Origin of the sequence: Paraburkholderia kirstenboschensis, assembly GCF_904848585.1 — a bacterium.
Lineage (GTDB): Bacteria > Pseudomonadota > Gammaproteobacteria > Burkholderiales > Burkholderiaceae > Paraburkholderia > Paraburkholderia kirstenboschensis.
This window is the reverse complement of sequence record NZ_CAJHCR010000023.1, coordinates 1-57,671: the sequence shown is the minus strand read 5'-3', so window position 1 is coordinate 57,671 and position 57,671 is coordinate 1. Positions and strand designations below refer to the sequence as shown.

Annotated in this window: 48 protein-coding genes and 6 pseudogenes; 24 read left to right on the top strand and 30 right to left on the bottom strand. The window is 58.3% G+C overall.

Features of this window, described 5'->3' with window-relative positions:
- Positions 1-650 precede the first annotated feature (650 nt).
- Positions 651-3,890 carry a phosphoribosyltransferase-like protein gene (locus tag JMY24_RS34035; RefSeq protein WP_128598394.1) on the top strand — a complete coding sequence of 1,080 codons (3,240 nt, stop codon included), beginning with the start codon at positions 651-653 and terminating at the stop codon, positions 3,888-3,890.
- A gap of 479 nt (positions 3,891-4,369) precedes the next feature.
- Here JMY24_RS34035 and JMY24_RS34030 read toward each other — a convergent pair whose 3' ends face one another.
- Positions 4,370-4,609, bottom strand: coding sequence for a cyclic-phosphate processing receiver domain-containing protein (locus JMY24_RS34030; RefSeq protein ID WP_236597649.1), 240 nt, complete (start codon positions 4,607-4,609; stop codon positions 4,370-4,372).
- A complete protein-coding gene (locus tag JMY24_RS39725; protein WP_413231290.1) occupies positions 4,581-4,874 on the bottom strand; it encodes a phospholipase D-like domain-containing protein in 294 nt (97 codons plus the stop codon). The genes JMY24_RS34030 and JMY24_RS39725 overlap by 29 nt, the downstream gene beginning before the upstream one ends.
- Between JMY24_RS39725 and JMY24_RS38760 the strand changes: the two genes are divergently transcribed.
- Positions 4,830-5,003 (top strand): hypothetical protein, encoded by a 174-nt coding sequence (locus tag JMY24_RS38760; protein WP_236597648.1) that lies wholly within the window; start codon positions 4,830-4,832, stop codon positions 5,001-5,003. The two genes, JMY24_RS39725 and JMY24_RS38760, sit on opposite strands and share 45 nt — an antisense overlap.
- Positions 5,004-5,240: 237 nt before the next feature.
- Here the strand turns inward: JMY24_RS38760 and JMY24_RS34020 are convergent, their stop codons facing one another.
- From JMY24_RS34020 to JMY24_RS34010, 3 genes are all read right to left on the bottom strand, one after another.
- Positions 5,241-6,395, bottom strand: a complete 1,155-nt coding sequence (locus JMY24_RS34020; RefSeq protein WP_128598395.1) for a UvrD-helicase domain-containing protein — start codon at positions 6,393-6,395, stop codon at positions 5,241-5,243.
- Positions 6,392-8,026 carry an ATP-dependent nuclease gene (locus tag JMY24_RS34015; RefSeq protein WP_128598396.1) on the bottom strand — a complete coding sequence of 545 codons (1,635 nt, stop codon included), beginning with the start codon at positions 8,024-8,026 and terminating at the stop codon, positions 6,392-6,394. The genes JMY24_RS34020 and JMY24_RS34015 overlap by 4 nt, the downstream gene beginning before the upstream one ends.
- Before the next feature lie 2,471 nt (positions 8,027-10,497).
- Positions 10,498-10,851 (bottom strand): hypothetical protein, encoded by a 354-nt coding sequence (locus JMY24_RS34010; RefSeq protein WP_201703721.1) that lies wholly within the window; start codon positions 10,849-10,851, stop codon positions 10,498-10,500.
- A 413-nt stretch (positions 10,852-11,264) separates the two neighbouring features.
- Here JMY24_RS34010 and JMY24_RS34005 point away from each other — a divergent pair, with 413 nt between their 5' ends.
- Together JMY24_RS34005 and JMY24_RS34000 are read left to right on the top strand one after the other, a co-directional pair.
- Entirely contained in the window at positions 11,265-11,885 is a 621-nt protein-coding gene (locus tag JMY24_RS34005; RefSeq protein WP_128598767.1) for an SEL1-like repeat protein, read from the top strand.
- 891 nt (positions 11,886-12,776) lie between these two features.
- Entirely contained in the window at positions 12,777-14,156 is a 1,380-nt protein-coding gene (locus JMY24_RS34000; protein WP_201703719.1) for a hypothetical protein, read from the top strand.
- Between the two features lie 202 nt (positions 14,157-14,358).
- Here the strand turns inward: JMY24_RS34000 and JMY24_RS38755 are convergent.
- The 4 genes and pseudogenes from JMY24_RS38755 to JMY24_RS33980 form a co-directional block, all read right to left on the bottom strand.
- Positions 14,359-14,528, bottom strand: a pseudogene (locus JMY24_RS38755) (sigma factor-like helix-turn-helix DNA-binding protein); the annotation flags it as partial.
- Positions 14,529-14,795: 267 nt separating this feature from the next.
- A pseudogene (locus tag JMY24_RS33990) lies at positions 14,796-16,252 on the bottom strand (NCS1 family nucleobase:cation symporter-1).
- A gap of 551 nt (positions 16,253-16,803) precedes the next feature.
- On the bottom strand, positions 16,804-17,265 hold the full coding sequence (locus JMY24_RS33985) for a cupin domain-containing protein (protein ID WP_128596114.1): 462 nt from the start codon (positions 17,263-17,265) through the stop codon (positions 16,804-16,806).
- A 1,153-nt stretch (positions 17,266-18,418) separates the two neighbouring features.
- A pseudogene (locus JMY24_RS33980) lies at positions 18,419-18,657 on the bottom strand (membrane dipeptidase); the annotation flags it as partial.
- Positions 18,658-18,744: 87 nt separating this feature from the next.
- On the opposite strand from JMY24_RS33980, the gene JMY24_RS33975 reads away from it, so the two are divergent.
- A complete protein-coding gene (locus JMY24_RS33975) occupies positions 18,745-19,077 on the top strand; it encodes a LuxR C-terminal-related transcriptional regulator (RefSeq protein ID WP_236597646.1) in 333 nt (110 codons plus the stop codon).
- A gap of 47 nt (positions 19,078-19,124) precedes the next feature.
- Here JMY24_RS33975 and JMY24_RS33970 read toward each other — a convergent pair whose 3' ends face one another.
- Positions 19,125-20,303, bottom strand: a complete 1,179-nt coding sequence (locus JMY24_RS33970) for a GGDEF domain-containing protein (protein WP_236597645.1) — start codon at positions 20,301-20,303, stop codon at positions 19,125-19,127.
- 337 nt (positions 20,304-20,640) lie between these two features.
- Between JMY24_RS33970 and JMY24_RS33965 the strand changes: the two genes are divergently transcribed.
- From JMY24_RS33965 to hfq, 5 genes are all read left to right on the top strand, one after another.
- Entirely contained in the window at positions 20,641-21,108 is a 468-nt protein-coding gene (locus tag JMY24_RS33965) for a ferritin-like domain-containing protein (protein WP_128596112.1), read from the top strand.
- Positions 21,109-21,424: 316 nt separating this feature from the next.
- A complete protein-coding gene (locus JMY24_RS38750; protein WP_236597644.1) occupies positions 21,425-21,628 on the top strand; it encodes a hypothetical protein in 204 nt (67 codons plus the stop codon).
- Positions 21,629-21,642: 14 nt separating this feature from the next.
- Entirely contained in the window at positions 21,643-21,807 is a 165-nt protein-coding gene (locus tag JMY24_RS38745; protein WP_236597643.1) for a glutathione S-transferase C-terminal domain-containing protein, read from the top strand.
- A gap of 411 nt (positions 21,808-22,218) precedes the next feature.
- Positions 22,219-24,021, top strand: a complete 1,803-nt coding sequence (locus JMY24_RS33955; RefSeq protein WP_201703718.1) for a cytochrome P450 — start codon at positions 22,219-22,221, stop codon at positions 24,019-24,021.
- An 898-nt stretch (positions 24,022-24,919) separates the two neighbouring features.
- A complete protein-coding gene (hfq, locus tag JMY24_RS33950; protein ID WP_201703739.1) occupies positions 24,920-25,156 on the top strand; it encodes an RNA chaperone Hfq in 237 nt (78 codons plus the stop codon).
- Positions 25,157-25,868: 712 nt separating this feature from the next.
- Here hfq and JMY24_RS33945 read toward each other — a convergent pair.
- From JMY24_RS33945 to JMY24_RS33935, 3 genes are all read right to left on the bottom strand, one after another.
- Positions 25,869-26,078, bottom strand: a complete 210-nt coding sequence (locus JMY24_RS33945) for a cold-shock protein (RefSeq protein WP_128596110.1) — start codon at positions 26,076-26,078, stop codon at positions 25,869-25,871.
- A gap of 57 nt (positions 26,079-26,135) precedes the next feature.
- A complete protein-coding gene (locus tag JMY24_RS33940; RefSeq protein ID WP_128596109.1) occupies positions 26,136-26,627 on the bottom strand; it encodes a hypothetical protein in 492 nt (163 codons plus the stop codon).
- Positions 26,628-27,248: 621 nt separating this feature from the next.
- Positions 27,249-27,626, bottom strand: a complete 378-nt coding sequence (locus tag JMY24_RS33935; protein ID WP_128596108.1) for a response regulator — start codon at positions 27,624-27,626, stop codon at positions 27,249-27,251.
- A 900-nt stretch (positions 27,627-28,526) separates the two neighbouring features.
- Here JMY24_RS33935 and JMY24_RS33930 point away from each other — a divergent pair.
- Complete coding sequence (locus JMY24_RS33930; protein WP_128596107.1) at positions 28,527-28,997, top strand: PRC-barrel domain-containing protein; 471 nt, start codon at positions 28,527-28,529, stop codon at positions 28,995-28,997.
- A gap of 114 nt (positions 28,998-29,111) precedes the next feature.
- A complete protein-coding gene (locus tag JMY24_RS33925) occupies positions 29,112-29,282 on the top strand; it encodes a hypothetical protein (RefSeq protein ID WP_164853634.1) in 171 nt (56 codons plus the stop codon).
- 315 nt (positions 29,283-29,597) lie between these two features.
- Here the strand turns inward: JMY24_RS33925 and JMY24_RS33920 are convergent, their stop codons facing one another.
- Entirely contained in the window at positions 29,598-30,374 is a 777-nt protein-coding gene (locus tag JMY24_RS33920; RefSeq protein ID WP_201703716.1) for an H-NS family nucleoid-associated regulatory protein, read from the bottom strand.
- A 419-nt stretch (positions 30,375-30,793) separates the two neighbouring features.
- Between JMY24_RS33920 and JMY24_RS38740 the strand changes: the two genes are divergently transcribed.
- Positions 30,794-31,030, top strand: a complete 237-nt coding sequence (locus JMY24_RS38740; RefSeq protein ID WP_128596106.1) for a dienelactone hydrolase family protein — start codon at positions 30,794-30,796, stop codon at positions 31,028-31,030.
- Between the two features lie 93 nt (positions 31,031-31,123).
- On the opposite strand, the pseudogene JMY24_RS39905 reads toward JMY24_RS38740, so the two are convergent.
- Positions 31,124-31,285: pseudogene (locus JMY24_RS39905) on the bottom strand (SOS response-associated peptidase family protein); the annotation flags it as partial.
- A gap of 304 nt (positions 31,286-31,589) precedes the next feature.
- On the opposite strand from JMY24_RS39905, the gene JMY24_RS33910 reads away from it, so the two are divergent.
- Positions 31,590-32,318, top strand: a complete 729-nt coding sequence (locus tag JMY24_RS33910) for a haloacid dehalogenase type II (protein ID WP_128596105.1) — start codon at positions 31,590-31,592, stop codon at positions 32,316-32,318.
- 467 nt (positions 32,319-32,785) lie between these two features.
- Here JMY24_RS33910 and JMY24_RS33905 read toward each other — a convergent pair whose 3' ends face one another.
- Positions 32,786-33,367 (bottom strand): TetR/AcrR family transcriptional regulator, encoded by a 582-nt coding sequence (locus JMY24_RS33905; RefSeq protein WP_201703715.1) that lies wholly within the window; start codon positions 33,365-33,367, stop codon positions 32,786-32,788.
- 117 nt (positions 33,368-33,484) lie between these two features.
- On the opposite strand from JMY24_RS33905, the gene JMY24_RS33900 reads away from it, so the two are divergent.
- On the top strand, positions 33,485-34,474 hold the full coding sequence (locus JMY24_RS33900) for an SDR family NAD(P)-dependent oxidoreductase (protein WP_128596118.1): 990 nt from the start codon (positions 33,485-33,487) through the stop codon (positions 34,472-34,474).
- Between the two features lie 316 nt (positions 34,475-34,790).
- On the opposite strand, the gene JMY24_RS33895 is transcribed toward JMY24_RS33900, so the two are convergent.
- Together JMY24_RS33895 and JMY24_RS33890 are read right to left on the bottom strand one after the other, a co-directional pair.
- Positions 34,791-34,967: a DUF1427 family protein gene (locus JMY24_RS33895; RefSeq protein ID WP_128596103.1), complete on the bottom strand. Its 177-nt coding sequence runs from the start codon at positions 34,965-34,967 to the stop codon at positions 34,791-34,793.
- Positions 34,968-35,000: 33 nt separating this feature from the next.
- Positions 35,001-35,963, bottom strand: coding sequence for a quinone oxidoreductase family protein (locus tag JMY24_RS33890; protein WP_128596102.1), 963 nt, complete (start codon positions 35,961-35,963; stop codon positions 35,001-35,003).
- Positions 35,964-36,147: 184 nt separating this feature from the next.
- On the opposite strand from JMY24_RS33890, the gene JMY24_RS33885 reads away from it, so the two are divergent.
- Positions 36,148-36,969, top strand: a complete 822-nt coding sequence (locus JMY24_RS33885; protein WP_128596101.1) for an AraC family transcriptional regulator — start codon at positions 36,148-36,150, stop codon at positions 36,967-36,969.
- Positions 36,970-37,338: 369 nt separating this feature from the next.
- Positions 37,339-39,141, top strand: a complete 1,803-nt coding sequence (locus JMY24_RS33880; protein ID WP_268960836.1) for a glycoside hydrolase family 15 protein — start codon at positions 37,339-37,341, stop codon at positions 39,139-39,141.
- Positions 39,142-39,366: 225 nt separating this feature from the next.
- Here JMY24_RS33880 and JMY24_RS39455 read toward each other — a convergent pair whose 3' ends face one another.
- From JMY24_RS39455 to JMY24_RS33865, 4 genes are all read right to left on the bottom strand, one after another.
- Positions 39,367-39,672, bottom strand: a complete 306-nt coding sequence (locus tag JMY24_RS39455) for an H-NS family nucleoid-associated regulatory protein (protein ID WP_328809319.1) — start codon at positions 39,670-39,672, stop codon at positions 39,367-39,369.
- Positions 39,673-39,897: 225 nt separating this feature from the next.
- Entirely contained in the window at positions 39,898-40,029 is a 132-nt protein-coding gene (locus JMY24_RS39720) for a hypothetical protein (protein ID WP_413231289.1), read from the bottom strand.
- 606 nt (positions 40,030-40,635) lie between these two features.
- Positions 40,636-41,139 carry a hypothetical protein gene (locus JMY24_RS33870; protein WP_128596099.1) on the bottom strand — a complete coding sequence of 168 codons (504 nt, stop codon included), beginning with the start codon at positions 41,137-41,139 and terminating at the stop codon, positions 40,636-40,638.
- A 108-nt stretch (positions 41,140-41,247) separates the two neighbouring features.
- Complete coding sequence (locus JMY24_RS33865; protein ID WP_128596098.1) at positions 41,248-42,210, bottom strand: SOS response-associated peptidase family protein; 963 nt, start codon at positions 42,208-42,210, stop codon at positions 41,248-41,250.
- Between the two features lie 589 nt (positions 42,211-42,799).
- Between JMY24_RS33865 and JMY24_RS39715 the strand changes: the two genes are divergently transcribed.
- Entirely contained in the window at positions 42,800-42,949 is a 150-nt protein-coding gene (locus tag JMY24_RS39715) for a hypothetical protein (protein WP_236597654.1), read from the top strand.
- Positions 42,950-43,139: 190 nt separating this feature from the next.
- Here the strand turns inward: JMY24_RS39715 and JMY24_RS33855 are convergent, their stop codons facing one another.
- Positions 43,140-43,832 carry a GntR family transcriptional regulator gene (locus JMY24_RS33855; protein ID WP_128596097.1) on the bottom strand — a complete coding sequence of 231 codons (693 nt, stop codon included), beginning with the start codon at positions 43,830-43,832 and terminating at the stop codon, positions 43,140-43,142.
- 109 nt (positions 43,833-43,941) lie between these two features.
- On the bottom strand, positions 43,942-44,481 hold the full coding sequence (locus tag JMY24_RS33850; RefSeq protein ID WP_128596096.1) for a hypothetical protein: 540 nt from the start codon (positions 44,479-44,481) through the stop codon (positions 43,942-43,944).
- Positions 44,482-44,990: 509 nt separating this feature from the next.
- On the opposite strand from JMY24_RS33850, the gene JMY24_RS33845 reads away from it, so the two are divergent.
- From JMY24_RS33845 to JMY24_RS38735, 5 genes are all read left to right on the top strand, one after another.
- Positions 44,991-46,535, top strand: coding sequence for a Rieske 2Fe-2S domain-containing protein (locus JMY24_RS33845; protein ID WP_128596095.1), 1,545 nt, complete (start codon positions 44,991-44,993; stop codon positions 46,533-46,535).
- A gap of 91 nt (positions 46,536-46,626) precedes the next feature.
- Positions 46,627-47,637: a PDR/VanB family oxidoreductase gene (locus JMY24_RS33840; protein WP_128596094.1), complete on the top strand. Its 1,011-nt coding sequence runs from the start codon at positions 46,627-46,629 to the stop codon at positions 47,635-47,637.
- A gap of 246 nt (positions 47,638-47,883) precedes the next feature.
- Positions 47,884-48,738 carry a class II aldolase/adducin family protein gene (locus JMY24_RS33835; protein ID WP_128596116.1) on the top strand — a complete coding sequence of 285 codons (855 nt, stop codon included), beginning with the start codon at positions 47,884-47,886 and terminating at the stop codon, positions 48,736-48,738.
- 124 nt (positions 48,739-48,862) lie between these two features.
- Entirely contained in the window at positions 48,863-50,170 is a 1,308-nt protein-coding gene (locus tag JMY24_RS33830) for an MFS transporter (RefSeq protein ID WP_201703713.1), read from the top strand.
- A 246-nt stretch (positions 50,171-50,416) separates the two neighbouring features.
- Entirely contained in the window at positions 50,417-50,635 is a 219-nt protein-coding gene (locus tag JMY24_RS38735; RefSeq protein WP_128596093.1) for a hypothetical protein, read from the top strand.
- 220 nt (positions 50,636-50,855) lie between these two features.
- Here the strand turns inward: JMY24_RS38735 and JMY24_RS33825 are convergent, their stop codons facing one another.
- The 5 genes and pseudogenes from JMY24_RS33825 to JMY24_RS38730 all read right to left on the bottom strand — a co-directional run bounded on the left by JMY24_RS33825 (position 50,856) and on the right by JMY24_RS38730 (position 56,235).
- Positions 50,856-51,065, bottom strand: a complete 210-nt coding sequence (locus JMY24_RS33825; RefSeq protein WP_128596092.1) for a hypothetical protein — start codon at positions 51,063-51,065, stop codon at positions 50,856-50,858.
- 261 nt (positions 51,066-51,326) lie between these two features.
- A complete protein-coding gene (locus tag JMY24_RS33820) occupies positions 51,327-52,169 on the bottom strand; it encodes a tetratricopeptide repeat protein (RefSeq protein ID WP_128596091.1) in 843 nt (280 codons plus the stop codon).
- On the bottom strand, positions 52,166-53,116 hold the full coding sequence (gene ku / locus JMY24_RS33815) for a non-homologous end joining protein Ku (RefSeq protein WP_128596090.1): 951 nt from the start codon (positions 53,114-53,116) through the stop codon (positions 52,166-52,168). The genes JMY24_RS33820 and ku overlap by 4 nt, the downstream gene beginning before the upstream one ends.
- 217 nt (positions 53,117-53,333) lie before the next feature.
- Positions 53,334-55,790: pseudogene (ligD, locus tag JMY24_RS33810) on the bottom strand (DNA ligase D).
- 225 nt (positions 55,791-56,015) lie between these two features.
- Positions 56,016-56,235: pseudogene (locus JMY24_RS38730) on the bottom strand (hypothetical protein).
- 705 nt (positions 56,236-56,940) lie between these two features.
- Here JMY24_RS38730 and JMY24_RS38725 point away from each other — a divergent pair.
- Positions 56,941-57,159 carry a hypothetical protein gene (locus JMY24_RS38725; protein ID WP_128596089.1) on the top strand — a complete coding sequence of 73 codons (219 nt, stop codon included), beginning with the start codon at positions 56,941-56,943 and terminating at the stop codon, positions 57,157-57,159.
- A 205-nt stretch (positions 57,160-57,364) separates the two neighbouring features.
- On the opposite strand, the gene JMY24_RS33805 is transcribed toward JMY24_RS38725, so the two are convergent.
- On the bottom strand, positions 57,365-57,671 hold a 307-nt coding region (locus tag JMY24_RS33805; protein ID WP_201703711.1), incomplete at its 5' end, for an integrase core domain-containing protein.

Genomic DNA, 57,671 nt, shown 5'->3' with positions numbered 1-57,671 from the left:
GTTAGCCTTGCCGACGTAGGATCTGCGGCTAGTTTCGAACAGATGCTTTGCTCGCGTTGAGGACGTATCAAGCGACCTGAATCTCGATTCGACGCCGAAGTTGCAAAGTGGGCCCCAAGACATATGACCTGTGGGAACAGTCACCGCTGGGTACTGCCGATGCTCTCTTCGGACAGTTGCATTTCGCGCATGCGATCCGCTTCCAGTCACGACTTATGTTTGAGATGACGCATTGTGATCTGCCAAAGGCCGAATTCCCCAAGAGTACAAGTAGAGGTAGACGCGCTGCAGGCATGGATGATAAAACCCGGCTCACAAGAGGGAGCAGGGTCATTTCGTGCGCGACCGGACGATCGCCTGCACTTGCCGTCGTGCGCATCAATCAAGCCGCAGCTTGCCCTTCCGCCGAAACTGCAGTCCACGCGGGAGACGAACATATCGCGCATCTTAGCGTCGATGCTGCGCCGCAGCATCAAGTCCATTTCCTAGCTGAGCCCGTCTTGGACGTGGCGTAACGCTGTGACGCGACGAGAAGCACGACGGTCAATGTTAATATGCGTGCTACTTCATTATTAAGTGCTTAATCCGGCGACGCTTGATCGACGAGCTGCCGTTTAGAAGTTGTCTACTGGGCTTATTTCGAGAAGAGAATGGATCTTAGCGCCGAGGTTCAACCGTCACTGGAGTCTGTCGAATACGAGTTGTCTCTTTTGCCGCAGGGCGGTGGACCGGACAACGACTATCACAACGCACGGCGAAGCGTAAGCCGTTATGTCGTATCTCTTTTCGACGCAGAGTCAGCCTCGAACATGTCGCTTCCAGATGCCATAGGCGTCGCGCTGGAATCGCCAGTGTCGGCGGCGCAACGCACGGCCGCCATTGTGCTGCTCAGAATCGCAGGTGAACCGGGAGTCCTTCCAGAGAACAGCTCCGCAAATCAGCTGCATCGAAGGCTTGTGCAACTTGTTGAGCGACACGCGCCCGATCTGTGCAGGCGATTGAATTTCGACAGGAATGCGCAGACGTTCGAGAAGTTCGATGCGATGACTAAGTTTCACTCGCAAATCTGTGAATCACTGCAAGTCCTTCAGTCGCTTACGCCTGACTTGTCTCTGATCCTTACCAATCGACAAGCAATCATAAAAGCCGTATCCAGTGACAGGAACGCCGCTTATCTTCAGCCGTTCCATCAACAGCGTGTGAAGGCTGCTCTGAGCAAAATACTTTCGGACGCTGAAGAAATCCTGTCCTGCCGTGACCATTCCTTTAGTTCTCGAGTGGACGCACTTTCCGATTTCATCGAAGCGGAAAGCGTTTGGGTCGAAGCATGTTCTAACTTCTTCACGGTCGACTATTATAAGTCAGGCCTGACAGACGTTCTAACTGCATTAAGAGAGCTTGCGGCTGCTGCGGTCTCAAGGTTTGTCTGTAACATAACCGCTGTTGGCAGTGGGCGAGACATTGCGGACAAGCATTACCCCTTGCACGAAGTAGAGCGAATTGTCCGGGTCTCAATTCCGCTCCGAAATGATGGCCCTGGCGTCGCTGGCAATTGCACGGCTTATCTCAGCACGAACTCGGACTGCATTGACTTCGATCCGGCCGTCAGCCTCGGAGATATTCCTCCGGGCAACTTCTCTCTGTCGTTCGAAGTGATGGTCACAAAGGCCACCGATAGCGCGAAACTAGCCGTTACGTTCGAATGGGACGTCATGGGGGAGACATCTCGTCGATCGGTGCTCCTACCAGTGACATTGATGAGTCAAGATTCGAACATCAATTGGTTGGAAGCGCGACAGCATCATCCGTATAGTACTGACGTGGCCGAAGGCGAGGAATTTGTAGGAAGGACCTCAAAGCTGAACGCGCTTTGCGGTCGCTTCCAGAAGGACCGGATGGGTTCCTCTTTCATCACTGGTCAAAAGCGCGTCGGTAAGACGTCGCTCGCTCGCGCTGTGGAAAGTGTACTGACTATTGCTGACTCTCGCTTTGCGGTCCTTTATCTCGAATGGGGTCAATATTCGCGTATGGACCCGGTCGAGACGGTCGAAGCACTTGGCACCGAGATAGCAGGTTTCCTTGCCTCCTACATCCAGGCGGACGTCGACGAGACAAAGCTGAACTTTCGAGGCTCCATTGCTCCGCTCTCGAGACTGGCGGACGTGCTTGCGCGAGAGTCGCCAGGCCGTAAAGTTCTTCTGATACTCGATGAATTCGACGAAATACATCCTGAGATGTACAGGTTCGGACCATTGGCAGAGGCGTTCTTCTCGAACCTCCGAACCTTGAGTTCGAAGCGCAACATCTCCTTTCTATTAGTGGGTGGCGAGAAGATGCCGTTTGTCATGTCGGCACAAGGTGACCAACTGAACCGATTCGTTAGCGAAGGACTTGACTATTTTTCAAGCGCCTCGGAGTGGGAAGATTACGTTGAACTCGTCCGAAAACCTTCGCGCGGTGTCCTAACGTGGAGCGATGCGGCGGTTCAGGCTGTATTCAACGCCACAAACGGCCATCCTTACTACACGAAACTACTTTGTGCCGCGGTATATCAGCGTGCAGTGGACGAGAGGGATGCCGTTGTTACGGAGACCGATGTTCAGCGGTGTGAGGACCGAGTAGTAAGTGAGATGGACAGTAACTCGTTCGCGCACTTATGGAAAGACGGCATCAGTGACGACCGCGAACGTGCGGAAATAATCGAGCTTAATCGCCGACGATTCCTGTCCGCCTGCGCTAGATCTCTTAAAAGTGGTCAACTTGTCAGCGTAGAGACAATTGCGCAGTTCCGCCAAGGACTGAAGATCGCACAACACGAGATCGCCCCAATATTCAACGATTACATTCGTCGGGGAATCTTGGTGGAGACTGTTGAACACACCACGTTCCAGTTCTCGATTCCGATCTTCCAGCGATGGCTGACAGAGGCCGGTGCAGCACGACTGATGTCTGACGCGCTCGCCGAAGAATACGAAACCGCCGAACAACAGGCCGATGAAGAAGCAAGAGTTACTTCCTCGGAATTGGTGGAACTCGCAGAGCGCTGGGGCCCTTACCAAGGCCGGGAAGTCGGTGCAGAGAGAATCAGGTCATGGTTAGAACAAGTCAAGTCGTCGCAGGAGCAGCGGCTTCTGCTCAAGTTGCTGAAAGCGCTACGCTTTGTTTCATCTCTGGAAGTGCGGCATTCTCTTCGCGATGCTCATGCGCTTGTTGCGAGACAAATCGCGCCGTTTGTGTCTGAGAAACGTACTGACCGACGGAAGGATATTGCGATCACTTGGGTCGATGGTGAAGGCAAAAGCGGCAATAAGCACGCAGCTCTTTATGCTGAGGAGAACAAGATCTGGAGCAAAGCCCTTCTACCAGCAGATGGGTTCGAGAAGGCTCTGCAACGATATGAAGATCAAGCCGAATGCAGCGTCTGCGCCGTGGTCATCGTTGATGATTTCATTGGATCAGGGCGATCGCTCGGTTCAAACGTCGAGAATTTTGTCAAGCAGAATGAGGCGCTGTTCGTGGAACGGCACATGGTGTTGCTCGTAGTTGCCTTAACGGCAACAAAGCGCGGCGAACAAAAGGTGCGAGAGACGCTGAGCAAGTTGGCCATTGATTCCGAACTGACAGTGCTTCATCCGATAGACGAGTCTTGCTTGGCGTTCGAGGATGGGGGCACCAAAATCTGGCAGTCGGCTGAGGAACGCGGGCGCGCTAAAGAACTCTGTCAACGCATTGGACAGCGAGTCCAAAGAAGCGCACCTTTGGGATATGCTGACCAGGGCGCTCTGCTTGTGTTCCCGGATACCGTTCCGAACAACACATTACCACTCCTGCACTCTAGTACAAGCGGGCAGGAACCTTGGAACGCGTTGTTTCCAAGACCAAAGAACTAGGTTATCTCGCGTAGCAACGGCGCCTCTCTAGTGACCACCACGCAATCGAACAACGGTGTTGCCTCGTCCGTGGTGAGCCGGACGCTGTTGCGATCTATCGAGCGCCGGCAGAACGGGTCGCGAAGGCTCATTCGCAATTCCGCGAAGCCGACGTTCACCTGCGCCAAACCCCCAACGACAGCAAAGCGGCGTCGACCGGCCGTGCGGTGACAGAAAGCGAATGGCGGCAATGGCCGAAGTGCTCGCGTCGATTGTAGGCAGGGGTCGCCAGGGAGTTATCCCACGCCAACAAACAGTGGGTCTGCTTTGTTTGGCGCTTGGCTGTCTAGACACGAAAGGTCCACCCGACGTTATCGCGACGTCTAACGTCGCCGAGATCAGCACACCGCGGGCAGATCGACTTAAACCTCGCGATGTCGCAGATAAGCCTCGAGCAGTCCCTCGATGTTGCCCTTGCCGACGGGATTCGCGCTATGAACTCAGTAAAGGAAATCGGTAGGGATGAATCCGCCGCCAGCATCGAGGTCCATCGATACGAGCTTCTTGGCCACAACCATTGCAGTGTCATCACCGCCCAGGTCATGGTCAAAGGAAATTTCGAAGGGGCAGCCGCGAGCTTCGAGAGCTGTGATGGCCTCAAAAGACGTACGTGCGAGTACCCAATTGGGTGCGACGGGGTCACGGATATCATCAATAAACAAGCGGTATCGGGTTTCCATTTTTATCGAACCTCGGAGCCTGGTAGTGGCGACATATGCGGTCTAAACGCACCAGATACGCTGCGAGCTGCTGGTGCTGAGCATCTCCCTTGATGCCGCTAACAACGTAAGATAGCTCCTCATTCGACGTAAGCGCAGCCTCCGTGATGTTCGCCGACCCCACAACTGTTGAATACTGATCGTCCGCCTCGAAGTAGTACAGCTTGGTGTGGAGATATGTTTGCGTGTGATCTACGATGATGTGCTCAACGCCGAGCTTGGTCAGTCTATCGGCGGCTTCCTGTTCTGTGTGTTTGTCGTTCGAATAAAAGATGACGCGGGCTCCGCGATCGACGGCTTCTTTGCTTCTTTCAATTCATCCGCAAGCGCTTTGATCCCACCCTACTTTAGATGACCAGTGCACATCAAGATGATGTGGGCGTTGATTAACTTGTGCTTGATAGCCGCAAGATGACCGTCCTTGCCCGTCTTCGATTGATTCCAGACGAATGTCGACATAGGTTGATTATTGTTTATTAGCAAACAACTGCACCGAGGCGAGGTGTTGGAAAGAAGGCGGGCGTATCGGTGTCGAGCGCGGCCGGACCATCGAGCGGTGTCCGCAAGTCGCCAATCGGAGGCGGGGCCGACGTTACACTGGCGCCTCGCGCTCGTAGACCGAAAAGCCCGCAGGCAGCGGCGTGCCTCCCCAATTCATCGCAATGGCCACGCTAAGGCGACCCCGCGTGAGCGCGACGTAGAATTTGGCTCGACTCTGAGCCTTCAACTCGGCCGTGGGGTCGACCAGCCACTTTTGCATTGGTACCGTGGGAAGGATGACCACATGGTCAAATCCTCTCCCCTTGGACTCTCCAAAATTCATCACGGGTGACCTCTCGTCGACGCCAATGCTGGTGATCTTGTCGCGCAGTTGCATCGGTCTGACGCTCGCCAGATAATGTGCGTAATCTGCGGTCTTGAGGATGAAGAGACCGGCGCCCGTCTGCGGACCTCTGCGGCACCTAACACACTCGCAGGCTTGGCTAGCGGGAAGCGCCGGAAACAGACGAGAGGAAACGGCGCAGATGGCGGCGCTGTTGCGATGCGACCGGCTCAAACTCGTTTCGTCAATCGCGACAACGACCTTACGGGGAAGCTCTTGCTTCAGAAAGGCGACGATACCGCCATCGGCGTATTTACCATGGCGGCGCTCATGATGGGTCAGATAGGTCACTTGCCGCGGGTCGCCGACCATTAGCAAGCGCGCGGAACTGCGGGCGAGCGCCGCCAGGATGTCGAGATCGTAGCCGGCCAGATCTTGGACCTCGTCGACGAAGACGTGGGGGAACACGCGGCTAAGCCGATCGATGACGGCGCCGCCGCTTATGTCATTGCACCGGATTACGAGCTTGGGGAGCTTGTCCGAAAAGACCCGTCCGGTTGAGTCGAAGAAGTGCTTTCCGATCTCCTCTTCGGGCCACGGCACTGCGATGCCTTTGTTGTTGCGGAAGCGAATTCCCGACTGCGCCTGGACCATCAGCATGCCCCTGAGGGGAACATCGAACAGGCCGCCTTGGAAGGGCTTTACGCCGTGGGTGATCAGGAAGCTGAACCAGGTCATGATCACGACATTGGCCGGCACACGACCTACGAGGTCGAAGAACCTCTGGCGAATCTCCGCCTCGTTGGACTCTGTGTAGGTCGTGATCAGGACTCGCTCGCTCTTGATCTTCACCGCCTGCTCGACGAGGTAAGTCGTCTTGCCGGAGCCGGCCGCGGCGATGACGATCTTGTTCTCGCCTGTCACAGCGCGATGGCCTGCTTGATGTAGTCGGGATAGGCGATCGCGGTCGTTGAATTGAAAATTGACAAAGCGCTCTCGGTCTTGTTGGCTCGCATGTGAATGCGGAGTTCGTCGTCCGTTTTCGCCGATGCTCCAAGCACGCTGTTGAGAGTCGCGAGACTGTTCGCCTTCAGAATTTTCGGTTCCAACGTGTTGTAGTTGAAGGCTTTGCCTTTAACCGTCAGAGAGCCGCTGTCGACGACGGGATCGAAGCAGATATTGACTAAGGCTTCGCCTTTGTACGCGGCATACTTTTTTTCGACGGCGGCGGTGTCGCCATCATTGTCGGTCACCACGGCCACCGGAATCTTCAGCGCCTTCGCCAGCTCAAGGAAGCGCAGGAAGGCGGTGCCGACCGAAATAACGTCGATGCCGTCCTGGATGGGCAACCGTCCGCCGTGGGAGTCCATATAGGCCCGCTGGACGACGAGCTCGTCAGAGTCGCCTTCCACCAAAATTGCCTTGTGGGCCAGCACCAGGCGCAAGGTGTCGTACCCCGCCAGCTTCTTGAAGAAATCGCGGGCCTCCAGTTCCGAAATCCGCACCACCTTGCCGTAACGCAGCACGATCAGATGATCGAGACCAAGCTTGTTCGCCACAAAGCTGCTGTGGGTGGAAATGATGATCTGCTTCTGCCCGTGCTGGTCGGTCAGGTCGGTGATCAGTTCGTTGAGCCGCGCGTGCGACAGATGGTTCTCAGGCTCTTCCAGCAGGATGGCCGTGGCCTCGGCGTTTTTCTTGGTGCTGAGGGCCAGCTTGGTCTTGATCACACATTGCTCGCCCTTGCCGATATACTGGAAGGGGATGAAGTCGATGTACGTCATGAGGCTGCTCTCCCAGGCGGTCTGGGATGACAAGTCGACCGAAATGCTGACCGACTTCTGGCTGATTTTGGCGGCCTTGGTGATCCGCTCGTTGATCAGCTGCAGGTTTCGGTCCTCGACGAAAGCCTCTCTCAGTTTTCGATGGGCCTGCGAAATCGACGCCCGCTCGGTCTCCTCAAGCACGTCGCGAATGATCCGAGAGACATAGACGTCGGAGCCATTCTGCAAACGGGCGCTTGATGAATCGATCAAGGCGGATTTGATCGGGATGCTACGCGAGGTGATGCCCTTGCGCGCGAACGAGCGCATGGTCGCCGTGTAGTACTCGACCGGAATGGAGGTCAGCTCGCCGGCCGCAACCAGCGCCTCATACGGCCCCTTGTAGTTCTCCTCGTCGAATTCAATGCGGTAGACCACGCCGCTAGCTTTGATCTTTTCTGAGTTTCCATCGCCTTCCAGCTCAGCCAGTTCGCTTGAATCCCCGGAGAAGAACAATTCAATGGTGATCGCTGGCGGCGGCAGCGGAGAACCGGTGACGAGACTCTGCACGTACTTGGTCTGGGCGGCCATGTTGAAGAGATAGCTTGTCAGGTCGCTTTTCAGGGGCCGGCCGTGCAGGAGCCCCGTCAGCGCCAGATGGATCGCTTCCAGGATCGTGGTCTTTCCAGACTCGTTGGCACCGACGATGACGTTCAGGCCGCCGTTCAAGGCTAGAGTGAAAGTCTCCTCGTAACACTTGAAGTTGGTGATCTTGACCTTGGCAATATTCATGCGCTCTCTGCTTGTCGTTGCGCGGTAGCGCGCTGATTCGAATTGTAAGGCCAGCGAAGCCGTGAGGCGAACGGCAGGCAGTGCAACCAATCTGAGAGCGTCGCTTTACTGCGGGATGATCGAAGAGCCGTTAGCCCGCGAATGTCCGGGAACTGGAGCCGTGCTAAAGGCAAGTAACGGCCGATTCGTTAAGATCGCCAACGGCTGCTTAGTGGCCTTCGCGTTTGCAAAACCTTGATCCTGCGACTGACCAGTTTGGAAAATGTTATCTGACCGGAGTGGGTCGTGTTGGGCCGGTCAAGATGGAGGCGACATGGCAGGCTTAATATCAAGACATCGCCGGCGACTTCCAAGGAATGTATTAGAAACTTCCGGCCACCACCGCGGTGTGGGGCGTCTGATAAACAAGCCGCGCATACCATGACAAGGCGAGCCGACTGTGCCGCTCAGTCGGCCGAAGCGCTGGAGCAGCGGCCGCACGAACGCGCCCGACCCAGTCGCAGGTGCCCGGCACTCACTGTTGCCTTACCACCGCAGTCACACCGGCAAACCCACAAGCCATCTCCAGCGTATCGATCGGTCGTCAACTGGCCAAACACCTCACCTCCCCGCAGAGCAGGTGAGCCTGGCCGGGACCGCCACACACGACGCTGCTCACGGCAGCCGCAATCCCGTGTTCGGCCGCTCTTCACCGCCTCCAACTCCGCAGTGACGTGGCTGCCACACCGGCACCCCCAGAGCCAGACGCCGGCGCCGCGATATTGAACCGCGACAAGGTCGCCGAAGGTGCGACCAGAAACATCGCGACTCGGCGGAAAGGGCCACTCAGGCGGTAAAGGGGGAGGAACGCGCTTGTTCACAATAGGTAAATGGGATTCCGCATCTTACTTTCAAGGCGTAACTCCACTCGCCAATGTTAGTTCGTGGACGTCCTCATCGACGAGTGATGACCTGCTGAGACTTTTCCGTGAAAGCCCTTCCAATCGGCACGTGGCGTTAAGGCTTATTCGACGCCTGCCAGCACACGCGGAGGCATTCACATTCCTGCGGGCAATGGCAGGCATCGAATAAACCTTAACGTAAGTACCCGTTCGCCGATCTGAGAGTCGCCCGCTCCGGAGCCGGCTCGGGCGAACGGCCGGTTAGCAGCGTGCAGCCGCCCGATGAGGGCGGTAGCTGAGCGTCCGCTATGGCCGACAACACGACGTTGGTGTCCTCGGCACCGACGCCTTATCATAGCGACTCGACAACGCGCGCGGAAACGGGACACTCATCCTCAGCCTCGCACCATGCGGCTACATCGTCGGGATGCGGTTCGCCAACGTTTGCCTTGCCGCAGAACTGAGACCACGCGCGACAGACCATAGGCATGCAACACCGGCAGCACGCTGAAGTGCGCTTCTAACGGACGTGTCCACTTGCTGGCCGAACTGGTCCGCCAGGTAGATGCGCGCTGGACTATCCGTTGCGAAGCCGACGTCATCGCCTGGCCACGCGTTATAAGCTGCACTGCGCACCGGATGGATAGAAACGCAGTCCGCTGCGATCAATGCCATCAACACTTCAAATGAAAAGCGCAGTGCGCTCTCGCGGGTATCGAATATTAACCGTAGCTCCCGCTGCGCGAGCTAGCGAGGCACCAACGCGTTGGACGCCGCCACTCGTTGGATCGAAATTTGCCAGCGACGTCGTAGCATCATCGGCAGTGCTGACTTAGCAGCTGGTTGATAGTCGCTCCTCGATCACTTGTTGTTCGACCGACTAGCCGGGATGTGGGCGCGCACTTCGACAGATCTGAGAGACCGGAACAGTTGGCAACCGGCGTGCGCATGCGCCCGTTGCCGGGGCCCGTCCGTGAGAGGACGTGCACAGGCTGCTGACAAAGAGTTACGGGCATCCGGCGGTCTTCCGCCACCGGCTTTGCCGCTCTCACCCGGGGTGCGTTGGTTTGCGTAACGGATGAAGCATGGAACTGTCCGCTACCGTACACCATCGAGGTTGCTCGGTTCGTGGCTGGGCGAATAGTCGACGCATTCCCCGCGGCCATATCGAAGCCGCGGGGCCGCGCTCTTCTCCTCGCTACCCCGATCACGCCTGTTGCTTCGTGACGTGTGAAAGAATACGCCTATGCTGAAACCCGCCGTTACACGAACAGACGGGCAAAAGAGCCTCTGTTCGTGAAGACAGGACGAAGCCTGGAACAGGGGTCATCCGCATGCGGGAGTACGGCGCCAGGGCGATCCGCCCGACCAATGGCGAATCCCGGCAATCAATTGTCTTCTGACAAGTTGCGGACGGCGCCTTCAGTCTGGATCGTCGACGTGCCTCGTCGCCAGGCGGCGCGCGACAGTGGCCCGGCATCTTGCAGAAGCCCCCCGTAGATTTTTTGCGTCATGGCCTCGATCGTGCTCGTGAACTCGCGCACCTGCGTGGCGCCGAATTCGATGAAGGTCGTCGAGTTCGGCGCCCTTTCAGAACAGCGACGTCTGACGCGGATCGCGCGCGGGCGGTCGCGAGGCGTTGACCGCCTTGCGACTGCGTGCGGATGCGCGCCGCTTTGCGACGCGGCGTAAATGCGCGATCAGGGAGATGGTCTGCGTGCCCGCCATAAGTGTGAGCGCAAAGTGTCCGATGTCTCCCGGCGCACTCGGGCGATAGGCGCACAGCGACGGCCGCAACGCAAGGCGCCGGGCGCGGGCGATCAACTGGCTGCGGCTCATGCCTGGCCAGCAATCCGCGACGAACTGGCGGACGATGGCGGGCAGTGACTCGGGGGCGACGTCGCCGGGCAACGCCAGGGCAACGAGTTCAAATGCATCAGCCATCGTGGGACACTCCCCTTCTCCATCGTCGTGCGAAGCAGGCTGGCAAACACACTTGCCTGTGGGCTCGCGAACCCGTCTCTGCCATCCGGTTCGGATCTTGCCACAAGTCGCGATATGAATACCGTCGCCATCCATGCCTGATCATCCACTACGGTCTGTTCCATCGCCTTGACGTTGCAGGAGGCGTCAGTGCCTGCCAACGCTTCGTAACTCTGTGCACGACTCACCGCCGCGCTGGATCACGGCACAAAGATTGAAGCCTTGCTCAGAATCGTCACTGACTCAGACGGGAAAAACGGTGGCAACCCTCTATCTGGCGAACGCATGTGAACGGGACGCACGAACTCCGAAAGTTGCATTTGACAGAAGGTGAGCTAGAATCAGGTGCATTCCTCACCAACGTGTTGCTCACCATGCAAATGCAAAGCTGGGTAGGAACGATCGAGCGTGAATGGCATCAGTTGCGCCTCGCCGACCCTACTCTGGATGTCGAGAAGTTTTCCCGTCACGTCATCGCGGCCAACAAGACCGGGTTTCTGTCCCCCGAGTCCCTCGCCGCAATCGCCAATGCTCTTCTCACCAGCACGCTCAATCGCGCGCCGCATCTCGGCCGCTGGCTGCTTGAGCGCATTGGTGCTAACCGGCATCCCGCCTGGCGCATGGCAATGGCCATTTCTCTCGTCACACCGACCGGAGGCGAGGCGGACCTTGAGAGAGGTAATGCGATCTTCGAAGACGTGATGAAGGATGAGACCGCGGACGGCCATCTTCGCGGCATGGCCGCTGCAGCGCTGGCCGACAGCGCACGGCTTGGGCGGGGCATGCCGGTCGATACGAGCCGCGCGCTCACGCTCTACGAGCAGGCCATCACACTGGGCCACAAGGCCTCAGCATACAATCTCGGGCTGTACTGGGAGGGCGCGTGGGGTGCCGAAGAGAAGAGCGTTACCCAGGACCGCACGAAGGCCATCCAGAGCTATCGGCGCGGCGGGGGTGACATGCGTTGCCAACGCCGTCTGGCAGCGCTACGGTGAAGGTGCCCTGCCGCCCGCCGGACGAGACGGAGGTCGAGGTTAGGAGGTGAAGCCGCGTTGAGCTGGGCGCAGATACGCCGGCAGGCAAAGTGGTGCGAGTGTGTCAGTCCCCAGATCGAAGCGGTCAGATCCCTTCGTAGTCAGCACCTCACGTTCTGTCGGACGCATTCGTGATGACACAGGCAGTGTCACTATCCGCGACCTCTTCCCTTGGAACTTGCGTCAGGCATTGGCGACATCCGCCACTCGATGGACGCTGTCATCAATGGCCAGCGGCGACAATGCAGCACAGAAACCCTCCGTTCTTCGTGATACGAGGGACGCGCATTGTCTGAATGCAGGTCCTCGCGAAACGCAAAGTGAGAAAATAACCCCACCGACCGGCGAGCAGGCTTTCCGGATTGATCGATACTGGCGATGCGGATCGGCAAGTTGGTGTAAGCGCTGCCCTGGTCCTTCGGAGACCGGCAGATCTCGTGCACCACTGATGGCACGTTCTCAAGAAATGCCTGGTAGGCCGAATCATTCCGGGCTGCAGAAGTTCAGCCGGACTTTCGAGGAGCTGACTGACCAGCCAGCCCCCGTTCGCTAACCACCGACGGATCAACCCCCGGCCGCGCTTTGCGTTGAACGTGAGAGCCGGCGCATCAATCTTCGATCGCCAGCCTGATATCTGACGATTTCGTGTGACCGGCAAAGGCTGACTATGCATTGGTTTACAGGCCAGCATCACCAGATCGCGACCGGCGAGCGCGGACGTTAACCAGCCACACCCATGGCCGGATTCCCCGCCTCTGTTTTCGCGCTATCGCGTCGTTCGGCATCCAATGCCAGCATCACGTCATCTATAATCGCACTCAGCACACCAGTGATCGCATGGAGCCCTACTATATGAGTCAAACCCGCGGACGATATGCGGGATCTCGGGACAGCGGCCAGCGCCAACCTCGTCACGTCAAACAGTCCCAGCCGAACCGGCCGAGACCGCCGTACGTCAATGCACCTGCCCGGGACTCTGCCCAGACTGCCTCCATTTTCAAGACACGATCGTTCCAGTTTCTGGTGGATACGGTAGGCGCGGAGAATATCGCGCTGGGACTGGGATCGAACATGGCGCGAGTGGCCGAGCTGACGAAGGGTGAAAGGTTCACGCCCGAGACCGCCTTTCACATGGAAACCACGCTTGGTTTGCCTCACGGTTTCTTTGACCAGCCCAATCCTGCGCTTGCGCCCGAAACCATCGCCCGCCTGAAATCACCGCTCGAGTTTGTCCAGGCCGACGACGAACCGGAAGCAGTGTCGGAAACACCCATGCCGCCTTCCGCCGTTCACGGCGGCCAGCAACCATATCCTGAAGACAGTTTGTCGGGGGAAGCGCAGATGCCGAAAAAAGCGACGGGCGGCTCGCCCCGGGCCGTCAGAAACAGTCGAAGCCAGATGGCCGCACCGCCTGCCCCACGTGCGCCGCGAAAAGGTTCACCTTCGAAACCCCAGAAATCTGTCGGGGGAAACCAACAGCGACCACTCGCGTTAGACGACAGCGGTGACGTAGAGAAAATTCGACGCGCGAACCTCCATGTTTTGACGGCCCGTAACGGATCGAAAGCAAGACTCGGTGTGGTCATGGAGATGAGCGGATCCAACATGGCCCACCGGCTGTATGGCAAAAAACGGCTCGACAGCGTCGAAGCAAGCCGTTTCACAGAACGACTTGGTTTGCCAGCTGGCTGGCTGGACACGCCGCGTTCGGAAGCCGACATCCCCGAGTCGGTGTCGCGCTTGCTCGCGCCCGCCGCGCGCGGCCGTGCATCCGTTGAACAGAAGGAGCCACTCGCGGCCGCAACGGAAGATCGCGCATCGACGCAGCCCGCCGATGCGACGGCGAACGCGAGGCGCTCGCGGGCGGACATTCGGACCGGTGCGAAAGACCCCGCGACCGGTTTGGCAGGTGCCTCAGAGAAAGGGACGATCGTCGTCAGCCAGCCGCATCACGTCGCTGATGCTCCCGGCGAGCCTGCCCGTCGCAAATCTGACGAAAGTGATGGTGAACCGGCGGCAGCCACGGCGGCAACCGCTGAGTCGCTTGGGGCCCCCGCAACACCTCCGCAATCGCGCGAGTCGCTATCCCCGTCCGTGACGAGCCTGGACCATCTTCACGGCATTGCGCCGATCGCGGAGGCATTGCTTAAGACGCTGGCAGGCAAGGCACGCACGGGCCGACTGGACGAGCTCAAGGCGCTGGAGCTTTTGCAGCAGGCAGTCCTGCTGTGAGGCGGTGGTAGCGTGCCACGAGCTGATCTGCAATGACGCGGGAAGCACATCGGCTCAGCCCGGCTACGGTGCGCGCGAATGATCGCCCTCTTCCTGATCGACGGGAAACTGCGGATCTTGTCATCCAGGACAACATCACGCCAATGCCTTGGTCCCGGCGCGCGATGGTCGGGAATTCGCCTTAGCCCGTCAGCACGCCCCGGTGCCTCAGTTTTCGCATCGCCTTGCGGTCAGTCCACCGGATCCGTTCGCGCGTCACGTCGAACTGTTTCCCCGGTTCCTCTAGCGTACGGCCCGATGCGGTAGCGAGCCCGAAACGCATTGCAGCACCTTTGCCTCGCGCGGCGAGAGCGCATCAAGCGCCCCATTGATCGCGGTACGGATACCGAGCATATGCACTCCACATTGACCTGAACGGTCAGCTATCCTTGCTTATCCCGGCAGGCTTCCCACAACCGCCGGCGACGGTCCCAGCATCGTGCATCTGGTTAATGAGCGGGTGAGAACGGTCAGCTTGCGGTGCCGGCGAGGAATTGCCTGGGGCGTCGCCCTGGTTTCACGGTAGGCAAAAAAGGCAGGACGGGAAGTCAACGATTACGCCCGAGTGCTTGACCGTACCTGATCGGGATGGAAAGACCCTTATGCGCGGGTAGGGGCGACCGCGGCGCGCGGCCGCAGGGTCGCCATGATCAGGTACATGCCGCCGCCGATCACTACGCCGAAAACCAGCCATACGTATTCCACCAGGCCGGCAGCAGGTTAGTGAAGTTGGGCAGGAAGGTCGAAAACACGCTGCCGACCGCCGCCGCAGCCAGCGCGTTCACGTTCCAGCCGCCTTCGTAGCGATATTCGCCGTGCTCCTGGTAGAGCGCCGCGACGTTAATGTTGCCCTTGGCCACCAGATAGTAGTCCACCAGGATGATCCCCAGCAGCGGGCCCATCGTGGCACCGATGGCGTTGACGAAATGCGCGGCGTTGCCTTCCCACGGCGCAAATGGGTAGAGCACCAGCGCGATGGCTGCAGCGATGAAACCGCCCTTCCTGAAGCTGATCTGCCTGGGGAACGTGTTGGAGATGTCGAACGCCGCCGAGACGAAATTAGCTACCACGTTGATGCCTAGCGTTGCGACTGCGAAGGTCACCGCCGCGATGAGTGCCAGTATCCAGCTGTCGAACTTGGCCGAGATCTGCTCGGGGTGCAACAGCACCTCACCGTACACCCTGAAAGCGGCGATGGTGGTTACGCCTGCGACCAGCGAGAACGCAATCAGGTTGACCGGCAGGCCCCACAGGTCTCCTTTCTTGACTGCGTCGCGGTTCTTCGCATAGCGCGAGAAGTCGCAAAAGTTCAGGTACAACGCCGCGAAGTAGGTGATCCAGGTCGCGCCTACGGCCATCAGCGCCCAGAACGAGCCGGGCTCGCCGCTGACGCCGGCTTCCCTGGTCTTCTCGAGCAGCGCGTCCATCGGAATGCCATGCTCGAACGAGAAGCCCCCGGCCTTGACGCACAGGCCGATCGCCAGAATCAGCATCGCGATCCAAACCGCCGGACCGGCCAGGTCCTGGAATTTGCGCACCGTTTCCATACCCTTCTGAATGATGAGCAGTTGCAGCGCCCAGACGATGAAGTAGCAGATCACCTCCGGCCCCGAATGCCCGAGAAAGTGCGTGCCTTTGTGAAACTCCATCAGGCTGGTGTTGCGGATCAATAGCGCGACTATCGCGCTGGAAGCCGCTGCCGTCTGCGCGCCGTACCAGAAGCAGGCCACCACAGCGCGCACCAGCGCCGCGAGGTTGGCGCCCCACACGCCGAAAGAGGCGCGCGCCAGCACCGGGTATGGCACTCCAGTCTTCTCGCCGGCGTAGCCGATCAGATTCATCAGCGCGTAGATCACGAGTGAGCCGAGCCCGATCGCCAGCACAAAGTTGGTAAAGCTGCCGCACAGCAGGAACAGGCTGGCGGCGAGGTAGTAGCCCCAGAGGCTGTGCACGTCCGAGGTCCAGACGTTGAAAATGCTAAAGGCGCCCCAGTTGCGCACCCTGGCGGGTGCGAGATCTTCGTTGTAGAGGCCCGGGGAAGGGTTGCGGATGTCCATCTGTCATCTCCCTTGAGTTCTCAAAACTGAGGAAACACCGCCAGACGACCTTGGGCCGCGACGCGCCGCGTCTGAAGCAAGCTCGCTTGCAAGAACTGTATGCAGTTTGCGGCACAGTTCTGAATGGGTTAACCCTGATCGGGATGCATACCGGCGCAAGCCAACCGACCGATCCCATGCACAATGAGCGCAATTGCAAGTTCGCCGTTGTTGTGCATATGACCGCGCAAATCAATGCATTTGCGCGACGCTTACCGTTGCAGCGTCCCGCTCGTAATCTGTAGGGTCGTTGATGTGGCGATGGCTGGAGGTCCCCCCGAAAAGTTCGCGATGGGGGTAGGCAACCCAATTTCGCGTGCCGTGACTGATTAACTTGCGATGGTGCCGCGTCGGGCGAAAGCTGGCGTTCGTCGAATGCGATCTCAAATGGCAGAAGTGGTTCCAAAATCTTCTCGGAAGTTGCCACGGCTGCGCTTGTTTCGAAGTGCGTTACGCAATGGAGTTCAGGTCAACTTCCGCGCAGGTTGTGCCCCGCCCGATTCGTCAACCTTTCATTGATGCTTCTCGATGGCATCGGCGCGTTCGCAGCTATGTGCAGGCGTCCAGTCCTCCGCAGGCGATCCACGCGGCATTGTCGCGTCCATCAGGATGAGCACGAGCCAGTGACCCTGTTCCTTACCCACGCCGGTTAAAAGCATCGGCTCTCCGGGAGGAACGATCACCGGAGCAGCGCCCGGGCGGCCGAACTGATTGCCATGGGGCGTTTCGAGACACTGCGCGCCCGACAGCACGAACCAGGCTTCGGTTCCGGGATGACGATGTACCGTCGACTGCATACCCGGTCGAAAATTTCCTTCCATGTAAGTCGCCATCAACGATTTAGCCACCGGCAGGGGTAAGGGCCCAACGTTGGCGACATGTTCGCCAGACGCTGACTGCCATGACTTGTCGGCAATGGTGAAAAGCCACACGTGCCCTAGAATTTCAACCACGGTCCCGTTCTTTTCTCTCACTGCATTGGCGGCTAATGGCTCGGGAAGCGATCGATGTGCCAGTAGGCGAGGCCCGGTGGAAGTGCTTCCAGATGCTGTTCTGCGTGAACGAAGCAACCTAACTCGGTCGTTCGCTCTGCGACGGGAATGCACGTGCCGCCCGTTTGCGCGGACGAAGCAATTGATATTGCCATTCCCATCAGGGCGAGCATCAGGCTTGCAGTTGTGCGGCGTGCAGTCTGAGCGGACAAAATTGGTCTCATCACAGTCTCCCTCGTGATTTCGTCCTGACTGCCGTCCTTTTGGAGCGCCTCTTCTTCTCCAGGCGCTCGCCGATCGACAAGCGGTCGACGCACCGTGGACTCCGCGCCGGACGCCCGCCCTTCGATCGCTACCCTCAAACGACTATCAGCCGTTTAGTCCACCATATTCGCCAAAACAAAACGAATATCAGCCAAACGTCTGGCGATGTCGGAAGCGTTGCACGCTTGACGCGCCATCAACTGCGAAGCCGTGCTTAGTATTCGTTCCACTTCTACGACCATCGACGATACGCCTCAGCCGACATGTTATGGTCTGCGAACGAAAAACGTTCGTTGGTCCGTTGCAAAGGCTTTGCTAAGAGGCTCGCATCCACAGCAGCTGACGAAATTGTAATGCCCAGAGGTGTTCGCAATGAACTCACCCGGCAAACACTTTCTTTCTTGCGCGGCCTGACGATATTGCCTTCCACCAGGCATCTACCCACCCCATAGGATTAGCGGCGTCTGACGCTTCCCGTTCACGCAACGCTCCAGCGCGGCTACCGCCACCTCGGCTGCCGCCACAATTTCTGTGCACTCTCCGTAATGTCGGGTGTGCTCCAGACTCTGGCTCCCTCCATACCTTTTGACTTGCGCGAGATCCGCGCGAGCCTTTTCAATGCGGCAGCCGGTGAGCCGCTGTCCTGAATCAGTTTCGCAATATCGAAGACTGTCCCGAACTGGAGTTCAACATAAGTGGGACAAACCGGTTTCGATTCGGCTTTGACACAAAAAAGCGGCACAAGCAGCAAAGGCGAGCAATTGTCCAATCCGACCAGTCAACTTGCACGTGGCAACCTTTCATTGCTCCATGCGCCAGTGAGCCGATGTTCGCACTTCTGGTGTCGGGCGTCGTCGTGCACAGCGGATTAGATGCCGCGCTTGAGAAACGGCGGAAACATCGTCGTACCGACGAAACCGCCGCGATCGACGATGAAGCGCAACTGCTCGTCGTTCCTGTTGCGAAGGGGGCCTTGAGTCCGGCGGGCAGACAGTGCGAATACGCAACCGGTTTATTCGACGCGAGAATCGCTTGGCGCGACGTGTTCGGCCCGACGTGCGACAGGTCGATTAGCATGCTGACGCGATTCATCTCCGCGACGATCTCCCGACTAGCAATCTTTCGCGGTGCTCTCTCTGGAGGGTAAGGACTTCGAGAGCATCGGTGCACGCATCGAGCCGCTGTTGGCCAAATGCGGTGTTCACCGACGACCGCATCATGCGACGCATCGACGGAAGCCGTATCTCGGTGGCGGTACGCGGTTATGGCTTCAATCCGCTGGACCCGTACGAACTCGCGACGTGGACGTTCGACGATCGTCCTGGAGTTCATCGCGGCGAGGACACGGCCAGCACATTGACGCGGCGCGAGCGGGTTGCTGCGGCGCAGGTCGTGGATGGCCGCACCAGCAAGGAGATAGGAAAGGACTTGAAGATCAGCCCACGCACGGTTGACGTGCACCGCTCAGCACTTCTGAAGAAGTACGGCGTGAAGACAACCTACGAACTGGTCAAGATGATGGTCACTTGACCTTCAAGAAAATGCCTGCGCAAGCTGTTCCTGCCAGTTCACAGTCTCTAAAGAGCTGGGGCGTCCTGCAAAGTGTCCGACTGAATGTTGTTGCGGCCTTCCGTCTTGGCGCGATACAAGAGTTTGTCTGCGGCCGCGATGATGATTTCCTCCGTAAGATGCGAGTCGCCGTCAGTCAGATCCACTGCCAGCACGCCGAAGCTCGCGGTTATGGCAATGCTGTGTTGGCTACTCACAGTCGGCGATTTGGCTAACGCACGTCTCAGCCGCTCAGCGAGATCAACTGCGCCCGTTCTGTCCGTTTGAGGCAGCAACAACAGGAACTCTTCGCCGCCATATCGAACTACGCAGTCGAACTGCTGACGAACAGACCTCTGGAGAATAGCGGAGCAATTCCGGAGCACAGCGTCTCCGCAAAGGTGGCCGTAGGTGTCGTTGATGGATTTGAAGTGATCGATATCGCACAGAATCACGCTCAACGAAAGTTTGTGACGCCGGGCGCGTTCGAGTTCAATTGGAAGAAGAACTTCATGCAGATGCCGTCGGTTGAAGCAGCCGGTGAGATGGTCCTTCATTGCCTGCTCTGTCAGAAGCGATTGAACCCGGTATTCATCGCGCCACAGCCGATGATAACGGCGCGCAGCCACCAGCCCGAAGCTGTTTGCGAGCAGGAGCAACATCGACATGGTCACCATGTCGGACCATCTGAGCGTCGACGTATGCAACACGACGATGATGAACACCGCCGTTGCGAGGAACGCAATGCTCAAGGAAACGATCAGTCGGTTCGGGATAAACACATAGACCACAATGAGCATGATGCAGAAAGACATTGCGTGCCGGGGAATCTCGCTGGGTCGATGTCGGACAATCAGCATGAACGTGCCCATTCCGACGATCTCTGCTGCAGTGGCGGCAAGCTGAACCGCGCTGGTGGAACCGGGACGTGTCCGGACGATATAGAGCCCGATAGCGGCCGTGATTGCAACGAAGGTGCGGGCAACGAGAAGCAGCAGTGTCTCCCTCGTATAACCTAGAACACTGAGGTCTGTCAGCGCAAATGCGAGGTAGAAGAATGAGCAGAAAATCAGCGTCGTATGTAGAGACGCCTGATTTCGGTTCAGATGGTGACTTTGGAAATTTTGCTCGGTGTCTTCATTCCTGAACTCCACTCGCAAAGGGTGGATCTGGAATCGAGGATGCGATTGTATGGCAATTTTTTTCAAGTCTTTATTACCGATTACCAATCAGATGGTCATGTGTGGCCTAGGGATATCTTACCCAACAGATGATGCATGCGGTAGGCAACCGTGCAGAACGGCAACCGTGCGATCCGTTTGCGCTCACCTCACCGGGGCACTTTTTTGCTGGACAAACGCGAGTTCATTCTCTCCAATCGATTCAGGGGCAGCCTGCACGATATGATGCAACTGTGGCGAGCGGACCGCGGCTGCCCCACCCTGCTGCCGGCGGCAGCCAACCTGAATCTTTTCCTTGCATGGCGTAATCCGAGCGGCTCGACGCGCACCGGGTCGGTGGCAGTGACTTAAAAGGAGAGTGAAGATGGCAGAGATCGATAAGGAGGGCGTCGTTGCGTTGCTGAACCGGATTCTCGAGTCCGAACTGGCCGGCGTCGTCAGATACACGCACTATTCGTTCCTTGTCTTCGGGTTCGGACGCATTCCGATCAGATCCTGGCTGCGCGAGCAGGCCGACGAATCCCTGTTGCACGCCCAGCTAGCCGGAGAATGGATCACCACGTTGGGCGCCTATCCGTCGCTTGCGATCGGTCCCCTCCTTGATTCACATACTTTCGATATTTCATCGATCCTTCGTGAGTCGTTACAAGCCGAAAACCTCGCGTTGGAGCTTTACCGCGAACTTCTCACGCTGGTCGAGGGCCGCTCTGTCGCGCTCGAAGAGTTCGCCCGCCAGATGATCAATGTCGAAGAGATGCACGCTGGCGAAGTCGACAAGATGCTGCGTCGCCCCGGCGAAATGACAACGTCTGTACAACGGCAGTCGCCTTGAGCCCTAGCGAACGTGACTCGCGGCTGCCCATCATTCCCTCGTTTTGTCTTCATCCCTTGACGACCGGCGGCCGGCCCAGAAAGCCGGCCACATCGCTCAACTGAGCAAGCTCGTATGCCGCCTGGCGCAACAGTACCGAATACTCGTGTATTTCCCCGGCGGTCAGGCGCACTCGTGGCCCGGCCAGACTGATGACGCCAACGCAGCGCGAGCCACTCACCACTGGCGTCGCCACAGCTGACCTGCGCGGAGCAACCACCTCATCGATCATCGCGTAACCCACACGCGTTCAGCGTGCAGGAAACCGAGGAGCGCCTTGAGCGTCGTCGGCGCTTCCGCGAACGCAATTGAATCTAAACTATTGGTCCGTCGAACGCTCGACGAGCGCTTCTGGCCGTTGTTTCGCGACGCCGTGCTTGCCGCCGACCCGGACGTTCAAGCGAATGATCTTGAAACCGCCTTGAAGCCGCTCGTGAATACAACCGCCTGCGGTACCTCTATCAGGGCATCGGTCATATGAACTGGAGCAGATCTATGCGCGGTATCGCGAATCTGCGCGTCGTGGCGGACATGCTCGGCGACGCCAGCTATGTTTTTGGCCGCGATCCTGCCACCGTTGACGCGGCGATCTATGGCTTCGTCGCCAGTATCTATTTTTACGAAACCGACACGCCGTTGAAGCGGCAGGTGTTTCAGTAGCCGTTCCATGCATATTCCACCTGGGACCCGCCGTGTTTGGGGTTGTGCGCACGCCAGATTCGCCTCCCCCAAATAGGTGACTGAATGCACCGCTCGGGACAAGTCAAAAAGGCGGCACGAAACTACAAAGAGTGCTTGGCTAGCATCGCTGAATGACTAGTATTCTTGTTGAGCGAATGTTCTGAAATCTGTCATGCAAAGCCGGTGCGGAATCTACACGGAACTGAAGCAGCAGTGCTAACTGGTTGCCGGTTGTGCCTGCCTGACATTGCTTTCCATTTTCGCTATCGGGTGTCGTCCGATACCTGGAAGGCGCGATTCTCAGCCGGCGGCCGTGGTCACGTGAAACTGTCTTTCGCGCATTTGTGCCTGAGATGGGCCAGTGTACATCTGGTGTGAAGGAGCGCGATTATGAATGCGGGTCTTCAGGCAGCGCAATCGGGTTCCAGAGACATGGTTGTCATTGCGCGCACGCAAGATCTGGAAGACGACAACGTCAAGGCGGCGAACCTTGACGGGATTGACTTGGGCGTTGTCTTGCACGCGAACGGCATTTGCGTCTTTCAGGGCCGCTGTCCGCATCAAGGCACCCTCTTATCCGAAGGAACGTTGAAGGACGGTTTGTTGACCTGCAGGGCGCACGGCTGGCAGTTCGCCTGTTCATCTGGATACAGACAGGGGCAAAGCACCTCGGATCTGAAGAAGTTTGAGGCCATCGTCGAAGAGTGTGAAGTAAAGGTGGATCGAAACGAGGTTCTCGAGTGGAATGCACAGCGGTCTTCCCAAGATAAGAGTGTTCGGCAAACCCGTGTGTCCCCGACTCGTACAGTCGAGCAACTTCCTGGCCCAAAAGGCTTTCCCTTTCTGGGGAATACATTGCAGTACAAGCCTGGCAGGCTGCACCTCGTGCTTGAGCAGTGGTGCCGGGAGTTCGGCCCCATGTACACGTTCAGGCTGATGGGTCGCCCCTTCGTCGCGATCGCCGATCCGCATCTCATCAGTGAGGTCCTGCGTGAACGGCCGGGCACTTATCGGCGCTGGGACGTGATCCAGACCGTTGCGCAGGAAATGAGCGTCGACGGCGTCTTTTCCACGGAAGGCGACACCTGGCGAAGACAACGACAGCTCGTCGCGAAGGCGCTGGACCCCGTACATCTGCGCGCATTCTTTCCATCGATGCGCACGATGACGTGGCGACTGCTGAAACGATGGGAGATAGCAGCGCGCGATCAGCGCCCCTTCGATATTCGACAGGACCTGATGCGCTACACCGTGGACGTGACGACAAACCTTGCGTTCGGATATGACATGGACACCCTCGAGAGCGAGGGCGAGGTGATCCAGCGACACCTTGAAGTGATGTTTCCGATGATTAACCGGCGAATCAATGCGCCTTTTCCGTATTGGCATTACTTCAAGCTACCTGCGGATAGAGAGCTGGACCGCGCCCTGAATGCTGTGCGGACGCTGACAAAGGAACTCATAACTCGCAGCCGTGTCCGATTGACGCAACGCTCGGACGCTGCCCCGCTTCCCGCGAATCTGCTTGAGGCGTTGCTCATGGCGCAACAGGAAGGAGAAGCGCCGCTGACCGACGACGAAGTGCTCGCAAATGTTTTCACGATACTTCTGGCAGGAGAAGACACCACCGCGAATGCTCTCGCCTGGATTGCATATTTCATGTGCCGCCACCCCGACGTGCAGAAAAAAATGCAAGAAGAAGTCGACTCGGTGATCGGCCAGGGGCCAATTCTCGAAGATCTCGATGCGGCCGACGCGCTGGTGTATCTGGACGCGGTGACCAATGAGGCCATGCGGCTCAAGTCGGTTTCGCCCGTTCTCGCAGTTGAGCCTAACTTCGATGTTCAATTAGATGGCGTTCAGATCCCGAAGGGGACGGTCCTGTCGTTGCTGACGCGCGAAGCAGGCCTGCAGCAGGGTGGCGACTCGGCGGCTCACATTTTTGACCCAGACCGTTGGCTCAACGGAGCCAGTGCCGCAAGTCACCATCAGGCGGGGTTCATGCCGTTCGGCTCCGGGCCGCGGTTGTGCCCGGGACGCAGGCTCGCCTTGATGGAAGTGAAATCGGCGCTCGCGATGCTGTGCCGCAATTTCAGCATATTCCAGGCCGACGGCGCATCCGATGTGGACGAGGTTTTTGCGTTTTCGATGTTGCCAGGAAACCTGCGCGTCGCCCTCAGTCGACGGTACTGAGCAGCCGCTTCCGCCAATCGTTCGATACTCAAATGTGAGGACATCATGAGCTTTGCGGATATCCTGCATCATACGCGGAAACCGTTGAAAGACGGTGCCGCGAACTAACGCCTTTCACTTCGGTACTGAAATTTACTCAACGGACAACCTTGAGCGCGTCATCGATGCTGCGCTCGAAGCCGGCCGCGTTTCCAAGATGAGTCATGCTCAAGTCACGGCCTGTCTTGCCGCGCTAATCGAGCCGCGGCCGCGGTGCACGAATCTTGACGCCATTCTGTACGATTCCTGCGGTCGATGGGTTCGACGGCCGACCTCGTGCTAAAGCTGCGAGGCATTGAGCGTCCTGCGTACGACCTAAGGCCCACTTCAGCCGTCCCCGACTCAATCTGAGCTAGCCGCCCATCACCGAATTTTCGACATATCAACGGCTATGCCGCGAGTCGATGCTCGTAGAACGGCCGGTACCTGTCATCAAGAATCGCGTACATTGCCTCCAGATTCTTCTGTCCGGGCCATTCCTTGGCGGGCCGCGACCTTTCGCAAGGATGTACAGCGCACAAGAAGCTGCGCAATCGGCCATCATGAGCGCCAGCATTCGTGTGGCCAGGTACGCTGCGGCGCGCTCTCATGACAACCGCGTCGATGACGATTAAAAGCGGCTCGGTCCCTCCACAGGGCCGCAAAAAGAATTTGTCGGTCTCACGTGGAGTTGTACGCGCCGTCTGTGGAGTCAGATGCGCCCGACGAGAAAAAGGGTTGGCCGTGGCCGCAGCCGGGTCAACCTCTCGACACGTTATCGCTCAGGGTATCTAACTTGAATTAAAGTTTCTTGGTACTGCCGTGTTGGACGTCAGGTATCACCGGTACAATTAAAGGACCTAATGCTTTAACCTTGAACATGACCCCACGCCCAAGCGTGCAGGACGATTTTTTGCAGACGCTCGTGAATGACAAGACCACTGTAAGCGTGTTCCTCGTGAGCGGCATCAGACTGAACGGGCAACTGGCCGCCTTTGACCAGTTTGTAGTTCTGCTGGAGTCTGGGACAGGTGTGCAACTTGTTTTCAAACATGCCATTTCGACCGTGCTGCCCGTCAATGGCGAGCCCCGGCACGCGGTTCCGGCGCGGCGGTGAGTCGGACAAGCCGGACAGCTTGTGAGTTCGCGTCCGATGAAAACTGTCATGAGATGCTGTGCCTACGCTTGACCTGCGCATAGCCAGGCGACGTCCACGTCAAGAAGTTCAGACAGGCGTGCACAATCCGTACTTTTCGGAACGATAACGTCGGCGCGCCAAAGGGTCACGTCGTATTCTGGTACGCTGAGCGACCTGGCCACCCGACTGAAAGTAACCTTTGCGCGCTGATGTTGCCGTATTCACGGACTCTATCCGTCTCCCGCGACAACAGAGGCACGCCGGCGTCGTCCACTCGTTCAAGAGGGCGCGGCACGGCCCGTCATATCGAACGTCGAGCGACGACCCGTCCTTGAAAACGGGTCGCTTCACGAATCCGGAATCCTGGACTCTCCGAACAGCGCCCCGCCCCACGAAGACGCCAGGCCGTTCGTCGAATAGAACCAGCAGAATCAACGGTCCGTATGTTTGCATGGCGTTGAAAAAGCCGGGTTCCGCAGAGGGCTCCGTCACCCCAGCCAATAAACCAGGGCTGCGCCAGGATTTCGGGTATCGCGTGCGAGAAAGCGCAACCTCGTGCGGGTACCCGGGTAGGACGAGGGTTCGATATGCGGCACGCCGTGCACGCGGGTCTCCAGCTGGTTGTCCGTACGTTTTGCGAAATCGGCCGCATAACCTCCCATTCATCGCGACGAGGCGAGCGTCGGAGCTGTTACAGCGACAACGGCCTGATGTTGGCCGCCTGCCTGCCCTTCGGCCCCTGCTTCACATCGAAGCTGACCTTCTGATTCTCCTGCAATGACCTGAAACCGGTGCCCTGAATCTCCGAGAAGTGGGCGAACAGGTCTTCTCCGCCGTCGTCCGGCGCAATAAAGCCGAACCCCTTCGCGTCGTTAAACCACTTTACTGTTCCGGTCGTCATATCAGTTCCATAAACGTTAGTGTTGCATGCACGCGGCCGACGCCGGTCGCCCCCGGCTCACTTTGCGCGAGTTCGCGCTCGCTTCCGGACGCCGGGCAGGGGAGCAGGCACCGGTCCGTGTCGCGCCTTTGGTACCGCATCTGGCAAATTTCCGCATTCTGCGAAGGACTGGAGCACCCTCGCCGCAGCCGACCTCCCGCGTTGCTCCAGTCTTGCGCTAAGGGCGAGTGCAAATTCCCTAAGGTCGTCGCGTCCGTGCAACGCCTGGAAGTCCTGAATGGTTTGTGCGACCGCCTCCAGCATGGTGTGCTCGTGCAGCGTGCTCGCGATATGCGAGGTGGCTCTCGCCAGTTCCATCTCGTAGACCTTCAGACGTGCTGTCTCCTCGAAGGCGCCGTTTACTCTGGCTGGCTTCATCACATCGATACCCCCGGCTCTGCGAGAAAACGGACTTTCCGTATCAGAGAAAGCGCGCAGCGGCATGATGGTGACCGCGATGCCGAGCGGCCCGAGAACATCAGAACGTATAGGCAAGGGAGAGAACTGCATGGCCCCTGCTTGCCATGAAGTGCGAATCAGGGGGCCCGGGGCTGCCCAGTGCAAAGCCAGTGAACGTCGAGCTGGAGGACCGTGGCAAGGCGCGTGCAGGCGTTCAGCGGCGGCACAGTGATTCCGCCTCGCCAATATTCCACCTCATATTCACTGACACCGAGCCAGTTAGCTGCGCGTGCCGAACTGATGCCAGCCCGCTTCAATGCCCGGTCCAGGCGTGCGGCCAAGGCGCGCCTGAGGCGGTCGTTCCCGGCACTATGCTCGAGATGACCAATGCTTTCGGAATGAGGACTCATCATGTGACAGCTCTCTCAGATATGTTTCTATGCAATTCGCTTCCAGCTCTTCCGCGTGCGCGCCGCAGGCTACATGCTCCTGATGACGCTTTCGTGATGCCATGCTTAACTCGCCCCAGCAGGCGCTATGCAGCCTGACTGCTTGCGAGTTGTCAGTCCGTGCACCTCACCGCATGTACAGTCATGTCAGACATGAAAGGACTGTTCGCATGTGACTTTGTACTCGAGCGCGAAAGCAGAACTGTGGGGTCCTGCGAGAACCACGTTGGCTAACGTCATATCGGGCTCGCGGCCGACCGTACCTGACAGCAACGCAATGTGCCTAGGCGGCCAGAAGAGCGCTGGCCTGCCCCCACATTCGGGCATCTTCAATGGCTTGCAAAAGTGCATCGAGAGAAAACGGCTTCCGCAGGCAGACGTCGAAAAGCCGGGTGAGTCCACCGACTTCACTGTCACCGGTCATGGACACGATGAACGGCCGCCCAGCGAAAGGCGTTGTGATAATCGACCGTGCGACTGCACTTCCCTTGATTCCCGGCAGGTTCTCATCCAGAAGTACCAGCCCGAAGGCATGGCCACGTAGCAGCGAAAGTGCAGTCTCTCCGTCCTGCGCGACAGTGGCGTGGAGACCATAGCAGTCAAGCAGGAAAGCCAGACTGTCTGCCACATCCTCATTGTCCTCGACGACCAGCACGTCCATCCGGACTCTCCTCGATTTTCGAAACTGCGGGTTTACACTATTTCTTATTATTATATTATCCTAACTATTAGTACTTAATATCTTAAATCGTTTGGCCGCGCCCTACCAGTTCTGTAGCCAGACAATATCCGCCAATCGCTGCTCGCGACTGCGTGTGACGCTTGTTTGATGTTGCATACGATAATCATCATTATTTAGCTGCTCGAAAACTGCGCCCGTTGACCCTGACACCGGGCCATTCACTGGCGTGGGATGATTCATAGGCCGCTTCAAATCGCGGGTATCGCGTCGTGCTTGCAGAAAACGGACGCGATGCATTGCGGAAGGCATCGCTAAACTACCGAAGCTCGTCATCGCCGACTGGGAAATGCCGGAAATGGATCGTGCAGAGCTTTGCCGCCGCCTCACATTCCAGGCGGCGTTCGTCGAGACACCGGTTGCTTATGTTGTCAGCCAGGCCAGAGCCCGCGTCTGTGACTCGTTGTTGGACTGCACTCCTTCGCAAGCCGACTGCGATGGAAGAGCTGCTGCGCACCGTCCATGGGTTTCTGGTTGAACGCTTGGCGGACGCGCGGGGACTTACGCTTCCGAGTACTTGGGTCCGTCCCACTGGCGAGCCCTCGATTCCAGATGTTGGCCGTGACCGGCCTAAGTGGAGGATTACCGAGTCGCCAAAAACCCCGCGTGGAGAACGGCGCATCCAACGCCTATGACACGTCGCCGAACTGCCCGGCGACCAATGTCGAAAGTCCGAGGTTGCGAGACTCCATGACTGCGAGGAGCGACGCTCCGAGTGCGTCATTGGCTGCTTTCGACACGGCTTGTCGAAACATGTGAAAGTAGGCTTCGTCTTGGCACGCGCGTTGCGCGCCGAAGGGCACGAACTTCAAGGAGACGACCATGACAACTCTTGACCCCAAAACGCAAGCGCAGACGGGCAGCACCGGCGCGAACATTGTCGGCAGTGGCGTTGGCGATGGGCCGGGGCCAGACGTAATGGCAGCAACGACTCTGGATGACACAAAGGTGATGTCGTCTGACGGAGCACACGTTGGGAAGATATCCGACATCATGCTCGACGTGCGTAGCGGCCGCATCGCATACGCCGTTCTTGCCGAAGGTGGCTTTCTCGGAGTGGGCAGCCAACTGCACGCGATTCCCTGGAGCGCGCTGACGCTGGATACTGACGAGAAGTGCTTTTTCGTCGATATGACCGCCGAACAAATCAGGAACGAGCCGGGGTTCGACAAGGATCACTGGCCGTCCATGGCGGATGCGCAGTGGGGCACGACCGTACATCAGTACTACAACCGCGACCCGTACTGGTCTGCAACCCGTGATGTCAGCGGAAGCGACGTTACGGACATTTGACGGCTCATTCGGGCAGGCAGCATACACAGTGGCTGCCGCCTGCCCCATAGCCTGCGCGGCAGTCCGTGCGATTTTTCGGGCAATGGACCGCTACTTCGGTCAAGGAGCACACCAATGGCGAAGCATCGAAAGGAGCAGGGTCACAAGGTTGGCCCCGAAGACGACACCGACAGGCAGCCGGCGAACGCGCCGGCCACCAGCGACGGTTCAGACGCATCTGGGAGCGCGGCTCCTGTCCTGCAGTCAGAGGACGACGAGTTGTTCGATGAGGATGCGCCCGAGTAGGCGCTGCGCGGAAAGACAGTTTCCAGCCACAGAGCGACCGGCTTGTTAAGGACGCCTTGCGCGCTTAAGTCACTGTAAACGCCGCAGGCTGCCTCAAGAGCGCGGTTGTGGACGGAGTCGCCGGGCATCACGCGGGGCACCGCGCTGTCGGTGGTGCGGTCGGTGGCTGCATGGTCGGCAGGCATCTTGCGAAGCAGCACGCTCAACAGCAAGCCACGCAACGCCCGGTACCACAGTCGCAATAGGACGTCGTCGGCTTAGTGCGCCCGGTGGAATCGGAAAATCGCTGGTTCACCGGGCACCTGATAACTGCGTTTAGGTCGTCAACTCAGCGTCAGACTCGACCGTGGGCACCGGAGCGGGCACCGCTACGCTCTGGCGCGGCGCATTTTTAGCCCGCACGCTCCCGCCCACGGCTTTCTTGGCGACCACTTTTTTCACCCCAACCTTTTTCGTCGGTGCGGTCTTTGTCGCCGCGGCTTGCTTTGCCGGCACCTTCCCGCCCGCGGCGTTCCTGGCAACAGTTTTCTTCGCCGCCGGGGCCTTCTTGGCAGCAGCCTTCTTGACCACCTGCTTCGTGTCGACCTTAGTAGCGCCATCAATAAGAAACTTGCTGCGGTCCTTGGCACTAGCAATCCAAGCCGGCGCGCGACCACGTCCACTCCAGGTTGCGCCAGTCTTTGGGTCAGCGTACAGCGCAGGCTGGGGGCCTCTCGCGTAGTTTCCTGCCTTCGCGACCTTCTTAGGTGCACCAGCCGAGATTGCGGTGTTGCCTTCAACGAGAAACTTACTGCGGTCCTTCACGTTAGCAATCCATCCCGGCGCGCGGCCGTGTCCTGACCATGTCGCGCCGGTCTTCGAGTCGCGATATTTCGCTACTGGGCTTCCAGCTTTCGCTGCTGCCTTCGCAACGGGCTTCGGCCCGCGTTTTCTGCGACCAACGTGCACATCGATGTCAGCAGTAGTCAGTCCATGCTCTGCCATCAAGCTTCGAATCTTCTCGATAACTGCGCTCGATTTTTTCGCGGCGAGCGCTTCTGCTTGTGCCTGCAGCTTCTGGATTTTTGCTTGCAAGGATTCCAATGTCGTCATTGCCGTTTCCGCAGTTGAGATGTCCAACTATGCCATGTTGACGAGGAGGTCGGCTAGTTCGGCGCGAAGCGGGTGGAAGGACCGCTCGCCTACCTGAGTACGGTTTAGACCGTCGCGATTGTCAAGGCGGCTTCGACGTTCGCTTAGTCAGGCTCGTAGTCTTCGCCTTCTTCGCGTAGTCGCCCATATACGAAGGCTCCCCATCGCGTCTTCGATCAACTTCAAGAGATGACTTTGCCTGTCAGCCATGAACCGGCCATGCGGAGCAGGGGGGCCCGAATGAGCGGCGATGGCGCCTGGGTCAAGACTGCTTTGAGCCGCCGCGAATGCGATACTGTTGCTAGGCGCTACTGTCATGCTGACTGCAGCACCTCACCCTCATTACAGGAAGTTCTATCTGCGAAACAAGGAGAGATGCAATGGGCAAGTATCAGGAAGTTCGGACGGACGATGGAAGCTTCGCGGTTTACGTTGCTATGCCTGCCAAAACGCCCATCAAAAGAGCGATGGCTGAGAATGGCAACGCCACCGTTCACTCATATCCCGGTTGTAACCACGCGTTTGCTCGACACACGGGCCACCATTACGACAGCGCTGCTGCGGAACTCGCGAATTTGCGGACATACGAACTGTTTCGGCGCGCGCTCCAGGACTAGACGAACGTCATTGCACTGTAGATAGCCGCCAACCCGGCCACGGTTTGTCTGACACGCTGAGCAGCCGTTTCGGAGTTGTTTGATAGCTGGGTACTGATAGCGCATGGGCTTCACTACGCGATGCCCATGTTCCATAACCATGACGAGCGCGTATTGTCCCGGCAAAATGCGTGAGTCCCGCGGTTGTGACTCTGTTCGATGCAGGTCCTCGAGTTTGCGCTTGGTCCAGGCGATTTTGTCGGTGGCGATTCGCTGCTTATCGTGTCCAGCGACTTGGTATCGGCACCACTGGGGGAAAACTTAGGGCACTGTCGGCGCTGTGAGGCCCAGGGCGCAACCGCGGTTCCCAAGCCCTCTCGTCGCGGCTTTGCCCGTTCAGGCGTGCGCACCGCCTAACGAGCGGTAAGTGAGCCAGCCGACCGCCGAACGTCCAAGAGTCGATGCGGCAAAGAAGCGAACCTTGGTAACCTGTCTTTTTGCCTTTAGTAGACGCTACCTTCGTCCTAACAGCGGCGGACGAGTAGACTTGTTCCAATGCGCCGATTGAGAGGCTCAGGAAATGACTAAGGATTCCGCAATCAAAGCTCTTCTGTTCGATGTCTTTGGCACCGTCGTTGATTGGCGAGGCGGCGTTGCGCGAGATGTAGGCCCGTTTCTCAGCCGTCGCAACATGGCCGTCGACGCCACCGAGTTCGCAGATGCGTGGCGACGCGAATACTCGCCCGCTATGGAAGAAATTAGAAGTGGACGACGGTCGTTTGTCCGCCTTGACGTTCTTCAGAAAGAGAATCTGGTCAAGGTCTTGCGCAACTTCGGCATTGATGTCGACTCGGTCACCGCCGACGAACTTGACGAGCTGAACCTTGCCTGGCATCGGCTAGACCCGTGGCCCGATTCTGTAGAAGGGCTGTTGAGGCTCAAGCGTCAATTCATTATCGCGCCCCTTTCAAATGGCAACATTAGACTGATGGTGGACATGGCGAAGCGTGCCGCGCTTCCTTGGGACGCCATTCTCGGCGCGGAAGTCGTCAGAGCGTACAAACCATCGCCACAAGTCTATGCCGACACAACCGAAATCCTTGGACTTAGCCCAGCGCAGGTTTGCATGGTCGCGGCTCATAACGGCGATTTGGCGGCAGCGCGTCAATGCGGCCTAAAGACCGCGTTCGTGCTTCGGCCCGTCGAACATGGCCCGGACCAACAAAGCGACTTACGCGCTGAACAACCATGGGACTACGAGGCGGCAGACCTAAACGACCTGGCGATGCAACTAGGTCGCCCGACTTAACAGCTTCCAACGCCGAGCCGCTGCCCACGCTTTGTCCGAGAGGCTGCACTAACTGTGATAACGGCAACCGATAATTCAGGCGCTCGCCCCAGTCGCTGCCTGCAACGAAAGCCCCACGAAGCCCCGCACCCCGGTTTCCATCCTGTTTTTTTCGGCGAAACCCCATTCTGCTCAGCCTTCTCACAAGCATCTTCAACGTGAGAGGCTATATTGCGAATGACGTTCATCGCTTCCTTCGAGCACGCTCAACGGCAAGCCGAGCAGCAGGCACAGCAGCAAAGCTCTTTGGGTCCAGCAGCATCGGGCGGGAGGCACCGATGTGCGTGCGGAAGTAGTCGGAACCTGTGGCCAAAGCCTTTATGCAAGAGTCCGAACTACGCCGCCCGGCGGCGTGAGAGCCGAGTTTGATAAGGATGTTTGAACCATCGAACGGATACCTCTGCCTCGTACTTCCTGGCTGCGGTCTATCAGTTGCCCGGCTTTGACCCGAGCAACAGAATATCTACCAGTCGCCTCGCGCTTTGCTGCCAGTCGGGAGCTGAAGCGACATTCGACACGCCGACCAGCGCGCGCAACAAGTCCAGCGGTTCCAGGTCCGCCCGGACGTCTCCGCTCTCGACCGCGCGCGACACGAGTGTCTGGATTGCCGCCTTGATTTGCTTTCCCGAAGATTCAAACAACTCCGTCGCGGCTCCGCCGACGACGGAGTTTAGCGCCGGTGCGATGATTTTTTTGGTCGCGATGTAGTCGACAAACAGCAACATCCATTCTCTCAGCGCCTCGGCAGCTGGCAATTCCCGTGTAAGCCGTCGCTCCTCTTCCGCAAGGCTTTCGACCTCGGCGCGATAGACACTCTCAAGCAAAGCCTCTCGGGTTGGGAAGTGGCGATAGAGAGTCCCGGGACTGACGCCAGCCTGCCGCGCAACCTCCTCAAGGCTAATGTCACCTCCTCCACTGGTAAAGGCCCTCTTCGCCTCTTCGAGGATGCGCTCACGGTTGCGTAGCGCGTCGGCTCGTGGCTTCTTTTCTTTGGGCGTAGACGCAGTCATGGCGTGAATTGAACTTGCAAACGGAGGGACACTCCGCTTAGTATATTGAAAACGGAGACATCCTCCGTTTTAGTGGATTGTGAAGGCGCCGCCAATCTTACAGTGACGGAGGGTGGCATGACGAAACAGTTGGGAGCGACATCGACGGCCGACGACGCGTTGTCGGGCACACGGCTCGACGGAAAGCGCATTCTGGTCACAGGCGTATCCGCCGGACTTGGCGTGGAGACCGCGCGAGCCCTCGCGGCACGCGGTGCAACGGTTGTCGGCGCAGCGAGAGATTTGAATAAAGCAGAACGAGCAATCATCGGTGCGAGGCAGGAAGCCGCCACGGGCGGTGGCAACATCGAACTCGTTGAGCTGGACCTCGCGAGCCTTGCCAGCGTTCGGGCCTGCAGTGACAAACTGCTCGCCGAGGCAAAGCCGCTTGACATCATCATCGCCAATGCGGGTGTCATGGCTACACCACTGGGAAAGACCGCGGACGGCTTTGAGACGCAGTTTGGGACCAATCACCTGGGGCATTTCGTGCTCGTGAACCGGCTCGCGTCCCTGCTCCCGGACGGAGCACGCGTGGTGATGCTCGCATCTTCAGGCCACCGGTTTGCGAACGTTGACCTTGACGACCCCGGCTTCGAGCGTACGCCCTACGAGCCGTTCGTGGCATACGGGCGCTCGAAAACAGCAAACATCCTTTTCGCGGTAGCGTTCGACCAGCGACATCGAGCCCGAGGCGTACGAGCGGCGGCTGTCCATCCCGGTGGAATTCGGACCGAACTGGGACGACACATGGGCGAAGAACAGCTGACAAATATGGTCGACGCGATTAACAGGCAGCTCGCGTCTGAAGGGAAACCGCCTTTCCAGTTCAAGACCATCCCACAAGGCGCGGCAACATCCGTGTGGACTGCTGCGGTCGCGTCTGCTGAAGACGTCGGCGGCCGATACTGCGAGGACTGTCACGTGAGCGAGGTTGTTCCTGACGATGCTGTGATTAACCCTGTCAGCGGGGGTGTTCGAAGCTATGCGCTCGACGCGGCTACCGCGGAGGCGCTCTGGCGTAAGAGCGAGCAGATGGTACGGGAAACCTTCCCTGCGCCGGCCTGAGCATAGACAATGGCTGATCAGGTCTTGCCTGCAAGGGAGGTCGCTAGTGGCAACCTCCTTCTCCCCCATCTAATTACCGGGCAAACATAGCCTCCGCCATCCGTATCGTTCTGCGCACACACTGCGAGCGCTGACGCAATATCCCTGGCGACGTCCTGCGCGCTCTCCACGCTGCTCGCGAACCAACGACGAGCCTCCGATTCTCGTCCGTCTGATACCACTTGCTTGCGGCACTTGTGCGGACAGCGGTCGGCTCGCCGGCCTCCTTGAACGTCTCATCCATCAGGTCTTGCACGACCTCCGTTGCGCTTGCGACCTAGCTGAGCACATGGGTGAGCAGGTGACGTGCGAAAGGCAGCATATTCTCCCCTGCAAGCATGCCGAGCAGACCTATAAGCGCAATCGTCGGTGGCGCCGGCGACTTCACGTTGATAACGCTGTAGACCAACCCGACGAACACTCCGGCAGCAAGCGACACAAGGTAAGGTTTCATTATGTGTTCCGATTCCGTAGAGGGAAATAACACTCACATTTCGAGCACGACGCGGCCACGGGTACCCGCCTGGACCGCCTCGTATGCAACCTTCGCTTCCTCAAGCGTATATCGCTGCGCAATCACCGGCGGCTCGAAACTTCCCCTCTCGAACTCTTCTCTCAGCGCATCCATGAATGGTGCAGAGTCAGCAACGCCGAGCTTCGCACTGTCCGCCCCAAAGAGCTGCGTCTCATTGTGGTAGAAGTCAATCAAGTCAAATTCGACACGCCGCTTGCCGGTAGCACTGATTTCAATGACGCGGCCGCGCCGTTTGGCAAGGGAAAGCGCGAGCTCGAAGGTCACTCCTCCTACCGCATCGTAGACGAGGTCGACACCACCATTTGCCAGCTCTCGCACGCGCGGTGCTGCGTCCTCGGATATGGGCACATAATGGTCGACGAGGCGACCTGCAGGTGAATCCGGAAGCGGTTCGCGACGGTCGACTGCAATCACTCGCGCGCCGCGTGCTTTTGCAATCTGCGTCACAGCGCCGCCAACGCCTCCCGACGCACCAATGACGGCGATGGTTTCGCCCGCAGAAAGTTGTCCGTACTCGACGGTACCGAGCCATGCGACGACGAAATTGACGCCAATGGAAGCAGCTTCAGCGTGTGAAAGATTGGCCGGCTTGCGCGACAGGGCTTTTAAGGGAATTCGCACAAATTCAGCGTGGGTCCCGTCGCGCGTGAAGCCGATGTCGCCTCCCGTGCCCCAAACTTCTGCTTCAATCCATTCGGCGGGACCTTCAACTACAACACCGCTGAAATCACGGCCAGGGATTCGAGGCGGTACGGTGTGCGAGAAGTGACCCGAAAGATTCTTGACGTCACTGGGATTGACCGACGCCGCCTTGACCTGAACCACCACATGCCCTGCATCAGCATGCGGCGTCTCCAAATCGAGATACTCGAGCACGCTCGGGGCACCGAACGAGCGGAATTGAATTGCTTTCATGGCTGTAGTCCTTCGATGGTTCTGGCTGCACTGAAGTCAGTGCATGCATCCACGGTGGAAGTTTAGAGGGTGATACCCGGGCGTTGCGACAAGGACTTCTGCGTTTCAGACAAGTCGCTTCCAAGGTTGATTTACAGACCGTGTGAAACTACGTTGTCGCGCAACAACACGCGGATTGATGCTCATGTCCAAAGCAGTTCCTCCCGACCTGTCGGAAAACGCTGGGCGCGGAAAATCGTTAGCCCGAAGGTACCCTCGTGGGCTGCGCATTGACCCGCACTCACATGACTGGGCGCAGGTCCTCTATGCGGTGGCAGGCGTCATGTGGGTTGAGGTCGGACGGCAGGCTTTGGTGGTTCCGCCTCAACGGGCGGTCTGGCTGCCTCCCGACACGGTACATTCAATCCGGATGATGAGCGCTGTCGAGATGCGAAACCTCTACCTGCGAAAAGAGGACGTAAAGCATCTGAGCAAACAGCCCGACGTATTTGAAATCAATGGTCTTTTGCGCGAGCTTATTACGGCCATTGCAGAACGAGAGGCGCAGAGGGACGAAATATACCTCGACGTCGCGTACCGTTTCGCTGCGCTGGAACTTGCGCACGCGAGTCGTTATTCTTTACGAATCCCCTTACCGGACGGAACTGACCGCCGACTCGAAGTCCTGTGCCACGCGGTCATCGAAAATCCGTCAGCCGACATCAGCTTCGAACAGCACGCAGCGTCCGTAGGCGCCAGTGTCCGCACCCTCGCGCGACTGTTTTTCCGCGCCCTTGGCATCGGCTTTGGCGAATGGAGGCGGCAAGTACAACTCGCGATGGCGGTTTCCAGAATTGCCGAAGGCCAGTCAGTCAGTACCGTCGCACGGGCGCTTGGGTATCAGCCAAGCAGCTTCAGTGATATGTTCCGGCGGGAACTGGGGACATCGCCCAGCGAGTTTGGCACAGAGGACGTGAAGCTCGCGGATGGGTCAGGCGCCCCGGACCAAAATTCTGGCTTCGGTTAGGCCCCGCATCGGCAACAAAGGTGCGCCTGTCGGGCAGTGCAATGACACATCTGTGCGGCCACCGGGCATTCGCCACTGCAGCTAGGTATGCGAAACCCGGTCGGGCCGACCGAGGCAGCATCAGTGGCACTGGGTTATCCTCGTACCATCAATCGCCGTTCGCAGAAGCGCGATACAGCCATGCTGTCGAGGCTTCTTTCTACCGTCGACGCCTGACAAGGGAAGACGGCCGCGTCAGCGGTTCGGGCATGGAACAGGACGTGCTTCATCTAGCGCTCATGAAATCAGCGCCTGAGTTCGTCCAGTCGCGGGCGCATCCTTTGAGGAATCCAATTGGGCTCAAGCAATAGAGAGGGTGAACGCACTGGCTTGTCGGCTGACTGCCGTGGCCTGATTGGCAACATGAAGACTACAGCGCTCGTTTCCACACACGGGTCCATCGATTTCATGTGTTTTCCGCGCATGGATTCGCCAACCATCTTCGCCGCGTTGCTGGATGAAGATGGTGGTCAGTTCTCAATCACCCCATCCTCTGCCGACTTCAACTCGAAGCAGATGTATTTGCCGGCAACTAACGTCCTTCTGACCCGCTTCATGACTGGCGATGGTGTTTGCGAGCTTGTCGATTTCATGCCGGTCGTCAATGACTCAAAGGGCAAACTCTGCCGGTCCACGGCAAACTGCGTGGTCCGGACGGTCAAGGTCCTCCTTGGCTCCATGCGCCTGTCCATCCGCTGCCAACCTCGCTTCAACTACGGGCGCACTGGTCATGCTGTCGAGCCGACGCAGGGTGGCTTCCGCTTCGTCCCGGACGACGGTGAAGCAGCTCTTCTGCTCGTTGCGTCAGCATCACTTGCATGCGACCGGGGCGCGGTTGAAGCCATAGTGGAACTTGGTGAAGGCGACACGCTGAGCATCGCGTTCGGTGTTGAGGCGGACTTTACCCAGCAGGATATCGATTGTGAGGCGCTGCTTGGCGACACCACCGACTTCTGGAAGCGCTGGTCTGCGCAGTCGTCTTATCGCGGTCGCTACCGGGAAATGGTTCTGCGCTCAGCGCTCACCCTGAAGCTGTTAAGCTCAAGCGAGCACGGCGCGATTATCGCGGCGCCCACCTTTGGCCTCGCTGAATCGCAGGATGGCTCTCGTAAGTGGGACTACCGCTTCACCTGGATACGCGATGCCGCTTTTTCCGTCTATGCGCTATTGCGGCTTGGATACACGGAAGAAGCAGAGCATTTCATGCAATGGATTGCGGACCGGAACAGAGACTGCGCTTCGGACGGCTCGCTTCAGGTGATGTATGCAGTTGACGGCGAGTCTGTCCCGGAAGAAGAAGCCCTGGAATCGTTTAGCGGCTCAACCCGAGGTTTCCTGATTGGCAACGCTGCGCGAGACCAGAAGCAACTGGACGTCTACGGGGCGCTCCTGGATGCGGTCTACCTGTACAACAAATATGGCGTCAGCATCTCGTACGAAGGCTGGCGCCATGTTGCCCGCACGGTGCAATATGTCGTCAACCACTGGCGCGAGGCGGATAACGGAATCTGGGAGCTCCGAAATGGTACTCGCCCGTTGTTGCACTCCCGCCTCATGTGTTGGGTGACTATTGACCGTGCTCTGCGGCTTGCCGAGAAGCGGTCTCTGCCAGCACCGTTCAGCGACTGGTTCGCCGCGAGGGACGACATATATCGCGACATCCACGAGAATTTCTGGAGCCATGAGCGCAACTCCTTCGTTCAGACTCCGGGCTCAACGACGCTCGACGCTTCCGTGCTGATGATGCCACTGGTGCGGTTCATCGGCCCACAAGATCCTCGCTGGACCGGGACACTTGACGCAATTGGTGGAGAACTATGCGTGGACCCTCTGGTGTTCCGCTACACGCGTGGTTCGACGCTGGACGGCCTCCCTGGTACCGAGGGTGGCTTCAGCGCGTGCTCTTTCTGGTATGCCGAGGCTCTCGCCCGCTCGGGAAGAGTCGAGGAAGGGCGTCTTGTATTCGAGAAAATGATGGCCTACGCGAACCACCTCGGCCTCTTTTCAGAAGAGGTCGCGACGACAGGAGAATCCCTCGGCAATTTTCCGCAAGCTCTGACTCATCTTGCCCTCATCAGTGCTGCCTACCGGTTAGACCGCGACCTCGATGGAAAGCACGTCCCGTGGACGTGAGCCGGTGAAGCGATAGCGTTCAATGTTGGCGATAATCGGACCTGGCATTGTGAGGCAACTTTTCGTCTTCCGGCTCATTTCGACTGTCGCGGATGAGTCAGGGACATACGACAAGACGCTCAGCTCCGGCCAGGTCAGTTCACCGCAATCAAGCTTCGATTCGCATGCCCGGTGCAGTCGCATATCTGCGTGGTTACCCGGGCATCAACCAACACGCTGGCGCACTCAGGACTCTGTCGAGGGCACTGTCGAAGCGACGCTGGCGCTGCCGATAACTGGCTTTTTCGCCGCAGCCTTCGTGGCCGGCGCCTTCCCGCCCAAGGCCTTCTTGGCAGCAGTTTTCTTCGCCGTCGGGGCCTTCTTGGCAGCAGCCTTCTTGACCACCTGCTTTTTGTCACCCGCGGTAGCGCCACCAATCAGAAACTTGCTGCGGTCCTTCGCGTTGGCAATCCACGCCGGCGCGCGCCCACGTCCATTCCAGGTTGCGCCAGTCTTTGGGTCAGCGTACAGCGCAGGCTGGGGGCCTCTCACGTAGTTTCCAGCCTTCGCGGCCTTCGCGGTAGGAACAGCCGAGACTGCGGCGTTGCCTTCAACGAGATACTTACCGCGGTCCTTCGCCGCGGCAAACCATCCGGGCGCGCGGCCGTATCCTGACCATGTCGCCCCCGTCTTCGGGTCGCGATATTTCGCTACTGGGCTTCCAGCTTTCGCCGCTGCGTTGACACGCGGCTTCGGTCCACGTTTCTTGCCACCAACCTACGAATCGATGTCAGCAGTAGTCAGGTCGTGTTCTGCCATCAATTCCCGAATCTTCTCGATAACGGCGCTCGACTTTTTCGCGGCGAGCGCTTCAGCTTGCGCCTGCAGTTTCTGGATGTTTGCTTGCAAGGGATTCGAGTGTCGTCATTGCCGTTTCCGCGGTTGAGATGCCGCACGGATATGTTTCGGCACCCGCTCGAGCAATCCGCTAGTGACGGCGCAATGACAACCACGGTTGCAAGTTCTATGTCGACGACAATAGCGAGCGGGCTTGCTCAAGAAGTGCGAGTGAGGCGTCAAACTGGTTTCGCCCCGCCATCGTGAGTGCTGCCTCAGTGGTGCGAAGAAATAATTCGTCACTAGATGTCGAAAATCAACGTCTGACGGAGACCTGAATCGTCGTAGCGACAAAAGAACGCGAGTAGCTGGAACGCGTCGAACGGAAGTCCTGCGGCCCTGCCTGGGCTGCAATTTCGGCCGCCGCGCACAGATGGCGAACCGCCATAACAAGGGTCGCGCGCTCCATTGATTCCGTCTCCCTGTTGGATTCCCGTTACGTCCTTTGCAGAGTTTAGGTTCGGACCTCCGGTTACGCCATTGATTCGATAGCCGCATAACATCCTACCCAACATCGTGCGGTGGCAGTGCTCGATTGGCCCCGAATCAGCAGTTCGCTGAATTCCCGCAGGCGAATTCGGCTCAATAGTTACACCGAAACGGAACCGTCCAGTGACGTCACGTTGACTGATGCGCGAACGGATTGATGGGTTGCACTTTCTTGCGGTCTCTGACTCGCTCAAGCATTTGGCATTTTCCCCAATCAGCAACGAGGGCCTCGAAACCGCGAACTACGTTCGATTCCAAAGCTTGTACACCGGCATCGCCGTTGAAGTTGGCGCTAAACGCGACGTGAAATCGATACTGGAAGTAGGCAGAGACCGCCTCGATACGCTGGGGAGTATCGGAGTCCGTGAACATCACGGACTCCGGCGAGAACGGGTCGTAATAGATGACATGAGGGTAGTCGGTCTTTATAGCGACGCAAGGCTCATCGCTGACAAGCAGCGAGCCGACCAACTGGATAGACCCCTTCATCCCTTTTGGGGTTTTGAACACCCAAATGCGCTTGGGCAACCGCTCTGAGAGCTCAAGGATTTTCGTGTTGTTGGAGCCGAAATAGCCGAGCTCACCGTTTTTGAGGTTTCGCTCCAGCTTCTGCGAATAGTAAAAAATATCCATGTGGTGCCTGCGTACCGAATCCGTTCATTGCGTTACTCAATCGACCTCGCAATGTTACTAAAAACCGCTGTCATCAAACCAGAAGGTAGTATGAGCGAGTACGCATCGCTATGCCGCCAACCTGTGCTCGTAATACGGCCTGTCTCGGTCATCAAGGATTGCGTACATCGCCTCCAGGTCCTTCGGGTCGGGATTGAGCCATGCATCTATGTTTTCCGGTTTGATAGGAATGATGCACCGGTCATGACCTGCTGCGGCGACTTCTGGAGGAGGTTCATCTGTGACTACTGCGAATGAAAGCAGGTCCGGTTCCCCCGGTGCGCTCCATCGTGACCACAGACAGGCAACATGCATCAGCTCGCCGTTGCTCAGACGGAACTCGAGGACGACGTTCTCATCGCGCGCGTGAGTCTCAAGTAACGTATTCTCGAACTTTGCCTTGCTCACATTCTTGTAAAATACTTCAACGAGAAGGACCGCATGGGTGTGTCCGAAGCAAGGTGCCCAAAAACCTTCGAGGCTATCCCGGCGCGCGTTGTAAGTGCCGGGAAACTTGATGTCGTAAGACGCGGGCTTTCCAGCAATGCGGCACTGATAGCGCATGGGCTTGACGACTCGTTGCCCGTTCTCCATCACCATTACGGGAGCATAGTTGCCGGGAAAGATGCGCGAGTCCCGCGGTTCTGGATCTGTTCGCTGCAGGTCTTCGAGTTTGCCCCTGGCCCAGGCAATTTTGTCGGTAGCGATTCGCTGACTTTCCGTTGCTGCTTTCGTGACTTTCGTTTGCAACTTGCGTTCGGCGTCGGCTAGACGCTTGCGCTGTTTGAAGAGCTCCTGCTCGAGCTTGGTAGCCTGCACTGAAGCGTACCTGGCGATGGCGGCTTCAATTTGCCACTCGTCGTCAGTCTGTGGCTCGGCGAAGGCATCTTCCATCGCCTTGGGCACCTTCGCTTTGCTGACACCTTCGGCGCGCTCAAAGAACAGACGCGCGAACTCGTGGATGTCCATGATGGCGCCAAACGTGCGCACAAATTTCCTATAGTCTGCGACGACTTGAGCCGAGTAGCACATGGATGCCTCCATTTTTCATGCGGTCATGATAAGCACTTACCGGGCCGTAGTCCTGCAACGCAACGTTCAAGCACGGCACCATCGTAGTAAGCTCAGGCGACCGGTTCCTTTTGACGACTCCCAGCGGCAACTTGGACTGCGGACTGACGGGAAAGACGCGCATGCCGCGACAACAGAACGGGAGTAGGTTGAAGGGCAATCGCGAGGGGCGCGGCGCACGAGGGGCCCCGCCGTTTGACGATGTCGACCGTCAACCCGTCCGCGGATGGCTTGAGCGCCAGCCGCAACAGTGCTGGTGATGCGTCTTGTGCGGACGCGAGCGGCCGCACCATGATGAAGACAGTCTCCGGTAATTGCGCGGCGTAGAAAACGAGCGCCCCGCAACTTCCTGCCCGCAGTATCTGTTCTACCGACCAAAGCGCGTCCGCTGTCTTCGGTGCCTCGACTCGAAGCATCCGGTCCAGCGAGAGACCGATGTAGCTGAGCCCTAGCCTGTCGGGTGTATGCGGCGCTGTACGAATGCGACAGGCCGCCAATCGAAGCCCTTTCTTCCGAGGCGGCGGCCGCTCATCGCGTAGGGCTGCTCTACATGGGCGTCGACGGCTTCAAGTCAGTGAACGATTCTCTTGGTCACAACGCTGCCGACGCCGCGATGTACGAAGCCAAACGTGCCGGGCTCTCCCCTCACGCCTTTGCGAGGATGAGCCGACAGTCAAACTTCTTCCGTTTGCACCGCTGACGCAATCTTTGCGACTTCCTGGATGCGCGCTGCCGTCGCCGCAATCACGGACGAACCGCCTCCGGAAATCGCGGCCGCCGGGCGCGACCGATGCTAAATCGCTTCACTCAGAGCTCTGGCGCGCATCGCAGCTCGCGCGTGTCAATTTGCGCAACGGCATGAGGCAGACCATCGCCGCACCAGTGACGTGTCAGGTGATTAAGGCTTGGGCACCACCCTCGGCAGCAGCTGGGTTGGTCATGTGCTGAACCAGATTTTCGCGCGCGAATTCTGTGTGCCTCATGCTGAGCTCGGCGGCAAGCGCTTCGTTTCCATCCGCTATCGCTTCGGCAATCGCGGCGTGTTCGTCCCAGACGGTGTCGCGTTGGCCAACTACTTGGTGTACGGCGCCCATTACCCGCCGCAGATGAATCCAGTGCAAACGCGCATTCTCAACTATCAAGGGATTTCCGGACGCGGAATAGATAGCAGTGTGGAAAGCCATGTCTGCCTCAATCATAGCCTTGATGTTGCCACCCTTAGAGGTCTTGCGGCCATTGGCAATCAGAGACTTGTCTAGCTTCACCCGCTGTTTCGCAGCGAGACGGGCGGCGAGACTGTCCAACGCGCCTCTCAGCTCGTAGAGGTGCCCGATTCTTCGCGCATCAAGCGGAGCAACTTGGAGCCCACGGCCTGGCGCGTCCTCAACCAAACCGTCCTTCTTCAATAGCCGGAATGCCTGCAGCACCGGCGAACGAGATACCGCGAGTTGCTCTGCGATTTCCTCCTGGACTATCCGGGTTCCGGGAGCAAGTGAGCCTTCGCTAATCGCGTCGAGCAGCACTCTGTAGACTTCATCAACGTAATCTAGTCGCGACTGCAGTTTCAAAAGTTTTGCTGGCATGATGACACGCGCCGTGGATACAGAATACTGTCAGCTTACCAGCAATGCCAAGGGGTAAGGAATTGTCTGAAATCAAGAGGAGCACATGTAATTGAACGTCATCGGCGGACTAGGACAAGCGCGCGAACGAAACGCGGATTTCCGAATGCAGTTGGGAGTCGTACAACACGTCAGCCTGCACGTCACTTGCCATGAACGCGCTTTCGAGCGCCTCCCGTGCCGGGCGGCTGCCGCTGGAGTCATTTTGCTGTACGAGAATGACAGCAGACGTCGCGCAATATCGCGCGGCTTGTCTAACGGCGAAGGCGGCATCGTCAAGCAAGGTTTTGGTGCTGCAGTGATTCGCATCTCGTACGACAATCGACGTTAGCCCGTCGGTAGTCCGGCCCAGAATCCAGCCGGCACGAAACCGACCGAATGCATCAGCCTCCGTCAGCACCCTTATCAGCCCGGTAAGTCCTTCAAACTGTCCGTTTGATTGCAAGACAGACCGCGCTGTCTCCGGAATTGTCTCTGCGTGAATCCACGATGTGAGTGCCGAGTTTGGCCGCTCGCTTTCCCTGAACGAAATGCCCGTTTCACCTATGAGGCGGGACATTTGGACCGATGTCGTGCTCTCCGACGCCATCAGGTAATCAGGCATTTCCACGGCGTTTCTCCGTTCGTTTCAGATTGAGGTCATCGACGGCTCGGTCAAATAAACAATCGCGACGAATTCCGACTACCGTCTTCCGTATCCAGAGAGCGTAAGGTTTGAGGCGACACGAAGCCTATCAGTGGAAACACCGAGCGGACGCAGTTATCGCGAAACTCGAATTTGTGCCCTGAATCGTAAGGACCGTTTCAGCATGCAGCACAACGGCGCGAAGGCGCGGCACGGACCCACGTCAGACGGCAAGCTCTTCAGGTTTGCACGCAAAAACCCACGCAATTTCAGGTGTTTACAAACATCCCGCCGGTGCGCAAGCAGCGGGCTCAACTGAGCCATGAGCGCCTTCACAGGCCCCGGGAAACTCAGGCATACGCGTTTACCCATACAGACATCAGCGCCGCACGCGCCTAATCTTTGGATACAGAGTTCCGAATACGGTAGCCGGTAAGCGATTCGAAGCAAGAACGTCTGATGTGGTCCCTATCAATCATTGGAGGCAGGAAGTCATGAGCGTCAAATCAGACAAGATGGATGACCAGAAGCGCGCCGGAGGCTCCGCCCCGGTCGCCAAGAAACTGATTCCGTTCGGCGGTTACTACGCGAACCGGACGCCGGAACATGACCCCGAACTGACAGAAACGGGCCCCGGCACCCCGACGGGCGAATTCATGCGCCGGTTCTGGCATCCGGTGTGTATGTCAATGGAGCTGACCGACACTCCCCGCTTCCTCAAAATCATGAACGAAGAACTCGTCGCGTTCCGTGACAAGAGCGGCCGTGTCGGCGTGCTGCACGCGCATTGCGTGCACCGGGGTGCCTCGCTCGAGTACGGCGCCATCCAGGAGCGCGGCATCATGTGCTGCTACCACGGCATGGTGTTCGATGTGGACGGCGCATGTCTCCACGTACCGTTCCCAAAGGGCGAGGAAAAGGAAGCCGAGAAATACGCATGCTCGATTCGCCAAGGCTCGTACAAGGCTGTTGAGCGCAATGGCTTGGTCTTCGCCTACATGGGCCCCCCGGAAGAAGAACCGCCGTTCCCGGAATGGGAAGGTGATTACACGGTGATGCCGGGCGACGAACTCGTCCCGTACAGCAACTTCCAGCATTGCAACTGGCTGCAAGTTCAAGACAACGCAGCAGACAACTATCACCCGACGGCGCTGCACGCCGGCAAGAACGTTGTCGACGGTAACTATCAGGGGACGACTTTCGACGAAGTCGGCGCCGCGTCGATGGAAGTGGCGCCCGACATGAATTTCGTGCCGGTTCAAGGCGGTCGCAGTCTGGCTTGTGCCGGCGCGCGTCGCGTCAACAAAGACCGGCTCTTCGTGCGGGTCCAGCATCAGGTTCTTCCGAACCTGAGCCTGCACGCGTACACATCGGAAGATGGTTCGAAGAAGAAGTACTTCAGCCGTTTCCATATCATCCGTTGGACGGTGCCCGTCGACGACGAAAACAGCAAGATGATTGGCTGGCGCGTTATGGGCCCGGGCATCGACACCCGCGGCGTGGGGAACAAGGAAATGGTCGGATACGAGACCATCGACTTCCTCGAGGGTCAAGTCGCGATGCGTCGCCCCGAACGCTTCGGTAAGTACAAACTCGAAGACATGCCGCCGATTCCGCCGAACCACCGCGAGCGCGCCATTTACAAGCAGGCTCAATACGCACCCGGCGACTACGAGGCAATCATCAGCCAGCGTCCCATCGCAGTCCATGCGCTGGAAAATCCGACCAAGTTCGACGCGGGTCTGTATCAGTTCCGCAAGATGCTGCGCGACGCTGTCCGTGGCACGAATGCAGCGGCATCTGCGCAAGGTTTCGCCGAGTGGTTCCGCGCGCTGGGCGGAGCCCCCAACAGCTTCTGCTCCGGCAACGTCTTTGAAATCGCGGAAGGTGCGACGGTCGAAGAAGAAGTTGCGCGACGTCGCAAGGTGCTGAAGACGGTCGTCCAAATCCTGACCGAAAGCGACGGCATGAAGGGTGAAGACCGTGGCGAGTTCGTGCGCAACAAGTTCGAGGAACTCGAGCAGTCGCTGAAGAGCTAACAAGGCGGACGTGCCATTTCCTGCGAGATGGTGCGCACTGGTACCAGCCGCCTACAGCGGCGGCTGGTTACTCGCCAGGAAGGGAGAGACCATGGACACGGTACTGGAAAGAGAAGAAGCGGTCGAAGACATCGAGACGGGAACGATTGATGTCAGGGTGAAGCAGATACGCTACGAAGGCAAAGCCATCAACTCGTACGAACTTACGAGCTTGAGAGGAATGACGCTGCCCCGCTTCGAGGCCGGCTCCCACATCGACATCCACCTCAAGAACGGCGTAATCAGACAATACTCGCTCTGTAACTCGCCCACAGAGCGTAATCGCTACGTCATCGCCGTACTGAAGGACGAAAGCGGCCGCGGTGGCTCTCGCGCGGTTCACGAAAGCATCGCCGCTGGAGACATTGTCACCATCAGCAAGCCCCGCAACCACTTTGCACTATCCGAAGATGCAAAAAAGGTCATTCTGATTGCCGGCGGCATCGGCGTCACACCGTTAAAGGCAATGGCACACGAACTGGAAGAGCGCGGTGTTGATTTCGAAATGCACTACTGCGCCCGAAGCCCGGAAGCAGCAGCTTTCGGCCCAGAGCTGGAACGGATGCAGCGCTCAGGTAAGCTCCGCTATCACTTTGACGACGGCGAAGAGGCGAACCGCTTGGACCTGGGCACCTTGTTGAGCGAGCCTAAACCGGGTACGCACATTTACTACTGCGGGCCGGGCGGATTCATGGCGGCTTGCGCTGACGCCGCAAGCCACTGGCCGAAAGGCACGGTGCACTTCGAGCATTTCAAGGCACCCGAGCAGCCGAAGCGAGAGCCCACCGGCACTGAAAATATAGACGGATGCGACGTCACGATTGCCAGCACTGGCCAGGTCGTACATGTTGGACCCAATCAGAACTTTAGCGAAGCGCTGAATGACGCTGGCATTGAAATCCCGACCTCATGCTGCGCCGGCTTGTGCGCGACCTGCAAGGTTCGCTATCTCGAGGGTGAAGTGGAGCACAACGATTTCATCCTGGATGACGACGACCGCAAGGAATTCCTCACTATTTGTGTCTCCAGACCGATGAGCAAGACCTTGGTGCTGGACCTGTAACCACTAACAAGCTTAGGCGAGTTCGAAGGACTGCTGCAAGCTCAAACGCTGCTGGCTGATGCCAAGGCCTCAGCGGAGGATGCGGCGCTCACCTGATTTGAAGTAATTGACAGGTCATTCAAGCACTAACGGCGAAACCATTTTCATACTATTTAAGCACTACTACAGATGCATGGTTCTCATTCTTGCGTTATTGAAAAGCCATGGTTTGTCTACTCGTTCCCCACTCGATTAAAGGAGTATGTGATGTCTACAGTTGCTGAATCGCAATCGCAAACCAAGCGGGAGTCGATTCTTAAGCCCGGCAAAATCTCGATTTACGAGCCGGACCAGGAAGGGCTGATTTTCCCGACGATGCCCGAATTCACGAACGTCAATGACCATCGCGACTATCTGAAGGAGCGTCTGGTTGGCGCATGCCGTGCTTTCGCTCTGCAAGGCTATGACTACGGCTTCGCCGGCCACCTGACGGTTCGTGACCCGGACAACCCCAGCCTGTACTGGACAAACCCGATGGCCGTTCACTTCTCAAAAGTGAAGAAGTCTAACCTCATCTGTGCCGACCACCTGGGCAATGTGGTTGAAGGCGACTACGCGATTAACCGCGCAGGCTTCGTCCTGCACGCAGCTGTGCATGAGCAGCATCAAGACATCGTCGCAATGTGCCACGCGCACACGACGTACGGCACCGCATTCGCGGCGCTCGGCAGGCCGCTGGCTCCAATTTCGCAAGATGCGGCTGCATTCTACGAGGACCACGTCGTCATCGGCGACGAGGCAGGGAAGGTGGCCGTGGAGGTCAAGGGTGGCAATAAGGTTGCGAACGCTTTTGCCGGTGTGAAGGCAGCCATTCACCAGAATCACGGTCTTCTGACCGCGAGCCGTCACAGCATCGACTCGGCCGCGTTCTGGTTCATCGCGCTTGAGCGCTGCTGCCAGCAGCAGTTGATGATTGAAGCCACCGGCATTACACCGAAGGAAGTCACGGCGGAGCGTGCGCGTTATAGCCGGGAGCACGTGGGCAGCGACTACATCGGCTGGTTGCATTTCCAGACCATCTGGAGCGAGTTGGTGAATACCCAGCCGGACATGTTCGACTGAGCATCGAGCGCAGTGCGCGATTCGGGCGTGCCATACGTCTGAGGCGCGCGAATCAAACGTCGGCGGAGAAGAGCCCACAAAACGGGTCGCCCGCCGCTTACTGGAAGGCCCCTAGGAGACACATGTGAGTTCCCACAGCCCAGCCACCTACGTGGAAAGCGCTGATACGTCCGCATTCACGAAAGCGACGTGGCGCCTACTACCGTTCCTCTTCGCCTGCTATCTATTTGCCTATCTCGACCGTATCAACGTAGCCTTTGCCAAGCTGCAGATGCTCAGCGACCTTGGTTTCAGTGAGGCGGTCTACGGATTCGGTGCAAGCGTATTCTTCGTCGGTTATCTGCTTTTCGAAGTTCCGAGCAATCTGCTCCTCCTGCGCGTTGGTCCGCGGCGCTGGATTGCGCGAATCATGGTCACATGGGGTCTTATTTCTGCGGCAATGATGTTCGTCAGAACGCCGACTATGTTCTACGTCATGCGATTTTTTCTCGGTATCGCAGAAGCGGGATTCTTCCCCGCGATTGTCCTGCACCTGACTTACTGGTTCCCGGCATCGCGGCGTTCAAAAGTTACGGCGCTTTTCCTCACAGGCATCCCGATGTCCGGCGTCATTGGCGGCCCGCTTTCCGGCTGGATTATGACGGCATTCAACGGTGCTCATGGCTTCGCTGGCTGGCAGTGGCTGTTTTTCGTCGAAGGCGTGCCGACTGCGCTTCTGGGCGTCGTTGCATTTTTCTACCTTGATGACACGGTGCGCGACGCAACGTGGCTAAACGAGGACCAGAAGGATTTGATTGAGCAGAAGCTGAAAGAGGAGGCGCCCCCCGGCGCTTTGCACTCCCTGAAGGACGGTCTGCTCAGCCCGAAAGTGCTTCTGGTCAGCGCCATCTACTTCTTCTACACGATGGGCTTGTACGGCGTCAGCTTCTGGCTTCCTACGCTGATTAAGTCGAGCGGCGTCTCTGACGCGTTCCACATAGGCTTGCTGACTGCGGTTCCTTATGCCGCGGGTGCTCTTACCATGGTGTTCGTGAGTCACAACTCGGACCGCACCGGTGAACGTCGCTGGCATCTGATTGTCCCGGGACTCATCGGTGCATTCGGCCTTGCAATGAGCGTGTGGTTCTCGGGCTCCACGCTGGCGGCGATGATTGCGTTGACCGTAGGCACAATGGGCGTGATGACCACCATCTCACAGTTCTGGGTGATTCCACCCTCATTCCTCGGCGGCGCCGCTGCCGCTGCAGGTTTAGCGCTCGCAAACTCAGTCGGCAGTATTTCCGGCGTGGTAAGCCCGTCTCTGATTGGTGTCATCAAGCAGGCATCCGGCTCAGCAGGTGCTGGAGTACTCGCTCTTGCAGTGAGCCTTGTCATCGGTGGAATACTCGTCCTCTTTGTTCCGGCTACGCTAGTGAACAATCGTCGACGGTAGAACCACCGTTTCTCAAGTCAAGAGCCGGCACGGGCAAACACTCCTGTCGGCTTCTTTGTTATCGATTCGGTGGATTAGTCATCCCTCCGGCGTGGCACGTCAAGCTGCATGTGGAAACAGCCTCGGAGGGCAAGAGCCCACGTCTTCGCAATTTGATTTCCGAGACGACGGCGACGTTCGTAGACCGGAGGGCTACCGTGGGCGCGCATATAGCGGTAAGACGACACCGCATGTAGAGGTCAAGTGATGCAAGCCGATGAGCTTCGTGGATACGCGCTATGGGGGCATGCGATAGAAGCGCATGAAAACATCCGTCACTCCACGCGGTTCGCAGCGAGCGGCACCATCACGCGCGACAGAAAGTTCGTCGAAGCGTCGGGAGTTCTTGGTCTGTTTGACACCGCACAGGACGCAGAAGAAGCTGGACTGGCATGGGCGCGCGGCTGGATTGACAGCCACGAATAGTGATGCGCGAGCAAAACCGATTTAGCCGACGAGCCGCCGATAAGCGCTGAGAGGCCGGACGAAGTCTTGCTTGTCCGACGCACACTACGCGGTCGGCTCTGTGCCCATCTTCCCTCGCTCGAAGAGACGGGCCTTGAACATCTCTTCGATTTCTGAACAAGCTTAGTCGGGCCAGGCTGCGTCATGTTTCCGGGGCAGCCGGATGCTTCGAATGCGGCAACTACGCTTTTGACCCGTCCTGTAAGCCCTTTCTCGCGTCCGCGACTACGCCGAGCATGCGAAGCGTGTCTTGTATGACGTCGACCTCAGCGAGCATGCGCTCCATGGAGCCAACCGGAAGGTCCTCCGGCATCATCTTCCCTTGCGCTTTCCGAATGGCATCGACGGTCACGCAGAACGCGAAGGCTGCTAGATAATCGTTGTCCTCCACGTCTTCTCTCTGTCGATAACTACAACAAGCTAAATATCGACCGAATCTCACTTTTCTTGATGGCACTGGAACGTTTACTCAAAGAGGTTCGAGCAATCCCCGGTTCGTCGGGCAATGGCCGAGTGATTTCGACTAGGAGAAGGCGATTGACGCGGCTTTAAAACGGCATTTGAGGCCGCGCAAAAACCAGAGAAAGCTGGACTAACATGGGCCCGCACCCGGATTGACAGCCACGGATAGCGATGCGCGAGTAAGGCAGGTTTAGCCGACGAGCCGTCGATAGGCGCTGAGATGCCGGACGAGGCCTTGCTTGTCGCCGCGTATCTCGCTCAACCTGGCGAGGTTGAAATGTGCATCAGCATGCGACGGGTCAAGGTCGATGCATCGCTCGTACGCAGTTTCCGCCGCGTCATAGCGGTTCAGTTCTTCGAGGACGACTGCACGGTTGAAGTGAAGTAGCGCGTCGTCGGGAAAGTGCTCAAGTGCATCATCAAAAATGGACAATGCTTCATCGCAGCGCGTCTCTGCCTCGCATAGCAATACGCCCAAGTTGGTATATGCGTCATAGTGCGGTGCTGGCGAGAGCTCAAGCACTTTCCGGTAGGCCTGCTCCGCACCGACAGCGTCGGTTTCGGTCAGCTGTTCGGCCAGTGCGAACCATTCTTCCGCCTGTTCTTCACGGCTCTCCTGGTTTCGCGGTACCGAGTCGAGAAACGCCACGTCCCCCCGGATAGGCGCGACTTCGAAGTCGAGCAGATGCTGGCCCGAATCAGCGTCCCACTGCGCCTGTCCAGACCTCACGGCCACGGTCTCGCCCACAGACGTAATTCGAATCCCGGACAGTGGAAGCTCGTCCGGGAGTTCGGCTTTCAGCTTGGCAAGCGCCCTCAGAATTTTACGCGCGGAGACTTTGGCCGATTGCAGCTGGAATGCTGTACGCAGGACCACTACGTCCTGGAAAGAGAACCGGAGCTCGTTCCGTCGGCCACGCGACGGGTGGACAAATCCGGCGTCGATAAGTCCAGAAAGCACCCGACGCGACACGCCAAGCAGCGATTGAAGGCTGCGCAACGAATAATCGTTAGACTGGCTCCGTCTTGTCACTTGCGTGCCCGGACCTTTGCTGGTGGCGCCTCTTTGACGTCCGCTTTCGGTGTCGCGCGCTTGACAGGCCGACGCGGTTTGGCCGCGAGTACCTCGACCTCAGCGGGTGAAGTCTTTTTCGTCGCCGGTGTCTTCGTCGCTGCCGTCCTAACCGGCGCCTCACGTTTCTCCTTGCTGGCGCTGAGACTGGCGCGAAGTGCTTCCATCAGGTCAATCACCTGACCGCCTGACTCTTCGGCCGGTGCCTCAGGCGAAACAATCTGTTTGCCTGCAATCTTCCGGTCAATGGCTTCGAGAATTCGCTTCTTCTCTTCGTCTTCGTAAGCCGTCGGGTCATAGGCGTCTTCGGACACCTGGTCGATGATTTGCAGCGCGAGTTTCAGTTCTGTATCGCTCACAGTCACCTGTTCGATATGCAAATCGCCCAGCGCGCGCACCTCATCGGCGAACAGCAGTTGCTGGAAGACCATGCCGTCTTCGGCAGGCCGTATCTGGACGATTCGGGTCTTGCCCTTGTACGACCATTTTGCCAGCGCGCAGCGTTCGCTTTCTCGCATGGCCATCTGAAGCAGGCTGTAGGGTTTGCCGCCGCGTTTGTCGGGAGCGATGAAGTACGCCTTGTCGTAGTACAGCGGGTCCACTGACTTCTCAGGAACGAACGACACAATCTCCACGACGTGGCTCGCGCCTTCTTCCAGCGCTTTCAGTTCTTCCGGAGCGAAGACGACGAACTGCCCTTTCTCGAACTCGTACCCCTTCTTCATGTCCGCGCGCGCCACCACGGCGCCCGTGGCCTCAGAGATGTACTGCTGCTTTACGCGGCCACCCTCCGGCGTCAGAAGATTGAAGCCCACACCCGCGGCGCTATCCGTCGCCGAATACAGTTTCACCGGAATGGACACAAGACCGAAGGACAGTGTCAGCGATGCGATGGAACGAGCCGCCATGTGAGCCTCCTGTGAGCGGACGCGGTGATTTATCAGCGCCGCATGATTCAAAGTCCGCTGGGCCGATTGCACGCGACAGAGCACGTCTTGTGCCGGTGAGTGGCAGGGCCGCATCGGGAGACTGACTCACGGGCACGTCAGCGCCTGCCGCGCTTGAACAAACCTTTCGCCTGTAGCCCCTACTCCTGCCAGCGCCAGCCGCTGCAACGCAGGCACTTCATCGCAGGCGCTTTATCGCCGACGCAAGAAACTGTTTCATCGACCAGTAAGCTTCCCACGGGTCTTGTGTCTGAAAGCTAAGATACTCCCTCGCCGTTTGCACCGTCCACTGCGCACCGCTTTTAAGGTCGGACAGTTGTTCCCACGACACGGGCATCGAGACGCCCATTCCTGGCCGCGCCCGCGCGGAGAAGGCAGCCGCAGTGGTTTGCGCCTTGCCATTGCGAAGATAATCGACATAGATTTTGCCGATTCGGTTGGCTGCCCCTGATGTTGCTGAGAAGCGGTCGGGAATCGTTTTCGCCAGATGTCTGACGAACGCCTGCGAGAACGACTTGACGGATTTGTAGTCGAGTCTGGGCGCCAGGGGAACGACGACGTGCAGCCCTTTACCGCCGCTCGTCTTCAACCACGCTTGCAGGTCAAGCTCCTCAAGCAACGCCCGCGTAAGAAGCGCGGCCTCCTGAACCTGCTTCCACTTCACTCCCTCGCCTGGGTCGAGGTCAAAGATAACCCTGTCCGGTGTGTCAATGTGCTGGGTCGTTGAGTTCCACGTGTGAAACTCGACCACGTTCATCTGCGCTGCCGACAGGAGCGCGTCTGCCGTATCGACCGTGAGCAAGGGCGGATGATTCACCCACAGATTGCGGTCGTGCGCCATTATTCCGGGCATTGCGGTCTTTTCCGCGTGCTTCTGGAAAAACGTCTGACCGGCTATACCCGCCGGCGCGCGAACCAGGGCAATTGGCCGGTCTACAAGGTGCGGCAGCATCCACTCGGCAACGCTTTCGTAGTACCGGACGAGTTCGAGTTTGCTGACGCCGCTCGTAGGGTCAACGACCCGCTCGGGATGCGTCACCTTTACCTGCGAGAGAGGAGCAGGCTTCAGCGCTTCCCCGGTTTCACGGACTACGCGGTGCGCGGACTTATCAACACGCAAGCCCTTGAAGGAAGCCTGCCGGACAACGCCTTCATCTGTCCACTCCGCAAACTCAATCTCGGCGACCAGCTTTGGATGTACCCAACGTTCAGCGCCGGCGGCACGCCTGGACCAGCGTCCTGGCTTTGATACGACGACGTCGAACGGGCTTGTATCGCGTTCCAGAGGAAGTAGTCGCTGCCAGAGGTCCCTGCCTGTTCGAGCGTTCCAGCCAGTGCCCACGCTACCCGCGTCGTGAAGCTTTTTGCCTACGTAGTAGCCGAGCAGCAAACTGCCGACTTCGCCTTCCTTACCGCCCCTGGCGGTGAAGCCACAGATAACAAGCTCCTGCCTCAACCGGCATTTCGCTTTTAGCCAGGTTTCGGTCCGTCCGGACTCATATCGGGCGTCGCGACGCTTCAGCATCAGCCCCTCGAGTCCCAGTCCGGCTGCGGCCTCAAACATCTGCACGATTGGTGCGTCAAAATCCTGGCTGAAGCGTATGCGGTCGCTATCCTTCTCAAGAAGCTGTGCCAGTCGCGCGCGCCTCGCCCATAATGGGACGCCCGTCAGGTCATTCCCGTCACAGTACGGCAGGTCGAACAGGAAATAGACGATTTCGTCATTCGCTGCGCCATCTATCGCAGTCTGTAAAGCACCGAAATCCGGCAGCCCGTCCCTTAGCACGACTATCTCGCCGTCCAGCCATCCACTCGAGAGGGGAAGCTTCGCGACTTCAGTCGCCAGCGTCGCGAGTTTCTTCGTCCAGTCGTGGCCGCCGCTTGTGAATAACCGTACCCGCCCCTTGTCGACCCGGGCGAGCATCCGGTAACCATCCAGCTTTGATTCGATTATCCAGTCGCCGGTTGTAGGTAGCGACGAGGTCAGGGTCGCGCGCTGCGGTTCGAGTTTTGCAGGTAGCGGCGCGCTGACTGCGGCCGACACGTCTATCGACGGCAGAGTGTCAGGCGCGGGCCGGGCGACTTTCGGCTCGCGCTCTTCGACGAGACCTAGCGGTTTTGTCGTGACGCTGTCGGGCAGCGCCTTAATGACGTCATACTCAGATAGCGCTTGCGCCCACTCGTCGCGCTTCTTGAACAGCATCCACTGGTCCTGGCTGTCCTCCGGCTTCGATATGCGGACAAGCTCCCATAAGCCGGCCAGCTTTTCGCCATGGAGGTGGAAGACCAGCTTGCCGGCCTTCATTGCCTTTCGAGGGTCCCCGACAGGCTCCCACGTCCCACGGTCCCACACAATCACCGTACCGGCTCCATACTGCTTGGGTGGGATTGTCCCTTCGAATGTTTCATATTCGACCGGGTGGTCCTCCCACGTGGACGGCTATTCTCTTTTCTCTCGGGTCGTAGCATGGGCCTTGGGTACCGCCCAGGAAACCAGCACACCGTCGAGTTCCAGGCGGAAGTCGTAATGCAGGCGGCTCGCCCAATGCTTCTGGATGACGAAACTGAGCTGCACTGGGCGACGGGTCGCTCGTCTCGCAGGCGCGGGTTCGGGTGTATGCCCGAAGTCTCGCATCTTCCTGTAACGGCTTAGGGTTGGAGATTGCGAACCGCGTGCTGTAGCCATTGAGCAGTCTAACCAGGAGCCGCGTTGTGGACGATGCCCGACTCTCTGTCGGGCGCACACTACATCTCGCGCGATATCCGGCCTGTCATGCGGTACGAATCGCGCGGGAACTACTCGACGCGAAAGCCTGCAACTGACCGCAGGTCGACGTCGGGTTGCCAAGGTGAGCGCAGCCTAACTTCGAGCTTCTGTGCCCTGGAGCTCACCGTGATTGTGAAAATGCGTTGCCGCGTACTTCAGTTCGAAGTCCGTGCCTTTGCCGCTACGCGTTGGTGGAAAGTGTTCACCCTCGACGCACGTCACCTCGAACGTGTCTTTGCCACCGTCGTGCACCACTGAGTGAGGCCTGTGACTTCACTATTTCGCCCGGCTTGTAGGTATTGTCGCCTGCCATCGCCGCTCCTTATTTGGTGATGGAGACACTACGCACAGCAAATGACGTTCCGGGTTCCTTGACACGTGCATGTCACAACGCATGGCAGACGTCATTGCACGAAAACCTGTATGAATGTACAGTGTCTGGCAGGGTGTTTTCGGGACGGCGACCGGCCAAGTTTCCCGGAGCAAAGACGCAGTCGTTCGGCGTGGACCAAGCGGCGAGCCTTCCCATGCCGGGATTGCGACGTTTGCGGCGCAGGGTTAATCGGCGCTCGGCGAGTTCGCGTCGTTGGGTCGTCGAGTCCGTTGCCTTCGAATGCTTGGGGCGCGTTAGCGAAACCATTCTGGAGGCCACTAAGCAAGGGGAAAGCGTGCGAAAACTTGGACTTGCGTTGCTGACCGCGGCGCTTACGCCGACTGCTTTCGGAGCCGGCATATATTCGGAAGTCTGGAATCCGCCGGAGGCGCGCGCGACGGCGCCACACAGGGCGACTGCTCTGCACAAGCTCGCCGTGCGGCGGTACGTGGCTTTGCATGCGAAGAAGGTGAATTCGCGGCGCACATCGGCGCCTGCATCAAAGCTCGTCGCGAAACAAGGCAATGTGCCAAAGTCTTTGCCTAAAGACGAACCGGACGTGTCTGAAATCCCGCGGCAAGTCACACCGGAGGGCAACGTCCTTCGCGTGAGAGGCCACGCGCTATCCGCTCACGTCGTGCGCTAATGCAATCGCAGAGCTACCACGGGTATCAAGTGTGGGGACACTCAATCGTTGAGCTCGAGGGCGAGTTTCAGCGAGAACGATATGCGGCTAGCGGAACCATCACCCTTCGCGGCAAGCTTGTCCATGCTTCAGGTGTCCTTGGCCATTATGAAAGTGAGGAGGACGCTGAGCTTGCAGGGTTGGATTGGGCTTGTGCGTGGGTCGATGCTCATAGCTAGAGCCATCAACTGCTCAGCGTTGCAGCAATGTGTTGAGCCGGGCCAAGGTGGTTCCTTCTTTCCCTGCGCATGAGGCTTCCTTCGAGCATCCGCAGGATGCGGTCGCCCATCCCTAAAAAGAGTCCCATCCATTGAATGGCTTTAATGTCTACGAGACGCTTCGATGATACGAATTGGATTTGCCCCCGTACCTCCGGACACCGCCTCACACTTGAGTTGATAAATCGTTCCTGCGCCTGAACTCGCGTGGCGAGCGGTACTTCAATGCGCTATGAGGGTGGTGCTCGTTGTAATGCTCGAACGCGACGGCGAGATTTTGCGCCGCAGTCGCTGCGTCGGGCTTTGGCATGAAGGCGACGTAATCACGCTTCATCGTCTTCACGAAGCTTTCTGCCATGCCGTTACTTTGCGGGCTGCAGACAGGTGTGGTCAATGGCTTCAGGCCAATGCCAGACGCGAAGGTCCTGGTCTTTTCCGCCGTGTAGCCCGAGCCATTGTCCGTCAGCCATTCG

Bases quoted from the DNA above. Each gene is read 5' to 3' on its own strand.
- JMY24_RS34035 (WP_128598394.1), top strand. From the start codon at position 651: ATGGATCTTAGCGCCGAGGTTCAACCGTCACTGGAGTCTGTCGAATAC.
- JMY24_RS34030 (WP_236597649.1), bottom strand. From the start codon at position 4,609: ATGGAAACCCGATACCGCTTGTTTATTGATGATATCCGTGACCCCGTC.
- JMY24_RS34015 (WP_128598396.1), bottom strand. From the start codon at position 8,026: ATGAATATTGCCAAGGTCAAGATCACCAACTTCAAGTGTTACGAGGAG.
- JMY24_RS34010 (WP_201703721.1), bottom strand. From the start codon at position 10,851: ATGGCTGATGCATTTGAACTCGTTGCCCTGGCGTTGCCCGGCGACGTC.
- JMY24_RS34005 (WP_128598767.1), top strand. From the start codon at position 11,265: ATGCAAATGCAAAGCTGGGTAGGAACGATCGAGCGTGAATGGCATCAG.
- JMY24_RS34000 (WP_201703719.1), top strand. From the start codon at position 12,777: ATGAGTCAAACCCGCGGACGATATGCGGGATCTCGGGACAGCGGCCAG.
- JMY24_RS33965 (WP_128596112.1), top strand. From the start codon at position 20,641: ATGGCAGAGATCGATAAGGAGGGCGTCGTTGCGTTGCTGAACCGGATT.
- JMY24_RS38745 (WP_236597643.1), top strand. From the start codon at position 21,643: ATGCGCGGTATCGCGAATCTGCGCGTCGTGGCGGACATGCTCGGCGAC.
- JMY24_RS33955 (WP_201703718.1), top strand. From the start codon at position 22,219: ATGAATGCGGGTCTTCAGGCAGCGCAATCGGGTTCCAGAGACATGGTT.
- hfq (WP_201703739.1), top strand. From the start codon at position 24,920: ATGACCCCACGCCCAAGCGTGCAGGACGATTTTTTGCAGACGCTCGTG.
- JMY24_RS33945 (WP_128596110.1), bottom strand. From the start codon at position 26,078: ATGACGACCGGAACAGTAAAGTGGTTTAACGACGCGAAGGGGTTCGGC.
- JMY24_RS33940 (WP_128596109.1), bottom strand. From the start codon at position 26,627: ATGCAGTTCTCTCCCTTGCCTATACGTTCTGATGTTCTCGGGCCGCTC.
- JMY24_RS33935 (WP_128596108.1), bottom strand. From the start codon at position 27,626: ATGGACGTGCTGGTCGTCGAGGACAATGAGGATGTGGCAGACAGTCTG.
- JMY24_RS33930 (WP_128596107.1), top strand. From the start codon at position 28,527: ATGACAACTCTTGACCCCAAAACGCAAGCGCAGACGGGCAGCACCGGC.
- JMY24_RS33925 (WP_164853634.1), top strand. From the start codon at position 29,112: ATGGCGAAGCATCGAAAGGAGCAGGGTCACAAGGTTGGCCCCGAAGAC.
- JMY24_RS33920 (WP_201703716.1), bottom strand. From the start codon at position 30,374: ATGACGACATTGGAATCCTTGCAAGCAAAAATCCAGAAGCTGCAGGCA.
- JMY24_RS38740 (WP_128596106.1), top strand. From the start codon at position 30,794: ATGGGCAAGTATCAGGAAGTTCGGACGGACGATGGAAGCTTCGCGGTT.
- JMY24_RS33910 (WP_128596105.1), top strand. From the start codon at position 31,590: ATGACTAAGGATTCCGCAATCAAAGCTCTTCTGTTCGATGTCTTTGGC.
- JMY24_RS33905 (WP_201703715.1), bottom strand. From the start codon at position 33,367: ATGACTGCGTCTACGCCCAAAGAAAAGAAGCCACGAGCCGACGCGCTA.
- JMY24_RS33900 (WP_128596118.1), top strand. From the start codon at position 33,485: ATGACGAAACAGTTGGGAGCGACATCGACGGCCGACGACGCGTTGTCG.
- JMY24_RS33895 (WP_128596103.1), bottom strand. From the start codon at position 34,967: ATGAAACCTTACCTTGTGTCGCTTGCTGCCGGAGTGTTCGTCGGGTTG.
- JMY24_RS33890 (WP_128596102.1), bottom strand. From the start codon at position 35,963: ATGAAAGCAATTCAATTCCGCTCGTTCGGTGCCCCGAGCGTGCTCGAG.
- JMY24_RS33885 (WP_128596101.1), top strand. From the start codon at position 36,148: ATGTCCAAAGCAGTTCCTCCCGACCTGTCGGAAAACGCTGGGCGCGGA.
- JMY24_RS33870 (WP_128596099.1), bottom strand. From the start codon at position 41,139: ATGGATATTTTTTACTATTCGCAGAAGCTGGAGCGAAACCTCAAAAAC.
- JMY24_RS33865 (WP_128596098.1), bottom strand. From the start codon at position 42,210: ATGTGCTACTCGGCTCAAGTCGTCGCAGACTATAGGAAATTTGTGCGC.
- JMY24_RS39715 (WP_236597654.1), top strand. From the start codon at position 42,800: ATGGGCGTCGACGGCTTCAAGTCAGTGAACGATTCTCTTGGTCACAAC.
- JMY24_RS33855 (WP_128596097.1), bottom strand. From the start codon at position 43,832: ATGCCAGCAAAACTTTTGAAACTGCAGTCGCGACTAGATTACGTTGAT.
- JMY24_RS33845 (WP_128596095.1), top strand. From the start codon at position 44,991: ATGAGCGTCAAATCAGACAAGATGGATGACCAGAAGCGCGCCGGAGGC.
- JMY24_RS33840 (WP_128596094.1), top strand. From the start codon at position 46,627: ATGGACACGGTACTGGAAAGAGAAGAAGCGGTCGAAGACATCGAGACG.
- JMY24_RS33835 (WP_128596116.1), top strand. From the start codon at position 47,884: ATGTCTACAGTTGCTGAATCGCAATCGCAAACCAAGCGGGAGTCGATT.
- JMY24_RS38735 (WP_128596093.1), top strand. From the start codon at position 50,417: ATGCAAGCCGATGAGCTTCGTGGATACGCGCTATGGGGGCATGCGATA.
- ku (WP_128596090.1), bottom strand. From the start codon at position 53,116: ATGGCGGCTCGTTCCATCGCATCGCTGACACTGTCCTTCGGTCTTGTG.
- JMY24_RS38725 (WP_128596089.1), top strand. From the start codon at position 56,941: ATGCAATCGCAGAGCTACCACGGGTATCAAGTGTGGGGACACTCAATC.